Annotated in this window: 56 protein-coding genes, 1 tRNA gene and 1 pseudogene (1 of these 58 running past the window's edge); 24 read left to right on the top strand and 34 right to left on the bottom strand. The window is 44.6% G+C overall.

Annotation, left to right across the window (positions count from 1 at the left end):
- A protein-coding gene (locus tag J7K63_09705; protein ID MCD6235294.1) for a tetratricopeptide repeat protein crosses the window boundary here: on the bottom strand, positions 1-799 show its beginning. 920 nt of this gene lie to the left of the window's left edge; 799 of the gene's 1,719 nt are visible here — the first part of the coding sequence; its start codon is at positions 797-799; the stop codon falls past the left edge of the window.
- Between the two features lie 322 nt (positions 800-1,121).
- On the opposite strand from J7K63_09705, the gene J7K63_09700 reads away from it, so the two are divergent.
- From J7K63_09700 to J7K63_09665, 8 genes are all read left to right on the top strand, one after another.
- Positions 1,122-2,306: an aminotransferase class I/II-fold pyridoxal phosphate-dependent enzyme gene (locus J7K63_09700; protein MCD6235293.1), complete on the top strand. Its 1,185-nt coding sequence runs from the start codon at positions 1,122-1,124 to the stop codon at positions 2,304-2,306.
- A 57-nt stretch (positions 2,307-2,363) separates the two neighbouring features.
- Positions 2,364-3,626: a Glu/Leu/Phe/Val dehydrogenase gene (locus J7K63_09695; protein MCD6235292.1), complete on the top strand. Its 1,263-nt coding sequence runs from the start codon at positions 2,364-2,366 to the stop codon at positions 3,624-3,626.
- A gap of 104 nt (positions 3,627-3,730) precedes the next feature.
- On the top strand, positions 3,731-6,043 hold the full coding sequence (locus tag J7K63_09690) for a PEP/pyruvate-binding domain-containing protein (protein ID MCD6235291.1): 2,313 nt from the start codon (positions 3,731-3,733) through the stop codon (positions 6,041-6,043).
- 191 nt (positions 6,044-6,234) lie between these two features.
- Entirely contained in the window at positions 6,235-7,533 is a 1,299-nt protein-coding gene (locus J7K63_09685; GenBank protein MCD6235290.1) for an acetyl-CoA hydrolase/transferase family protein, read from the top strand.
- A gap of 203 nt (positions 7,534-7,736) precedes the next feature.
- Positions 7,737-8,072: a 4Fe-4S dicluster domain-containing protein gene (locus J7K63_09680; protein MCD6235289.1), complete on the top strand. Its 336-nt coding sequence runs from the start codon at positions 7,737-7,739 to the stop codon at positions 8,070-8,072.
- A 7-nt stretch (positions 8,073-8,079) separates the two neighbouring features.
- A complete protein-coding gene (locus J7K63_09675; protein ID MCD6235288.1) occupies positions 8,080-9,138 on the top strand; it encodes a 3-methyl-2-oxobutanoate dehydrogenase subunit VorB in 1,059 nt (352 codons plus the stop codon).
- Entirely contained in the window at positions 9,135-10,577 is a 1,443-nt protein-coding gene (locus J7K63_09670) for a 2-oxoacid:acceptor oxidoreductase family protein (protein MCD6235287.1), read from the top strand. The genes J7K63_09675 and J7K63_09670 overlap by 4 nt, the downstream gene beginning before the upstream one ends.
- Positions 10,578-10,720: 143 nt before the next feature.
- Positions 10,721-11,182: a universal stress protein gene (locus tag J7K63_09665; GenBank protein MCD6235286.1), complete on the top strand. Its 462-nt coding sequence runs from the start codon at positions 10,721-10,723 to the stop codon at positions 11,180-11,182.
- Here J7K63_09665 and J7K63_09660 read toward each other — a convergent pair.
- The 4 genes from J7K63_09660 to J7K63_09645 form a co-directional block, all read right to left on the bottom strand.
- On the bottom strand, positions 11,177-12,406 hold the full coding sequence (locus J7K63_09660; GenBank protein MCD6235285.1) for an MFS transporter: 1,230 nt from the start codon (positions 12,404-12,406) through the stop codon (positions 11,177-11,179). The genes J7K63_09665 and J7K63_09660 overlap by 6 nt on opposite strands.
- A complete protein-coding gene (locus J7K63_09655; protein MCD6235284.1) occupies positions 12,399-12,974 on the bottom strand; it encodes a GNAT family N-acetyltransferase in 576 nt (191 codons plus the stop codon). The genes J7K63_09660 and J7K63_09655 overlap by 8 nt, the downstream gene beginning before the upstream one ends.
- The gene (locus tag J7K63_09650; protein MCD6235283.1) at positions 12,962-13,618 is read right to left on the bottom strand and encodes an HAD family phosphatase; all 657 of its coding nucleotides are present in this window, start codon (positions 13,616-13,618) and stop codon (positions 12,962-12,964) included. The genes J7K63_09655 and J7K63_09650 overlap by 13 nt, the downstream gene beginning before the upstream one ends.
- Before the next feature lie 143 nt (positions 13,619-13,761).
- A complete protein-coding gene (locus J7K63_09645; GenBank protein ID MCD6235282.1) occupies positions 13,762-14,001 on the bottom strand; it encodes a hypothetical protein in 240 nt (79 codons plus the stop codon).
- A 177-nt stretch (positions 14,002-14,178) separates the two neighbouring features.
- Here J7K63_09645 and J7K63_09640 point away from each other — a divergent pair, with 177 nt between their 5' ends.
- Positions 14,179-15,267, top strand: a complete 1,089-nt coding sequence (locus J7K63_09640) for a hypothetical protein (protein ID MCD6235281.1) — start codon at positions 14,179-14,181, stop codon at positions 15,265-15,267.
- On the opposite strand, the gene ispG is transcribed toward J7K63_09640, so the two are convergent.
- The 18 genes from ispG to crcB form a co-directional block, all read right to left on the bottom strand.
- Positions 15,240-16,310, bottom strand: a complete 1,071-nt coding sequence (ispG, locus tag J7K63_09635; GenBank protein MCD6235280.1) for a flavodoxin-dependent (E)-4-hydroxy-3-methylbut-2-enyl-diphosphate synthase — start codon at positions 16,308-16,310, stop codon at positions 15,240-15,242. The two genes, J7K63_09640 and ispG, sit on opposite strands and share 28 nt — an antisense overlap.
- 15 nt (positions 16,311-16,325) lie before the next feature.
- Positions 16,326-17,417, bottom strand: a complete 1,092-nt coding sequence (dprA, locus tag J7K63_09630) for a DNA-processing protein DprA (protein ID MCD6235279.1) — start codon at positions 17,415-17,417, stop codon at positions 16,326-16,328.
- Between the two features lie 68 nt (positions 17,418-17,485).
- A complete protein-coding gene (gene obgE, locus J7K63_09625) occupies positions 17,486-18,454 on the bottom strand; it encodes a GTPase ObgE (protein ID MCD6235278.1) in 969 nt (322 codons plus the stop codon).
- On the bottom strand, positions 18,451-18,717 hold the full coding sequence (locus tag J7K63_09620) for a zinc ribbon domain-containing protein (GenBank protein ID MCD6235277.1): 267 nt from the start codon (positions 18,715-18,717) through the stop codon (positions 18,451-18,453). The genes obgE and J7K63_09620 overlap by 4 nt, the downstream gene beginning before the upstream one ends.
- Positions 18,717-19,712: a phosphate acetyltransferase gene (gene pta / locus J7K63_09615; protein ID MCD6235276.1), complete on the bottom strand. Its 996-nt coding sequence runs from the start codon at positions 19,710-19,712 to the stop codon at positions 18,717-18,719. Before pta ends, J7K63_09620 begins: the two co-directional genes overlap by 1 nt.
- On the bottom strand, positions 19,709-20,197 hold the full coding sequence (coaD, locus tag J7K63_09610) for a pantetheine-phosphate adenylyltransferase (protein ID MCD6235275.1): 489 nt from the start codon (positions 20,195-20,197) through the stop codon (positions 19,709-19,711). The genes pta and coaD overlap by 4 nt, the downstream gene beginning before the upstream one ends.
- The gene (locus tag J7K63_09605; GenBank protein ID MCD6235274.1) at positions 20,187-20,717 is read right to left on the bottom strand and encodes an RsmD family RNA methyltransferase; all 531 of its coding nucleotides are present in this window, start codon (positions 20,715-20,717) and stop codon (positions 20,187-20,189) included. The genes coaD and J7K63_09605 overlap by 11 nt, the downstream gene beginning before the upstream one ends.
- Positions 20,717-21,883, bottom strand: coding sequence for a hypothetical protein (locus tag J7K63_09600; GenBank protein MCD6235273.1), 1,167 nt, complete (start codon positions 21,881-21,883; stop codon positions 20,717-20,719). Before J7K63_09600 ends, J7K63_09605 begins: the two co-directional genes overlap by 1 nt.
- Before the next feature lie 2 nt (positions 21,884-21,885).
- Positions 21,886-22,764, bottom strand: coding sequence for a hypothetical protein (locus J7K63_09595; GenBank protein MCD6235272.1), 879 nt, complete (start codon positions 22,762-22,764; stop codon positions 21,886-21,888).
- Positions 22,765-22,775: 11 nt separating this feature from the next.
- The gene (locus J7K63_09590) at positions 22,776-23,531 is read right to left on the bottom strand and encodes a hypothetical protein (protein MCD6235271.1); all 756 of its coding nucleotides are present in this window, start codon (positions 23,529-23,531) and stop codon (positions 22,776-22,778) included.
- 10 nt (positions 23,532-23,541) lie between these two features.
- Positions 23,542-23,901 (bottom strand): helix-hairpin-helix domain-containing protein, encoded by a 360-nt coding sequence (locus J7K63_09585; protein MCD6235270.1) that lies wholly within the window; start codon positions 23,899-23,901, stop codon positions 23,542-23,544.
- A gap of 36 nt (positions 23,902-23,937) precedes the next feature.
- On the bottom strand, positions 23,938-25,056 hold the full coding sequence (dnaJ, locus tag J7K63_09580; GenBank protein MCD6235269.1) for a molecular chaperone DnaJ: 1,119 nt from the start codon (positions 25,054-25,056) through the stop codon (positions 23,938-23,940).
- Between the two features lie 4 nt (positions 25,057-25,060).
- Positions 25,061-25,726 (bottom strand): nucleotide exchange factor GrpE, encoded by a 666-nt coding sequence (locus J7K63_09575; GenBank protein ID MCD6235268.1) that lies wholly within the window; start codon positions 25,724-25,726, stop codon positions 25,061-25,063.
- Positions 25,727-25,736: 10 nt separating this feature from the next.
- Positions 25,737-26,771 carry a heat-inducible transcription repressor HrcA gene (gene hrcA / locus J7K63_09570; protein ID MCD6235267.1) on the bottom strand — a complete coding sequence of 345 codons (1,035 nt, stop codon included), beginning with the start codon at positions 26,769-26,771 and terminating at the stop codon, positions 25,737-25,739.
- 142 nt (positions 26,772-26,913) lie between these two features.
- On the bottom strand, positions 26,914-27,972 hold the full coding sequence (gene plsX, locus J7K63_09565) for a phosphate acyltransferase PlsX (protein MCD6235266.1): 1,059 nt from the start codon (positions 27,970-27,972) through the stop codon (positions 26,914-26,916).
- Positions 27,973-28,074: 102 nt separating this feature from the next.
- Positions 28,075-29,847 (bottom strand): PAS domain S-box protein, encoded by a 1,773-nt coding sequence (locus tag J7K63_09560; GenBank protein ID MCD6235265.1) that lies wholly within the window; start codon positions 29,845-29,847, stop codon positions 28,075-28,077.
- Between the two features lie 157 nt (positions 29,848-30,004).
- Entirely contained in the window at positions 30,005-30,343 is a 339-nt protein-coding gene (locus J7K63_09555) for a DUF190 domain-containing protein (GenBank protein ID MCD6235264.1), read from the bottom strand.
- Entirely contained in the window at positions 30,340-30,729 is a 390-nt protein-coding gene (gene crcB / locus J7K63_09550) for a fluoride efflux transporter CrcB (protein MCD6235263.1), read from the bottom strand. Before crcB ends, J7K63_09555 begins: the two co-directional genes overlap by 4 nt.
- A gap of 352 nt (positions 30,730-31,081) precedes the next feature.
- Between crcB and trpE the strand changes: the two genes are divergently transcribed.
- The 11 genes from trpE to J7K63_09495 all read left to right on the top strand — a co-directional run bounded on the left by trpE (position 31,082) and on the right by J7K63_09495 (position 42,395).
- The gene (gene trpE / locus J7K63_09545; GenBank protein ID MCD6235262.1) at positions 31,082-32,560 is read left to right on the top strand and encodes an anthranilate synthase component I; all 1,479 of its coding nucleotides are present in this window, start codon (positions 31,082-31,084) and stop codon (positions 32,558-32,560) included.
- Positions 32,544-33,164 (top strand): aminodeoxychorismate/anthranilate synthase component II, encoded by a 621-nt coding sequence (locus J7K63_09540; GenBank protein ID MCD6235261.1) that lies wholly within the window; start codon positions 32,544-32,546, stop codon positions 33,162-33,164. Before trpE ends, J7K63_09540 begins: the two co-directional genes overlap by 17 nt.
- Positions 33,152-34,171, top strand: a complete 1,020-nt coding sequence (trpD, locus tag J7K63_09535) for an anthranilate phosphoribosyltransferase (protein ID MCD6235260.1) — start codon at positions 33,152-33,154, stop codon at positions 34,169-34,171. Before J7K63_09540 ends, trpD begins: the two co-directional genes overlap by 13 nt.
- Positions 34,172-34,211: 40 nt before the next feature.
- Positions 34,212-35,036, top strand: a complete 825-nt coding sequence (trpC, locus tag J7K63_09530) for an indole-3-glycerol phosphate synthase TrpC (protein MCD6235259.1) — start codon at positions 34,212-34,214, stop codon at positions 35,034-35,036.
- Positions 35,033-35,716 (top strand): phosphoribosylanthranilate isomerase, encoded by a 684-nt coding sequence (locus J7K63_09525; protein ID MCD6235258.1) that lies wholly within the window; start codon positions 35,033-35,035, stop codon positions 35,714-35,716. The genes trpC and J7K63_09525 overlap by 4 nt, the downstream gene beginning before the upstream one ends.
- Positions 35,700-36,893 carry a tryptophan synthase subunit beta gene (trpB, locus tag J7K63_09520; protein MCD6235257.1) on the top strand — a complete coding sequence of 398 codons (1,194 nt, stop codon included), beginning with the start codon at positions 35,700-35,702 and terminating at the stop codon, positions 36,891-36,893. The genes J7K63_09525 and trpB overlap by 17 nt, the downstream gene beginning before the upstream one ends.
- A complete protein-coding gene (gene trpA, locus J7K63_09515; GenBank protein ID MCD6235256.1) occupies positions 36,890-37,681 on the top strand; it encodes a tryptophan synthase subunit alpha in 792 nt (263 codons plus the stop codon). The genes trpB and trpA overlap by 4 nt, the downstream gene beginning before the upstream one ends.
- A 68-nt stretch (positions 37,682-37,749) precedes the next feature.
- Positions 37,750-37,821, top strand: a tRNA-Gly gene (locus tag J7K63_09510).
- 74 nt (positions 37,822-37,895) lie between these two features.
- A complete protein-coding gene (locus tag J7K63_09505; protein ID MCD6235255.1) occupies positions 37,896-39,017 on the top strand; it encodes a tetratricopeptide repeat protein in 1,122 nt (373 codons plus the stop codon).
- Positions 39,018-39,024: 7 nt separating this feature from the next.
- Positions 39,025-41,592, top strand: coding sequence for a C39 family peptidase (locus tag J7K63_09500; protein ID MCD6235254.1), 2,568 nt, complete (start codon positions 39,025-39,027; stop codon positions 41,590-41,592).
- 11 nt (positions 41,593-41,603) lie between these two features.
- Complete coding sequence (locus J7K63_09495) at positions 41,604-42,395, top strand: hypothetical protein (GenBank protein ID MCD6235253.1); 792 nt, start codon at positions 41,604-41,606, stop codon at positions 42,393-42,395.
- 43 nt (positions 42,396-42,438) lie between these two features.
- On the opposite strand, the gene J7K63_09490 is transcribed toward J7K63_09495, so the two are convergent.
- The 6 genes from J7K63_09490 to J7K63_09465 all read right to left on the bottom strand — a co-directional run bounded on the left by J7K63_09490 (position 42,439) and on the right by J7K63_09465 (position 47,120).
- The gene (locus tag J7K63_09490) at positions 42,439-43,428 is read right to left on the bottom strand and encodes a uroporphyrinogen decarboxylase family protein (GenBank protein MCD6235252.1); all 990 of its coding nucleotides are present in this window, start codon (positions 43,426-43,428) and stop codon (positions 42,439-42,441) included.
- A 187-nt stretch (positions 43,429-43,615) separates the two neighbouring features.
- Entirely contained in the window at positions 43,616-44,647 is a 1,032-nt protein-coding gene (locus tag J7K63_09485) for a nucleoside 2-deoxyribosyltransferase (protein MCD6235251.1), read from the bottom strand.
- Between the two features lie 11 nt (positions 44,648-44,658).
- Positions 44,659-45,327 (bottom strand): corrinoid protein, encoded by a 669-nt coding sequence (locus tag J7K63_09480; protein MCD6235250.1) that lies wholly within the window; start codon positions 45,325-45,327, stop codon positions 44,659-44,661.
- 104 nt (positions 45,328-45,431) lie between these two features.
- Entirely contained in the window at positions 45,432-45,914 is a 483-nt protein-coding gene (locus J7K63_09475) for a small multi-drug export protein (protein ID MCD6235249.1), read from the bottom strand.
- Positions 45,911-46,600 (bottom strand): glycosyltransferase family 2 protein, encoded by a 690-nt coding sequence (locus J7K63_09470; GenBank protein ID MCD6235248.1) that lies wholly within the window; start codon positions 46,598-46,600, stop codon positions 45,911-45,913. The genes J7K63_09475 and J7K63_09470 overlap by 4 nt, the downstream gene beginning before the upstream one ends.
- A gap of 109 nt (positions 46,601-46,709) precedes the next feature.
- Positions 46,710-47,120: a SufE family protein gene (locus J7K63_09465; GenBank protein ID MCD6235247.1), complete on the bottom strand. Its 411-nt coding sequence runs from the start codon at positions 47,118-47,120 to the stop codon at positions 46,710-46,712.
- 263 nt (positions 47,121-47,383) lie between these two features.
- Here J7K63_09465 and J7K63_09460 point away from each other — a divergent pair, with 263 nt between their 5' ends.
- Positions 47,384-48,586 (top strand): FprA family A-type flavoprotein, encoded by a 1,203-nt coding sequence (locus J7K63_09460; protein MCD6235246.1) that lies wholly within the window; start codon positions 47,384-47,386, stop codon positions 48,584-48,586.
- A gap of 232 nt (positions 48,587-48,818) precedes the next feature.
- Here J7K63_09460 and J7K63_09455 read toward each other — a convergent pair whose 3' ends face one another.
- Positions 48,819-50,330, bottom strand: coding sequence for a hypothetical protein (locus tag J7K63_09455; protein MCD6235245.1), 1,512 nt, complete (start codon positions 50,328-50,330; stop codon positions 48,819-48,821).
- Between the two features lie 167 nt (positions 50,331-50,497).
- Here J7K63_09455 and J7K63_09450 point away from each other — a divergent pair, with 167 nt between their 5' ends.
- The 3 genes from J7K63_09450 to metA all read left to right on the top strand — a co-directional run bounded on the left by J7K63_09450 (position 50,498) and on the right by metA (position 53,073).
- A complete protein-coding gene (locus tag J7K63_09450; GenBank protein MCD6235244.1) occupies positions 50,498-50,692 on the top strand; it encodes a PspC domain-containing protein in 195 nt (64 codons plus the stop codon).
- Between the two features lie 159 nt (positions 50,693-50,851).
- Positions 50,852-52,153, top strand: coding sequence for an aminotransferase class I/II-fold pyridoxal phosphate-dependent enzyme (locus J7K63_09445; protein MCD6235243.1), 1,302 nt, complete (start codon positions 50,852-50,854; stop codon positions 52,151-52,153).
- Positions 52,154-52,164: 11 nt separating this feature from the next.
- Entirely contained in the window at positions 52,165-53,073 is a 909-nt protein-coding gene (metA, locus tag J7K63_09440; GenBank protein MCD6235242.1) for a homoserine O-succinyltransferase, read from the top strand.
- Between the two features lie 646 nt (positions 53,074-53,719).
- Here metA and J7K63_09435 read toward each other — a convergent pair.
- The 4 genes and pseudogenes from J7K63_09435 to J7K63_09420 all read right to left on the bottom strand — a co-directional run.
- Complete coding sequence (locus J7K63_09435; GenBank protein MCD6235241.1) at positions 53,720-54,097, bottom strand: response regulator; 378 nt, start codon at positions 54,095-54,097, stop codon at positions 53,720-53,722.
- Positions 54,098-54,106: 9 nt separating this feature from the next.
- Entirely contained in the window at positions 54,107-56,743 is a 2,637-nt protein-coding gene (locus J7K63_09430) for a transporter substrate-binding domain-containing protein (protein ID MCD6235240.1), read from the bottom strand.
- A 120-nt stretch (positions 56,744-56,863) separates the two neighbouring features.
- Positions 56,864-57,376, bottom strand: a pseudogene (locus J7K63_09425) (IS30 family transposase).
- Positions 57,377-57,388: 12 nt separating this feature from the next.
- The coding region (locus J7K63_09420; protein MCD6235239.1) for an IS30 family transposase at positions 57,389-57,671 on the bottom strand (283 nt) is incomplete at its 5' end.

Here is a 57,671-nt window from a genome sequence, read left to right as displayed (position 1 = left end):
ACAGTTTTATCTGTTCTTTGATGTATGTAAGATTTGCGGATTCAGGAAAATAAAAGAGATACTTCAAATAGGTCAGTTTAGCTAACCGGGGTTCTTTCTGATCTTCATAGACTCTGCTGAGCCTGATTAAAACCTCACTGCTGTTCAATACCGGCAAATACATATCCAGATAAAGGGAAAGTTCTCTCTTCTGCAGTTCAGGAAGTTCGGTATTTTTTAGAAAAAATAATGATCCGGAACTCTTCTCTTCCATGAGTTGTAACAAATACTGATAGAATGCCTGTTCCCTTTTGATCTCCTCGGGAATAAAAGGGTCATCGGTTTGGTCTTTGACTGTAGAAAGGGACTCCCTGAGATGCCGAATCACAGTAAGAAGAGAATCCTTTTCACTCTGATAGTCTGGACTCACCTGACCTGCACGATCCCTCTCCTGCTGTCGCAGGGCTTCAATTTCTTCTTCCAGGGCTTTAATCTGTTCTGCGATACTCAATCGGATAGAATCCACGGCCTGATTCAGCTTGTATCGGTAGGAGGTTTTGAAATTGGCTGCCATCCGTTCTTTTTCAAGATTGAACCGGTATTCAAGACTGTCAATCAATGCCTTTTGCCATGCATCATCCTCCGCGGATTCCTGGCCGGATGTGTTCTCGATTTTATCGGGAATTTCATCCAAATCCAATGGAGCCAGCGCGCGGGTGGTATCCAGTCTCTGAATTCCATCCATGACATCAATATCCTGTCCCGAAAGAAAGGAACCCAGGATAAAGAAACCCATCAATAACACATTTGAACGTTTCATGATATCCCACCTGTTCTTTTTATTCCCATCATGTTAAACTATTAATTTTCTACATCCATTAAAACAACAAAATTCATTCATTTATCATGAAATCTTTTTTAAAAAACAGAATAAGTTTTGTCTTTCAGACAGGGTTGGATGTGGTCTTTATCATTTTTGAGAATTTTCTTTGTGAAAGTGAAATTTATTTTATAAGAATGTGTCGGTTTTTTCCTTTTTTTTCTCAAAATCACAGGTTTTTTAAGAAAAAAAAGGATAAGTTTTACACCGGTTGAGAACTGGCATATAAATTGCCATAAACAAAATAAGAAGCTAAGCAGGTATGGATTTGAAAAAGAGCAATCGTATTGAGACAATATGTGTCCATGGTAAGGGTGAATCGGATCCGTCTTACCATGCAGTCATTCCCCCTTTGTATCAGACAACAGCTTTTGCCTTTGAATCGACAGAAGAGGGTTCAGCCCTTTTTACTGATCAGAAAGAGGGATATTTCTATTCCCGTATGGGGAATCCCACGGTGAATGCATTATGCCGGCAGGTAGCCCGGTTGGAAAACACGGAGGCATCTCTGGCCTTTGCATCGGGGATGGCCGCCATCGCAGCCGTCATCATGGCCTTGATTCCTAAAAAAGGGAAAGTTCTGGCCAGTCACACACTATACGGCGGAACTCATTGTCTGTTCACCCGTTCACTTCCCGGCCGGGATATTGAAACTGTTATCGTGGAAAATGATGATCCGGATACATACAGACATCATCTGGAAGAAGATGAATTTCAGATGATTTTCCTGGAAACACCCTCCAACCCAACTCTGAGTCTGGTGGATATTCAGGCTGTTTGTTTTATTGCCCATGAGAAAAATGTACCGGTTATGATTGACAATACTTTTGCCACGCCAATTTTCCAGCGGCCGGCAGATATGGGTGTGGATATTGTAGTACACAGTGCCACAAAATACATTTGCGGACATGGAGATGTCATTGCCGGAATCGTCACCGGAAAAAAAGAAATGATAAAGATCATCCGTGATGAGATTTTATGCCGTTACGGTCCCATTATCAGTCCCTTTGACGCCTGGCTTTTACTGCGTGGACTCAAAACCTTATCGGTCCGGATGGAGCGGCATGAGAAAAACGCCATGAAAGTGGCCCAATTCCTCCATAAGCATCCCGGGGTTAAAAGAGTATACTATCCCGGTCTGCCTGATCATCCCGGACATGACATCGCCCGGCGACAGATGTCCGGTTTCGGCGGGGTGGTTTCCTTTGATGTGGGAGATAAAGAGACTGGTATCCGGGTTATCAACCGGGTTCAATTGTTTACCCGGGCTGTTTCCATTGGCGAATGTGATTCACTGATTCAGCATCCCGCTTCCATCACCCATTCCGGCCTGAGTGATCGCGAGTTGAAAGCTGCCGGCATCAATCCCGGGCTGATACGCCTGTCCATTGGACTTGAAAACGCCGATGATTTAATTGAAGACCTTGAACAGGCTTTAAAAGCATAAAGCACTTTAAAAAGTCCGGATTATATTTCGGACGGAGAAACATGAATGGAGGAAAGAATGTCTAAATCGCAGAACATCTTTGAGATGGCTCAGCAGCAGCTTGATGAAGCGTGTGAACTGTTGGGATTTGATCAGTCCACACGGGAGTTTTTACGGTGGCCCCAAAAAGAGATTGTGATCACGCTCCCTATCCGCATGGATGACGGAAGCATAAAAGTTTTCAAGGGTTACCGCGTTCAGTACAACCGGGCCCTGGGTCCAACAAAGGGCGGACTTCGCTGGCATCCTGACGAAACAATCGACACGGTAAGGGCTTTAGCTGCCTGGATGACGTGGAAAACAGCTGTCGTTGATATCCCTCTCGGCGGAGGCAAAGGCGGCATAACCTGCAATCCACAGGAATTGTCCGATACTGAAAAAGAACGGTTGGCCCGTGCCTTTATTGGCGCCATCGCAAAAGATATCGGTCCAACGGTGGATGTCCCTGCACCGGATGTATACACCACACCCCAGATTATGAGCTGGATGATGGATGAATACGAAAAGATCAAAGGTGAATGCATGCCGGGAGTAATCACCGGCAAACCCATTGATATCGGCGGTTCCAAAGGCCGTGCTTCTGCAACTGCCCGGGGAGGCTTGTTTATTGCCCGTGAAGCCATTAAAGCACGCGGTGAATCCCTGGCCGGAAAAACCGTTGCCATTCAGGGTTTCGGCAATGTCGGCGGCTGGGCCGGTGTCCTCTTTAAAGAAGCCGGCTGTAAAATCGTGGGTATTTCCGATATCAGCGGTGCCTATTACAATATGAAGGGATTTGATACCGATGCTATGTTTGAGTACGTCGGACAGCACGAAACACTCGAGGGTTATACGGAAGAAGGCATGAAATCTTTTGATAACCCCATGGATGTTCTGGAAATGAATGTTGATATCCTGATCCCCGCAGCCCTGGAAAGTCAGATAACAGCTGAAAATGCCGAACGCATTAAAGCCGATGTGATTGTTGAGCTGGCTAACGGGCCGACAACCCCTGAAGCCGATACCATTCTTTTCAAGAATAAAAAGTTTTTAGTCCCTGACTTTCTGGCCAATTCCGGCGGAGTGACGGTCTCCTATTTCGAACAGGTTCAAAATGCCTACAATTTCTACTGGGAAGAGGCTGAAGTCAATGAACGGCTGGATCAGAAAATGACGGCGGCGTTTAAAGCCGTTTACGACATGTATTGCAAATACGATAAAAAAATCGATATGCGCAAAGCGGCTTATATGGTTGCCGTCGCCAGGGTTGCCAGGGCGGCAAAATTGCGGGGATGGATCTGATCCCTGCTGGATTCATTAAGAGGGTGTAAACGCACCCTCTTTTTTTTACACCTGTTTTTCATGACCGGATTATCGTTATATTACAGAAAGAAGATGAGGAAGCTGTGAAAAATAAAACCTATGAACATCTGAAAAACGTCTTTCAAAAACACCCCAATATGACGGAAAAAATCATCCAGAACCTCCTGATTCAGCTTCACAACCGTAAAATTGTTTCCATCGATAAAATATATCAGCACAGCCGTGAAATGGCGGGCTCCTTTCCCGGTGTCGGTGAAAAGAAAAAGTATAATCCCAATGCAGGCAAAGTACACCAGTGGGGAAAAAAGGAAAAAGAATACATCCGGAAAATGGTCATCAAACATGCTTCAGAGAATTTTTCTATCGAAGAAATTGACCGGATTGTGAATTACGTGGCAAAGACGGAAAAAGCCTTTGCCCTGGAAAATATCGCCAACCTTCCGGGAGTCTCGTTCTGGCTTCTAGCGGAAAAGGTCCACGAATTCTGCAATCTCCCGGAGGCAGAGCCCATTCCTCTGTCCATGGCAACGGGTATTCGTGTGGCCTTGCTGAAAAATTTTATCAGTGACAATCTGCAGTTTATTCGTATTGCCCGCAAACATATCCGGATTACAGACCTTGATCCCATCATCAAACGAACCCTGGGGTCGGAAACGGGGACAGGAAAAATCGGTGGTAAAGCGGCCGGACTCATTCTTGCTTATAAAATCCTGACAGATGAATATTCCGGAGATACGGATTATGAGTATTTTAAGAAAAATGTTCATGTCCCCGAATCCTATTACCTGCGAACCGATGTTTTTGAAGATTTTCTGGCATATAACGGATTGGTGGAATATCAAAACCAGAAATACAAGAACATTGATGAAATCCAAGATGAATATCCCCTTATCCGTGAACTTTTTAAAAATGCTGATTTTCAACCTGCCATTAAACGGCAGTTAAGGCATCTGCTGGAAAAAATCGGAGAAGTCCCCCTTATTGTCCGGAGCAGTTCCCTGCTGGAAGATAACTTCGGAACCTCTTTTTCGGGGAAATACGACAGCATTTTTCTGGCCAATCAGGGATCTTTGGATGATCGGCTTTCAGCTTTAATCGCAGCTATTGGAGAAGTGTACAGTTCAGGACTCGGACCAGATCCGCTGGAATACCGGAAAGAACACGACCTGCTGGATTATTTTGAGAGTGTCGCCATCCTGATTCAAAAGGTAGTGGGTGAGCGGTTTGGAGATTATTTCATGCCTCTCTGGGCCGGAGTCGCTTTTGGGCGGAATGAATACCGGTGGACCAAACAGCTTAAATATGAAGACGGTTTAGTCCGCCTTGTTTTCGGCATGGGCACCCGGGCGGTGGACCGTGTGAGTGATTATCCCCGAATGATCGGACTCACAAAACCACTGCTCAGACCTGAAGCCACACCCCGGGAAATCAAATTTTACTCTCAGAAAAAAGTGGATGTGATTGACCTGAAATCCAATACCTTTGTTACAATGACCCTGGATGAAATCCTGGATAAAATCAAAACTCCCGAACTTTCAAAAATTATCAGCACTTTCAAAGACAATCATATAACGGATCCCATCGGAAACATTTCATATCAGGAAGATGGCCAACCGGTGATCACTTTCAACAATCTGCTGAAAAACAAGAAATTTCCCAAACTCATCAGCCGTATACTGAAAAAACTTGAAAAAGCCTACAACTGCCCCGTAGATCTGGAATTTGCTTACGCAAACAAAAAATTCTACCTTCTTCAGTGCCGTCCTCTGGCTCACAGGCTGGAGGAAAAGAAGATTCAATTACCGGACAATGTACCCGAAAAAAAGATTTTCTTTCGGACTGAACGGGATGTGCCATGCGGTGTATTGAAAAACATTGAATATATCATCTATTGTGATCCCCTGGATTATAATAAAATCCCGGATAATGACAAGACACTCCTGGCACGGGTCATCAGCAAAATAAACCGGCTTCTGGAAGAAAAACGTTTCATCCTTCTGGGCCCCGGACGATGGGGAAGCAGTAATATCAAACTGGGAATCCCGGCACGGTACTCGGATATCAATAAAACCAAAATGATTTTTGAAATTGCCCGGGAATCCGGCGGTTACACACCGGAAGTCTCCTACGGAACCCACTTTTTTCAGGATCTGGTTGAAGCAAATATTTTTTATATGCCCTTGTATCCCGATTTAAGCAGCACCTATTTTAATCCCGACGTTTTCAAAACCTGTGACAACATACTGGGAAAGTTGGCGCCGGCCTATGAACGGTTTAAACACGTACTAAAAGTCTATCAAATCCCCCGATGTTTTCCGGCACAATACTTTCATATCTATATGGACCGGGATAATCAAAAATCTCTGGGATTCATTTCCCCTGAAGATCATTCCTGAAGTTGGAAAACCATTCTTAACCATGCGTGTGTTTTTATCATTTTTGAGAATTTTCTGTTTGTGGATATCTTGATGAAAGCCGTAAACAGAAGCATTTATCCCGAATGAATTTTTGGCATGAAATTTGAAGCTATTATGATATCTGATTTCTCATGTTCAAACCCTAAACACAATATGCTTTCGGAGAGCCCATGACTTGGAAGACACGTTATAAAGCAAAAATTACAACGGCAGAAGATGCTGTAAAAGTCGTAAAATCGGGTGATACTGTTTATGTTCATTCGAACTGTGCCGTCCCGGAACATCTGATTGATGCTCTTGTGGCTCGTGCCCCTGAACTGGAAAATGTAACCATGGCCCATATATTGACCTTCGGTAAAGCCGCCTATACCAAGCCGGAAATGGAGGGGCACTTCAGAACCCTGAGTTTATTTTCCGGAGCCAACACCCGGCAGGCAATCAAGGAAGGCCGTGGTGATTTTGTCCCCATTTTTCTGCATGAAGTGTCCGGTCTGTTTTGGTCCGGACAAATAAAAGTGAATGTGGCCCTGATTCAGGTATCACCTCCGGACCGGCATGGTTTCTGCAGTTTTGGAGTGTCCCTGGATCACACCCGGGCTGTTACAAAAACAGCCGATATTGTTATAGCCCAGGTAAATTCCCGGATGCCGCGGGTTCATGGAGACAATTTTATCCATATAGATGAACTGGATTTCATTGTAGAAGCCGATGCAGAGATCCATGAGATGCCCAAGGCTGTTGCCACAGAGGAATTCTCTAAAATCGGACAGTATATTTCTGAACTCATCGATGACGGCGCCACCATGCAGACGGGTATCGGCGGAATACCCGATGCGGTTTTGAATCACCTTCATGATAAAAAGAACCTGGGTATTCACACCGAAATGTTTTCCGACGGAGTAATTGAACTGGTTGAGAAAGGTATCATCAACAACTCACAAAAAACGATTCACAGGGGGAAAATGACTGCCGGATTTGTCCTGGGTACGCGGCGTCTTTTTGATTTTATCGATGACAACCCCCTGGTTGAATTCCATGTTCAGGAATATATCAACGATCCCCGTGTTATTGCCCAAAACCCGAAAATGGTGTCTATTAATTCAGCGATTGAAGTTGATATAACGGGACAGATTTGTTCGGACAGCATCGGAACCATGAATTATAGTGGGATCGGCGGTCAGGTGGATTTTTTTCGCGGGGCAAAAATGAGTCCCGGCGGTAAAGCAATCCTTGCCCTGACATCAACAGCCAAATGTGGAGAAATCAGCCGAATTGTCCCTTTTCTGAAACAGGGGGCATCCGTCACCACAACCCGTGCTGATGTCCACTATATCGTCACGGAATACGGCGTGGCTTATGTACACGGCAAATCATTCCGGGAACGGGCAAGAGCCCTGATCAACATTGCCCATCCAAAATTCCGGGAAAAACTCGAAAAAGCCGCGTGGGAGAGGAATTTGAGGATATGAGTGAGAAACGGTGAGACCGGGAGAGGAAAAGACGGGGATAAGAGACCTATGAACCCATAAACCTCTCAACCTCTCAACCTCTGAACGTCTAAACGTCTCAACCTCTAAACGTCTCAACCTCTAAACGTCTAATCGTCTCAACGTCTCAACCTCTGAACGTCTCAACGTCTAAACGTCTCAACGTCTAAACCTAAGGAGATAAAATGAGCGTATCAAAAGGCCATGTGATCATTAAAACATCAGAATGTAAGGGTTGTCAGTTATGTATAGAAGCCTGTCCGGTTCACGTGCTCAAACTGGCCGAAAAACTGAACCACATGGGATACAAACCGGCAACTTACACCGGAGAAGGGTGTACGGGATGTGGAATTTGTTATTACACCTGTCCTGAACCGGGAGCAATTACTGTCTTTAAAGGCTGGGATACCTGGCCGGAAAAAGCCGTATGTCCGGTTTGTAAAAAAGAGACAAAAGTATATCACGCAAAGAATGGAAAAGATATCGTTCTTTGTACCGAATGTTTAAATCCCATATCGTGAGGTTTCAATGAAAAAAGTACTCATAAAAGGAAACGATGCCGTTGTAAGAGGAGCATTGCTTGCAGGATGCCGGAATTATTTCGGATATCCCATTACACCTGCCAGTGAAATTGCCGAAGGATCGGCTCTGTTGTTCCCGAAGGTCGGGGGCACCTTCCTTCAGGCTGAGAGTGAAATCGGAGCTGTCAATATGGTTTACGGAGCCGCTTCCAGCGGAATCCGGTGTATGACCGCCAGTTCCAGTCCGGGCATCAGCCTGAAGATGGAAGGCATCTCATATCTGGCCGGTTCTGAATTGCCCTGTGTTATTGTAGATATCACCCGGGGTGGACCAGGACTCGGAAATATTGCACCGGAACAGGGGGATTACAATCAGATTGTCAAAGGGGGCGGTCACGGGAATTACAAATTGATCGTTCTGGCTCCCAACAGTGCTCAGGAAATGTGCGATCTTACCATGCTGGCATTTGAACTGGCCGATAAATACCGGAATCCCACCGTGGTCATGGCAGACGGGACTATCGGTCAAATGATGGAACCTGTTGAATTTCCCCAGCCGGTGACCTCATTCCCCAAAAAAGACTGGGCTGTAAAAGCCACGGCAGAAACCCGTGAAAACCTGATCTCTTCCATTGAACTCGATCCGGACCGGCTGGAACTTCATAATCAGAAGCTTCAGAAAAAATATGCCATCATCGAGGAAAAAGAGGTTCGGTGTGAAGAGTACCGGAGTGATGATGCGGAAATACTTCTTTTGGGGTTTGGGATTGTAAGCCGCCTGCTTCAATCTGTAGTGGACGAATTGAGGGCGGAAGGTATTCCTGTGGGATTGATCCGACCCATCACCCTCTTCCCCTTTCCCAAAAAAATCATAGCTGCTTATGCATCAAAAAAGAACGTACGCTTCTTTAACGTCTTCGAACTGAATAACGGACAGATGGTGGATGATGTGAAGTTAGCCGTTAACGGACGGAAACCTGTCCTCTTTTATGGAAGGATGGGTGGAAATCTTCCCACAATAAAAGAGATCAGTGCGGAAATTATGAAAAATATGAGGCAATTATGACAACTCAACACAATAAAGTTCTGCAGAAACCCGAGACCTTTTACGACACCTTTGCCCGAAAAGGGGGTTCGGAATTAAAATCAACCCACTATTGTCCGGGCTGTGGTCATGGAATTCTCCATAAACTTATTGCCGAAGCTGTTTCCGATTTCGGTATCCAGGATAAAACAGTGGTTGTAAGTCCTGTAGGATGTTCTGTTTTTGCATATTACTATTTTGATACAGGTAACATTCAGAGTGCCCATGGCCGGGCGCCGGCGGTCGGGACAGGTTACAAGCGGGCAAACCCGGATTCCATTCTTATTTCGTATCAGGGAGATGGTGATCTGGCGGCCATCGGTGCCAATGAAATCATCCAGGCGGCAAACCGGGGTGAAGCCATGACCGTCTTTTTCATCAACAATGCGATTTATGGAATGACCGGGGGGCAGATGGCGCCGACTACATTGATTGGACAGAAAACAACAACCACCCCTTATGGCAGAAACAGTAACAGTGAAGGATTTCCTCTCCGGATGTCCGAAATCATCGCCACCCTTGAAGCACCAGTCTATGTTGAACGCTGCATGCTGACCGATGCCAGGAATATTGCCAAAACCCGGAAGGCTGTCAGAAAAGCCCTGAAAGCCCAAATCGACCATAAGGGCTTTTCTTTTGTGGAAGTCCTGTCAGGATGTCCCACCGGATGGAAAATGACGCCCCAGGAAGCTAAAAACTGGATTGATTCAGTTTTGTCTAAATACTTCGTCCCCGGGGTTTTCAAAGATGTCATCGAAGAACGGGAACCCATCATAATCAAACAGGAGAACCCCTCTCCCAAAGATTACCACAAATTGATGGATATCAGTCATTTTTCCGAAAAGGAAGATGCTGTTCCCACACCGGAAAAAACAAATTTTCATGAGGAATTGAAAATTGCCGGATTTGGCGGTCAGGGAGTTCTGAGTTTGGGATACGTCATTGCCAACGTTGCCATGGGCCATCAATACGAAGTCAGCTGGCTCCCCAGCTACGGTCCTGAAATGCGGGGAGGAACAGCTAATTGCAGCGTAAAAATCTCCGATAAACGAATCGGAGCCCCTCTGGTTGCTAATCCAACAACTCTAATCGCCATGAATAAGCCTTCACTCGATAAATTTGAAAATGATGTAGTGAGTGGCGGGACGATTATATACGATAGTGGACTGATAGACACACCTCCCTCCCGGGATGATGTGACGGTGATCGGCTTGCCGGCGACTGAAATAGCAGATAAACTTGGAAGTACAAAAGCCGCAAATATGATAGTCCTGGGAATCTATGCAAATCTTAAAAAGAAGATCCTGAGTGATAATTATATCTGTTGGGCTCTTCCCCTGATTCTGAAAAACAAAGCATTTCATGATGTTAATCAAAAAGCGTTTAAAACAGGCTTTGAATATCCGGAAAAACATGCGTGAATTCTGACGAAGTGATTTATTTCATTTCGTTCTCAAAAGCACCCCGACCATTCTCCGGCCGGGGTGTTTTTATTATTCTGTAAACTCCGTGTTGATTTAAAAGAGAATTATTAATATTATAATTTTAAAAGGAGGACATAAACATGAAAATAAAAAAAATCCTTTTAACAACTGATTTTTCCGATTACGCCCGCTATGCCCTGACTTATGCTGTGGAATTTGCCGGAAAATTCAAAGCTGAAATCGGTCTTCTGCACGTCATTGAACCAATCATTGTACCAACTGATTTCACCTGGGAGAGTTATGATATTGCAGAATTGGAAAAAAAGTCCAGAGAATACGCTCAGGAATCCCTGAATAAAATCATCCGGGACAAAATTCCGGATAAGATAAAAGCGACACCTATCATCCGGTATGGACGGTCCTTTGAAGAAATTATCCGCTGTGTCAAAGAGGAGAAATTTGATATCATTATCATGTCAACCCACGGATTGACAGGCATTTCACATATTTTATTCGGATCAACAACAGAAAAAGTGGTTCGAAAATCACCGGTACCGGTTTTAACGGTTCGGGATCCGGAACATAAATTTGAAATGTTATAACGGTTCAGCAGACCCGCAGCAGGCTTTTTCATGTCTTTTTAGCCATAAGAATCCCCAGATAGCCATAAAACTGAAAAGGGATAGAACAAACCACAAAACTCTGGAATCCCGGAGTAAATCCATGCTAACACCGCCGATAAAGGGGCCTACAGACCAGCCCAGCGTTGTCGCCAGACTGTATATGCCCTGATATCGGCCGTGTTTTCCTTCGGGAGACATATAACTGACAATTGTGTTTCCCGTAGGGACACCAATAATTTCACCGGTTGTAATAATTGTAATCATCAGCAGGATCATCGAATAGGTGTGGACCCAGCCCATCAGGGCATAAGCTATAAAATAAAGAAACGAAGCGACGATCATGAGTTTGAACATATTGATTTTCCGGATCATTCGGCTGACAGGAATCTGGAAAAGAATGACAAGCAGAGCATTATAGGTATAAACCCAGCCGATATTCCGGGAAGAAAATTCCAGAATCTTGCTCATATAGACCGAAAGTGTCGAAACCAGCTGTCCCATTGTGAGGAAAAGGAGTAGTATGGATATCATAAAAATGTTGAATGTCGGATTATTCTTCAGGACGCTGAAAGAGGCCATGAAAGATTCTGTAGATGAAGTTTCGGATTTCCGAAAAGTTTCACCGACAAAAGTCCAGATAAGGATACCTGAGATCAGCGCACTGATACCGCAAAAATAAAAAAGGTACTCATAACCGTAATAAGCCAAAAATCCACCAATGGCAGGGCCTGTTCCCCAGCCGGCATTGCCTGCTGTCCTGAGCACGGAGTACCCTTCCACCCTTTTTTCTTTTGGAACCAGGTCCACAATCATGGCACTTGCTACAGGCTGAAAATAGGATGAGAGCAAGTAATTCATCATTAATATTCCGGCAATCACCCAGAATCCTGCCTGGAGAGCGATGGCCACACCTGTAGCAATAAAAACCGCCGCCCGATTTACCTGGGATATAATCAACAAACGACGCCTTCCGATCCGGTCCGATAACTCACCACCTATAATTTGAGAACTGCTCCGTAAAACCGCCGCAATCAGAAAAAAAGAGCCGATGAGACTCATGGGGACACCCAGTTCAGTGTGAAAGTAGATACTTACAAAGGGGACAACCGCACCAAATCCCAAAGAACTGATAAACCAGCCAAGCATGAGAATCCATAAACGGCGATCGAATGAAAATAGATATCTGGACAGCTTATTATTCATCATTAACAGAATTTATCCATTCATGCCGGAGAATACCATAGAGGAGTTTATCCCAGTATTTCTCCTTTCTGTAAAGCCATTCTGTCAGTTTGCCTTCCCGGGAAAATCCGAGCTTCTCCAGAACTTTCCGGCTGGCAATATTGTATTCGTAAACTTCAGCTCCAACACGGTGGAGTTTCAAATCGAAAAAGAGATAATCCAGAATGGTTTCCACCGCATCGCTTCCATAACCGCGCTGCTGGTACCGGGGATGAATTTCAAAGCCGATCATGCAGTTCTTGTTGTCGCAATCAATCCGGCCTGCATGAATCTGCCCGACTGGATGCCCGGTATCTTTGTCCATAACAACAAAGGGCAAATAGTGCCTGGTTGCCGACATCAGGCGGGTTAAATAATAGTAGATAAACTCTTCCGGTTCCAGTTTTTGAAAAGGTTCGTCAGAACTGTAATACCTCAGTTGTTCATTCGAGGCAAGCTCATAAAAGAAAGAGGCATGACTGTCGTCAGGATTCGTCAGGATAACCAAATCACCTGTCAGAACAATTGTCTGATCTGTCATATAGTCCATAATTTTTCCAGATTCAGATCGTTCCATGAATCAATCACCAAATCGGCATCCTGTATTTCATAACGGGAATGAGTTGTAGTGATAGCAATAACAAAAGCACCGGATTCTTTCCCGCTTTTTATTCCCCGAAGGCTGTCTTCAATCACAATACAGTCCTGAATGGCTACCCCGAGTTTTTCTGATGCTCTCAAATAAGGTTCTGCATGAGGTTTCGTATTTTTCACATCATCTGACGTGATAATGAGGGAAAAGACATTTTCAATCAGGGTGTTCTGAAAAATCCAGTCTATCATTTCCCGCTTAGAGGATGTCACAAGTGCTGTTTTAAAATAGGAAGAAATTTTCTGGTAAAAATGACAAAAATAGGGTGTATAAGCCAGTTTTTTCCGCATGGTTTCACGCAAACCAACCTGCCACTCATCCTTGAGCTCCTGAATATCAATATCAGGCAGGAAGCGGCTTTTCACCAATTGGAAAAATACATCCGTACTGATTCCCTTAAAGAGAGACCATTCAGACGGGGGAATCTGGATACCATACTGCAAAAAACGATCCCGGGTATATTCTTCATATATTTGTTCGGAATTGACAACGACCCCGTCAAAATCGAACAATATGGCCTTTTTTTGCTGTGATTGAGACATGAATTTTCAGTTTCCTGTTCCATCTGATTCGGCATCCTGAACGTTTTGACAAAATCAGTCTTACCCATTTGTCCCTAAAAAAACGGGATAACATAAAAAGAACCCGTAGTGTCAGTAAAAACGGATTCTTTTCATGAAAAAAGTTATTTCCCCGGAAGGTGCCTTTTATCCTTAAAGGCAAGGGCAATAGGCAGGAGCACAACATATCCCAGAACCAGCAAAACCGGGCCGACAGTCAGAGACCACACATCATTGGTTTTACCGGTGGCCAGGAAAAGATAGCCCAAAATAATGCTGACAATACCCGCAGTAAAAATAGCCAGGTTTTTCCGGGTTAACCCCATCCGTTCAATTATTTCCGGTTTTTTACGTTCGTTTTTCATAGTGATGAATGTAAATAAATTGGTTAAAATATAACAGCAAAAAACCTGTTTTGAAAGTTACACACATGAACCAGTTCCTATGGATAAAAAACACTGTCTTTCCGGGGCTATCCTTTTCAGGAAAATTTCAACAATGAAGACAAATCCCGGAACCCATTACATTTACCGGATTTTGGTATGGTAAACACACAATACAGTCTGATACGTAGATTCACCGTTTTTACTTTGCTTTTTCTTATGTTCGGATGTGATACCCGTGAATCCTGGGATGAATCCTATGCCCGCGGACAGATATTATACCGTCAAAACCGGTATCAGGAAGCATTACATAATGCTTCGGTTTCTCTAAACGCCACAAGGCATTTTAAAGATGTGGATCAATACAGAATTTTACAATCTCTCTATTTGCTGGCATCCATCAATGATCAATTGAAGAAGCATGAGACTGCCGATCATTTTTACTCCCGGTGCCTGTCCCTGATTCGGAATTCAGACCGGGCAGATATTCAACAGGTTTATCCAATTTACAGGGATTACAGCCGTTTTTTGCACCGGCTGAATGATATCCGGGGAGCCCTTGCCATGAATGCCGAATTACTGGAATACCTGAAAATCCATAAACATGAAGGGGATTTAGCACCAGACAAATTGGGAATGCTCTATTTTGATCAGGCTGTATATTATACGTCGTATGAAAAATATGAAAGCGCCCTGAATTATATCCAATGGGCTGTCAGAATCCTGGAAAATCATTACGGCAGCACCTCTCCACGGTTGGTGGATCCTCTCTATCTGCTGTCAACCGTCTATTTTCACCTGGGAGAATATCATTTGGGCCGTCAAACGGCTGAGCTGGGATTAGAAATTGCACGAAACGGGCAGGAAGTTTCCAATCAGAAACAGGCAAGACTCCTCATGATTGCTGCCAGGAACATGCGCGGACAAAAAGCGGTCCTCACGGCCCGAAACCATTATGAATCGGCTTTAAGACTTTTAGACCCGACAACAGGTGTGTATACACCGGAACTGGAGAAAATTTACAGTGGATTATCGGAATTAAGTCTGATATTGAATGAACCACTCAAAGCCGTCAGTTACCAAATCCTGGCAGTAAATACCAGCGAAGCATTATGGGGAAAAACACACAGCAACACACTGCGTCAGCTTGTTAAATTATCCGACTTATATCGTCATACCGGAGATGAAGAAAAAGCACTTCGTATCGAATATGAAGTCCGTCAACGCATATCATCATTGATCAACTGATCAATTTCGTCTAACACACGGGGTATAATATCCTCTTCATCAATTATTTCATTTTCAATTCCTTTAATGAAGAGTCTGGCTTTCCCCCTGCCAAGACCTGCTATTCCGATATCCGCTTCACGGGCTTCACCCGGACCGTTTACCACACAGCCCATGATTGCAACTTTTATCGCATCTTTAATATGTGATGTGCGGGCTTCTATTTCAGATGCTATGTGGACAAGATCAAAACTCATCCGGCCACAGGTCGGACAACTGATGAGATTAACACCCTGCCGTTGAAGTCCCAACGCTTTTAAGATCTGATAACCGGCTTTTACTTCATCCAGAGGATCGGAAGAGAGGGATACCCGGAGAGTATCTCCAATACCTTCCGCCAAAAGGGTTCCTATGCCAACGGCCGATTTGATTGTTCCACTTCCCTTAGGTCCCGCTTCTGTAACACCCAGATGCAGGGGGACATCATATTTCCCGGCAAATAAGCGGTTTGCTTCAATCATCATGGAAACATTCGATGATTTCAGGGCTACAATCACATCCTTAAATCCATAGTCATAACAAATCTTCAGATGTTTTTCACCGCTTTCAACCATCCCCCGGGCTGTGGGTTCACCATATTTCTCCATAATCTCCCGTTCAAGGGAACCGGAATTTACTCCAATCCGGATGGGGATTTTTGCCGATTCACACGCCCTCAGGACTTCCCGGATTCGTTTTCCGGATCCGATATTTCCGGGATTTATCCGGATTTTTTGTACACCGGCATCTACAGCCATAAGGGCCAAATGATAATCAAAATGGATATCAGCCACCAGTGGAATGGAAATGCGTTTCAAAATGGCAGGTAAAGCTTTTGCTGAGGCTTTGTCCGGGACCGTTACACGCACAAGAGCACATCCCGCTTCTTCAAGGCGGTGTATTTGAAATACTGTTTCGTCTATATTGGTTGTAAGGGTATTCACCATACTCTGAACCGAAATGGGCGAATCACCACCAATCCCAACACTGCCAACATGTACAAGACGGGTTTTTCGTCGTGATATCATGACATCTCTTCCCTATATTTTCCGGATATAAAATTTACCCGGTAATTGTTGAATATATCCTTTTAATTCCAATTGAAGAAGAACACTCATCAATTTTCCATGATTTAGTCGGGTTTTTTCAAGGATTTGATCCACGTGGACCGGTTCACGGCTTAAGCAATCCATAATGGCTTTGCCTGTATCCGTCATATTTTTCATTTCTGCAGCTTCCACGAGGAGATTCATTTGGGATGCTTTGGATTTCAAGACTGGAAGTTCATCCAAAATATCCTCGAATCTTTCCACCAGTTTTGCTCCGCTTTTTATAAGCCGGTGACATCCTTCATGATGACCTGATAAAACATTGCCCGGAACAGCAAACACCTCGCGATTTTGTTCATTGGCACTATAGGCTGTGGCAAGGGCACCGCTGGAATCTCCGGCCTGGGTAACAATAACACCCCTGCATAATCCGCTGATCAGGCGGTTTCTCCGGACAAAACACCCCGGTGTGGTTTTATGCCCCACGATAAATTCCGACAACACAACTCCGTTTTGCCAAATCTGACGGGCTAAAGCTTTGTTTTCTGCCGGGTAAATAATATGCGGCGGCGTTCCCAATACGGCAATGGTTCTTTTTTTAGCGCGGACCGCCGTGTAATGGGCAATGGAATCCACACCTTTTGCCAAACCACTGACAACAGTGATATTCAAATCCACGGCAGCCTGGGCCAGTTCCCGGGTGATCCGCTTACCGTAAACATCAGGATGACGGGTCCCGACAATGGCAAGGGCATTCCGGTCTGACGAATCCCATTTACCTAAACAGGTCAGAACCGGCGGCGGATCATATATATGTTTCAATATGTCCGGATATACAGGATCTTCATAGGATATGATCTTTGCACCACTTTTTTTCATCCATTGCTGATGCATATCATAAAACTTTTCATGGTTTCTTTTCCGGACGGAATGAATAATCTGGCCAGGCAGTGTGTCCTCTTCACCTTCCAAATTAGAAAGGATTGCCTCGGGCGTTTTCCATCGCTCTATGAGAGTCCTAAAAAGCCGTGGCCCCATCCCTTCAACACACATGACTTTCAGAATGCTTTCAGGATCAAACATGAAGAAATCTAATGAAACATCTTTTTAATTAAAATATAATTCAGTATTTACAATATATATTACTATATTTATAGTATATTGTCTATTTCCCGGATAAGGGTGTGCAAGTTCCGGTTTGTTACGGCTGAAATGGTGAATATTTCTTTCAAAAAGCGTTTTTCGTCTGCTATTTTTTCTTCAGTTTCATGATCACATTTCGAAAAAACCACAATCCGTTTTTTCTCCAGCAATTGTGGATCAAAGGCATTTAATTCATCCAGAAGTGTTTGATAACTTTCTTCTGGGTTTTCGTCGTGAATATCAATCAGAAAAACAAGGACCCGGGTCCTTTCAATATGTTTCAAAAACCGGTCACCCAGTCCTCTCCCCTCATGCGCTCCGCGAATGAGTCCCGGAATATCGGCCATCACAAACGACTTATATTCACCATATTTAACAATACCAAGATTGGGAACCAGTGTGGTAAAAGGATAACCTGCGATTTTAGGTTTTGCGGCTGAGATGACGGACAGAAGGGTGCTTTTTCCTGCATTGGGAAAACCTACAAGCCCCACATCTGCCAACACTTTCAGTTCAAGCTGTATCTTTTTGAACTCACCCGGCGTTCCGGGGTTGGCATGTCTGGGGACCCGGTTAACGGAAGAAGCAAAATGTTGATTTCCCCAGCCACCACTGCCACCCCGGGCAACAATGACCTCCTGCCCTTCTTCAACCAGATCTGCAATCAATTCATGGGTTACGGCATCTTTTACCAGTGTTCCCGCGGGTACACGAATCACAATCGGTTTACCTTTCGGGCCGGAACGGTTATTTCCCTGTCCTGGTTTTCCGTTTCCCGCATGGTATTTTTTATGATACCTCACATCCTGGAGGGTATGGAGCTGTGTGGTCGCCCGGACAATTACATGACCGCCGTCTCCGCCGTCTCCGCCGTCAGGCCCGCCTTTAGGTATGTATTTTTCCCGCCGGAAACTGACGCATCCATCCCCTCCATTTCCGGCCTGGACCTGGATTTCCGTAAAATCAACAAAATTCATTTTTTACAATCCGTGCACGGTGAAGCACTTTTTTCTTTTCCTTTTTTTGCCGGAGGTTTATCAGCCGGAGTGGCTCCCGGTTTTTTCTTGTAATCATTCACATAAAAGCCTTCTCCTTTCAGAATGAATCCGGCACCGGGTGAAAGGAGCCTGACAAGGTCTCCCCCACAATGTTGACACTGCGTTAAAGGAGAATCACTCATTTTTTGAAACACTTCGGAAACCCGGCCACATTTTTTGCACTGATAGCGGTATGTCGGCATCATAACCTCCTGCTCAATGTCTGAAGAGCCGTAACCGCTGCCAGATTAACAATATCCTCCGCACTGCAACCCCTGGACAGGTCATGCATCGGTTTCTTTAATCCCTGCAGTACAGGACCAACAGCTTTGTAACCTGCCAATCGCTGAACCAGCTTATAACCGATATTTCCAGCATTGAGATCCGGAAAAATAAGAACATTGGCATAGCCGGCCACAGGACTGCCCGGTGCTTTTTTTTCACCGATAGCCGGAACAATGGATGCATCCAGCTGCAATTCACCATCAATTTTCAGATCAGGATATTTTTCCCGGGCGATTTTCAGGGCCCGTTCAACTTTGTAAACCAGATCGTGGGCTGCACTGCCTTTTGTGGAGAAACTCAAAAGAGATACAATGGGTTCCACGTTGAAAATTTGCTGATGAGTCATGGCAGTGGCATAAGCAATATCTGCTAATTGTTCACTGTTCGGATCGGGATTAACGGCACAATCCGCAAAGGAATAGATTTTATCTCCGTCTGGTGAGAACATGAGAAAATCGCTGGACATGAGGGAAATTCCGGGCTTGGTTTTAACGATGGTGACAGCAGCTCTTACCACATGGGATGTTGCATTGACCGCCCCACTGATACAGGCATCTGCCAGATCTTTCCGCAGCATCATGGCGCCAAAATATGTAGTATCCTTCACTGCATCCAGAGCAACATCAGTACTTATACCTTTTTTCTTCCTCAGCTCATAATATTCCCGGCCGAAATCCTCAAGATAATCACTATTCAATGGATTAATCACGCGTAGTGATTTGGGTTGGATACCTGCTTCGTAAGCGCTTTTTAATATCTGATTTTCATCTCCTAAAACCGTAACCCGGGCAATATGCTCAGATTCAATGGTTACAGCAGCCTGTAAAACACGGGGATCATTCCCTTCAGGAAGAACAAGATGAATATCAGTTTCTTCTATGGCACGTTTTCTAATGTGTTCAAGTGGATTCATTTTTTGAATTTCTCCTCTAGTTTCTGTTTGACATATTTCGGAACAAAGGGGGATACATCACCCTGAAAAGAGGCAATTTCCCGGACAACGGAAGAACTGAGATAGGTATTTTTTTCAGTCGGCATTAAAAAAACCGTTTCGGTATTTTTACCGATTTTTCGGTTGATCAGCGCCATCTGAAATTCATATTCAAAGTCGGAAACAGCCCTTAGGCCACGAATCAAAGCAATTGCATTCATTTTTTCTGAAAAACGGACACTGAGTCCCTGAAAAGTCACCACTTCCACCTGTTTCAGATGTTCTGTGGATTTTTCTACCATCTCTTTCCGTTCATCCACACTGAAAAGAGCTGTTTTATTTTTATTCAAAGCAATAGCTATAATCACCTTATCAAAAAGGTTTACAGCTCTTTCAATAATATCCAGATGACCATAGGTGATGGGATCAAAGGTCCCGGGATAAACAGCAATTCGTTCATTTTTCATAAATCCTGACTCCTGTTTCACCAAATACTTTCTCTTTAACCAGGATCAGATCCGTCAGAATCTGTTCTGTTTCACGAACAGAGTACTCCAGTATAAACATCCCCCCTTTTTTAAGAGCTGTGGAAACACTCTGGAAGAATATTTTATCCAGTCTGAGTTTGTAAGGCGGATCCGCAAGGATTCGATCATAATAGTCGGTATAATTTGAGCAAAAGGTTCGGGCATTCGTTTTGAAACGACGGATTTCTTTTTTTTCAAGAGCTAATTTTTCCATATTTTCGGTAATCATCCGGATAGAGAGAGGATGTTTATCCACGAAATCCACAACTGTTGCTCCCCGGGATAATGCTTCCAGTCCGAGAGAGCCGCTACCGGCAAAAAGATCCACCACCGTCATCCCTTCCCAATCCCGAATGACATTAAAAATATATTCTTTCACTTTATCGGATGTAGGACGGAGATCATACCCCGGTGTTTTGATCACCAAACCGCCAAATTCTCCGGAAATAATTCTGGGCATCACTCTTTTTCATATAACGAGACAAACAGCGTCAGTTTCAGCGGTGCCGGATAAATGTCCGAAGGTCTGCGGCCTGCAATCACCTTTGTTATAATAAACGTCGCCGGGATTGAGAGAAATTCTTCTGCAAAATCCGACAACTGGCTCACAGTACCGTAAAATGTCAGTTCAAACACTGTTTGTTTGGTTCCGGGAATAACTGACTTTCCCGTCCTTGAATCTCTGTCCGTAAAATTGACACCGGCTTTTTGTGCTGCATATCCTGTATAATCGAGAAAATCCCCGGAACTCATGGTGTAGAGAGGCCCTTCTTCTGTTTTTTCCGAAGATTGATAAGAACCGACAAAAACGCCCTCCAGGGAATCCCAGTACTTCCCGTCATAAGAGAAAAATTCCAGTGAGTCAAAAAGCTTATTTTTCATGACACGGTTAAAATATTCTTCAAAAAGTCCTATTTCAGAGGCTTTCATTTCCAGCAATTCAAGACCGGAGCTGCTGGAGTAATAGGACCAGAAGAGTCCGCTGGGGAAATGCCGGGAGAGAAGGAAAAAACGATTGAGTCTTTCTGCGGATTCGGCCATCTGCTTTTTTAGAATCTGAATATTTTCAGGTGAAGTTTTTTCCGTACCGTTCATAGCTTTTTGAATTCGAGCCAGGGTTTCACCAGCCTTCTCGTCTTCGGCGGGAACAATGGAAAATTCCTGGGTATCTGAAGGGATAGCCTTTTCAACCACAAGAACGGTATCCTTGTTTAACTTGAAGAAACCCGGGACAAATTCAGGTTTGGTTAACATAAAAACAACTGCCAGGACGATGAGAAAAAGGAGAAACAGGATAATGTTACGGCCTGCTTTCTTTTTGACAGGCGGTTTGGAGCCGTTACCACCGCCAGCCGTATCGGTTTTTTCCTCTTCTTCTGTCGCGGACTCAGCCAGTTCTTCGTCTTTGCCTGCAGGAACTTCTTCAATTGTTTCCGTCTCTTCTGCTTCCATAATAACGGCTTCTTCCGGTTCTTTTTTCGCGGGTTCAGCGACATCCTTCGGCAAGGTTTCCTGACCAGCAGCTACCTTTTCTTCAGGTGTTTCTTCTGCCGGAGATTCAGATTCTGGCGCAATGACGTCAGATTCTTCATCCTTTTCCAAAATGTTCACATCAATTTTTTTCATAATTATTCCCGGTTTATAAATCCTGCGGATTCAGTCCATAAAGACAATCCGGTGTCAGACAAATCCTTGAGAATTTCATTCCCGGATTGGCTGACATCCAGCCCTGCCCATGGATTTATAATTTCACAGAACCCAAATTTCTTAAAAGGCAACAGGGGATCTGAATCGGGTTCAAGGACTGAATACAAGAAGAGAGGACCTGTCATATCATACAAATGTTCTGTTATTTTTTCCTGTTTCAGATTTTCCGGGATGGCTGAATCCACATCGCCGCTGCTCTGCAATACGCATGGAGATCCCTGATTTGTGAAACACAGATAGCCTGCCAGGTTATCTTCCTTAAAAACGACAAGTTCCGAAAACCGGGAATCCCATTTCAAAATGGTGAATTTGTCATAATCGCCGGTAGCATAAATCATGTAGACACTGTTAATTGCATTCACAATACCCGGAGTGATTTTTTTAACGGTATATCCGGTATTTTGTGCTGCCCGAACGATCATATCCGTAATATGAGGATCATGCCAAACCGTTAAGTGACCCTTTTCCAGCGGATAAGATTTTTTTTTAAGTTTTTCAGAATAATCCTTCCCGAATCGGAGAGTATCCAGCCAATCCGGTACCGGGTTCTCATTGACAGAATATGTAAGGATATTGGGGGGCAGACTCAGGGCGATTTCATTCTGTGGAAAATTCTGAGTCCCTTTCAAAGTTTTGAACAGGGAAGTAAATTGTGACAATGCATCCTTATCATAAAAAAAGGCCCGGTTCAAATCAAAAGGAACGGGAATTTTTCCTGCATCTTCCACAACCTGATTTCCGTTTATTTCATTGGAAGAAATAAAAGTACATAATCCGGGGTTCAATGAAAGATACAACATGTTTTACCCTGTTACTTTAGCCAGCTTCGTTCACCGTCCCGTATGGATCCGTGTCCTGTATCACTGAATGTAAAGAAATAATAACGTTTAAATTCCACACCACCCCGGGTGGGACAAAAAATAGTCAGAACGCTGTCTTCAGAGAGTTCGGATTGATATAACTCATTCACAAGGGGACATACAAGGAGGGAATCCACCAGATTGTAACGGTCGTATTTAACCACCTTTTCGATACGCATTTCTGAATTGGTATCTATAATTTCCCCTTCCCAAAGAGTATCGCTGTACATCCAGCGATCACGTTCCCTGTTCAAAAAGAGCGTGTCGATCATTCCTGTTTCATCATTGGGAACCAGGGCCGTATAAATAATCTCCTCCGAAGTGTCCTGGGCATTGTAGGCATAGGCGAAGGTTGTATCAAAATCCTCATGCCAGTACTCCGGGACCTTGATGTCAATCCATTTATTATTAAAATATATTTTTTGGTTTTTCACGTACATGCTGTCCGCAAGAATCGAATCCCGAACCTGATCAATAAACTGCAATGTTTCCCGGAGGTTGGGATTGTATTCATTGCGTAAACTATGATAGAGCCGCTCTGCATTCCACAGATTCGACATTTTCCAGTGACACATTTTCCGGTAATACTCTTCTTCTTGCCAGATGGACCAGGGAATCAGAATTACCAACGCCAAAACAATCAAAAGGATGATAGTCACCCATTTAACCACAAAAGACCACTTTTCATTATATGCCTGTTGTTCCACAAGACCTCCCTTATTCTACACAAATATATTCTTCAATTAATCCCAGTAATTTGGGTCCAATTCCTTTCACATTCAGCAATTCATCCTTTTGAGTAAAAGGACCGTTGAGTTCACGATAGTTCACGATATTCTGTGCCACAGGCAGACTGACATAAGGAATAGTGGCCAGTTCATGGCCATCGGCACTGTTGATATTCACCTTCTTGTCCATATCGTAAACCGGTTTCTCATCTCCCTGATAATCAGTTTTTTTTGCCTTTCCATAAACAGATGTACCATGAAAAATCCTTTTCAGCAAAGCAAGAACACCTACTGCCAGTAGTGTCCAGGATAAGACAGACACTATTTTTTTATGAATATTGTTTAACATGGCTTTTCCCTTTTTAATCAGTCTAATCTAATAATTTCATTTATACTTTTCGATTTTTATTTTTCTATTTCGGTATAAATCCTTCAGGCGGGTGATTAATTCTTTCTCTTCTTTGGACAAATCCGTTGGTGTTTCAACCTGTATACGAATTAATTGATCTCCGTAATGGCCGCCATGGAGTCCGGGCATCCCTTTTTTCCGTAATCTCAGCATTTTACCGGAACGAATACCGGGAGGAATCTTCAGGCTGACATTTCCGGAAAGAGTGGGAACGGTGATTTTATCCCCAAGTACTGCCTGTGGCCAGGTAATCACAATACTGATATAAATATCATTATCATGACGGGTAAAGAGGGGGTGTTCCTGTTCATAGAATTCAACAATCAGATCCCCGGGGATTCCTCCCCTTACCGCTGCATTTCCCTTGCCTTTCAGGGTCATGTAATTCCCCGTGGATACACCCTGGGGAATATCAATATCCACTTTGCTTTCCGTTTTTACCCGGCCATCTCCGCGACAGTTCCGGCAGGGCTTATCAATGACCGTACCTTCACCGTGGCAATTGGGGCAAGGCCGGATATTTACCATCTGCCCCAGAAAAGAACCAACCCGTTCGCGAATTTCACCGCTTCCATGACACAGGGAACAGGTACTGCTGCCATATCCCGGTTCGGCCCCGGAGCCGTGACAGACGGGACACTCCTCATAATGGCGGACTTTGATACTTTTTTTTGTCCCTTTATAAATCTCTTCCAGTGTCAGGGAAATCCGTACCCGGAGATCCGAACCTTTCCTAACGCGCTGACGTGATCCTCCGCCGAAAAAGTCACTGAAGGGACTCCCCCCAAAAGCTCCACCGAAGATATCGCTGAACTGGGAGAAAATATCCTCCATGGACATGCCTCCACCGCCAAATCCGCTAAATCCGGAATTTTTCAACCCGTCTTCACCATATTGATCATACCGGGCCCTTTTCTCTTTATCGGATAAAACCGCATAGGCTTCCGCGGCTTCCTTGAATTTCTCTTCCGCTTCCTTATTACCCGGATTCTTATCCGGATGGTATTTCAGGGCAATTTTACGATATGCTTTTTTCAGTTCTTCCTGTGTGGCATCTTTACTGACGCCCAGTATGTCATAATAATTTTTTGCCATATTTTTATTCCGCGGCACTTACCACAACACGGGCATGCCGAAGGACCTTATTGTTTATTTCATATCCCTTTTCGAATTCTTCAATTACAGTCGGGACATCGTGCTCTTTACTTTCACGGGTCATCATGGCATCATGCTTTTCAGGATCAAAGGGTTGTCCAACTGACTCAAAAGCTTTGACACCATAACTGTTCAATATCCGTTCAAAATTGTTACGTATGAGTTTAATCCCTTCCAGCGAGACTGTCCCATTTTCGCCTTCGTGCTGTAGAAGCCGGTCCAGATCATCCATAACCGGCAACAGACTGAGAAGTATCTTTTCCCGGACCATTTCCGATTGTCTGTCAAAATCCCGGGTCATGCGCTTTTTATAATTGTCAAACTCCGCAACCAGGCGGACAAATTTATCTTCCACATCCTTCTTCTGCTCTTCTGTCTGAGCAAGCTGATCCATCAGCACCTGTAAAGGATCTGTCTCTTTCTCCTCAACCGGTTCAATCCCTTCCGCTTCAGGTTGTTTTGTCTCTTCTTTCTTTTTGGATTTTTCCTCAGTTTTTTCCCGTTTCTCTTTTTCTTTGGATTTTGTTTCCCCTTTGTTCACATCACGGGATTTTTCCTTATCCAATATCTCATGATCTTGAGTGTCTTTTACGGTCTCATCTTTTTTCATAAAGAGTATCCTATATACCTTCCTTAATGTTATTGATTTTCTCGTTGATTTTACGGCGGACAAATCCCAACAGGGGAACGATAAAATCGTAATCCATTCTGGAAGGACCGACAACAGCGAGGGTGCCTTCCAGATTCCCCAGTGTAAAGCCGGACATCAGCACACTGCAGTTTGTACCGGATACAAAATCGATATCGTCACCTGTCAGGAGTGTCAGAGAGTTTGTCTGAATTGTGCCTGAAATTTTTTCCCGGAGTCTGAACATCCACCCGTCTGTCATCAACAGGTGCACGACGGCAGATTTCGCAGGTTCCCGGAATTCCGGTTTTGCCAGGAAAGAGTAATTTTCACTGGTATGGATCCGGGGCATCATCTGCTGTTCAATCTGATCGCAAATCAGTTCCACCAGTCCCCGCTCGCCTTTGGGAATATCATTCAGAATCCGTTCCAGCTTCCGTTTCATGGTGTAGAGGTTAACACCCACGAAAAGTTCCTTAAACAAGGACTGGATAAAATGTAACCGGGATTTATTCAATACCTGACGTGTTTCCACCATAACCGTCTTCACCAGTCCGTTTTCAATCTGAAAAACTAAGAGAAGCCGGTCTCCTGACAATTCAAGGAGCTGAATATCATTCACAACGCCTTTCATAAACACCGGAGCCATGGCCACACCGATTTCATCCGTCATGGTTCCCAACAGCCGTGAGGTGAGATTCAACAGCATTTCAATATCGGAAGGGGTGCGATTCAGCGCTTCATGAATGGCATGCTTGATTGAATCCTCCGGTTCCGGTGAGACCAAGAGAGTGTCAACATAGTACTTATATCCCCTGTTCGTGGGAATGCGTCCCGAAGATGTAAAAGGATGGGTCAAAACCCCCTGATTTTCAAGTCCCACCATGATATTCCGGACCGTTGCGGCCGATATGGTCGGGATATACTTTTCCACAATCACCCTGGAAGAAACAGGCTCTGCCGAGGCTATATACTCCCGGATCACGCAGGCCAACACTTTATTTTCCAATTCTTTTGTACGTGCCATCTTTTATCTCACAATCATCGTAGATGTTAACAAATTCATTGTTTTTTTTCAAGCTGTAAAAGTATACGCATCCCTCCTGAAAAATGGGTGTAAGTTTATGATATTGTTGATTTTAAAAGTCCTGACTTATTTTACGGCAGACTTAGACTTCCACATCATAATCTGCATGGTGATACTCATAATCGGTGATATACCTGCTGATTTGCCCGGTGATATCATCCCGAACAGACTTTGCCGCCAGTTTCAGGGCATTTTTAATCGCTTTAGCCGTTGACCGGCCGTGGCACTTGATAATCATTTTATCAAAGCCGAAAATGGGTGCTCCGCCGTATTCCTGATAATCTGTCACATCTTTCAATTTGCGAATACCGCCGGATAACATAATGATACCCATTTTCCACAACACATTCTGGCGAAAGGCCTGTTTACCGAGGTGTTTCACGGAGCTTGCCATTCCCTCCATCACCTTCAGGGCAATGTTTCCCGTAAGTCCCTCGGTGACAACCACATCTGCCAGTCCCTGCATAATCTGATTTCCCTCAATATTGCCGATAAAATTAATATCCGGCAGGGTTTTTAAAATCGCATGGGTCCTGGCCAGTTTCTCTCCCCCTTTATACTCCTCAGCTCCAATGTTCAGAAGTCCCACGGTGGGATTGTCAATTTTCTTAATCTCCCGTGCATAGGTCGCCCCCATGAAAGCAAAATGGACCAAATCGTGGTGAGAATTGTGTATGTTGGCCCCCACATCCAGGAGAAGTGAAAAGATATCGTCTCTTTTTTGAATGTTATGGGTGGGATAACTTGCCGCCAGGGCTGCCTTATGGACGCCCAGAATTCTGGGAATATTTTTTGCTGCAGATAAAATCACGGCACCTGTACTCCCGGCTGATACCAAAGCATGAGCACTCCCCTCTGAGACCTTTTGGGTTGCAAGCACAATGGATGCATCCGGTTTCTGATTTATGGCGATTTTTGGATTTTCTCCCATTGAAATCTGGTGTGTCGTATGGATAATTTCAAGTTGGTTCGCATGATATTTATGCTTTTTCAGTTCTTTCTGAATGGCTTTTTCATCACCTATCAGCAAGACCTTCAGGGAAGATTCAAGAGTTGCTTCTGCAGCACCCTGAACAGTAACCGCCGGCGCATCGTCACCGCCCATGACATCCAGAGCTATTGTAATTTCATTACTTTCCATAATTCTCTTTCACATCATTTTCTGATAAATATACCGTTTCTCCTGATACTAAACAAGACAGCCATGAGTTCCAATATCTATACGCATTTTTACAAAATCGGGCTATAAGCAGAATTCAATTGTTGTTTGAGTCCCCTGTTTCCCGTCAATGCTCATTTTCCCCTTGAGTTCTTTGACAAGTATATCAATCAGCATAAATCCCATACTTTTCTGACTTCCGATAGAAAAATCATCCGGGAGCCCTACTCCATCATCTTTTACTGTAAAATACAGCTGATTTCCTTCCTGGTGGATTTCTATTGTAATCGTCCCTTTTTCATTGTGGGGATAAGCATATTTTAAAGAATTTGTCAATAACTCATTTAGAATCAGCCCAAGACTTGCCGCCCGTTTTGTAACGAGTCTGACAGGATCCAGACGGGTCTCCAGATGCAAGCGGTTGGACCCTGCCGTAAAGGTTTCCAGAATATTTTCTGCCAGGGTTTTGATGTATTGGCTCAGTTCAATCGATTCCATATCACTTGTAAGGTTCAAACGCTTATAAATCGCAGCCACAGAATGGATGCGGCTTCGGATATTCTGAAAGATATCCCGCATTTCAGGATCCTGGACCTGGCGCATTTCCAAACTGATAATACTTGCTAAAATATTCATATTGTTTTTTACCCGGTGCTGGAGTTCACGCATGAACATTTCTTTCTGGTGAACGAGCTCCTTGAGGGACTCCTTATTCCGAACCCTCTGGGTGATATCTCTGAAAACACTCAGCAACAAAGTGTCACTGATAAAGGCGATAGAAACACCAAACCATTTCTGTTCCCCGTTCCACAGGGTGAAAGGGCGTTCGATATAGGGCTGGACGGTTTTATTTAAAAAGTTCTCTTTATACCGTTTTACTATTCTATGCTGTTCTTCCGGGAAATAGATTATTCCAAGGGACTGTCCTTCCATTTCATTCTTTGGCATGCCCATCATTGTACAGAATGCATCATTGACCATGACAATACGTCCTTCGGCATCGGTTAGTCGCATACCGTCTTTGGACTGGTCCCAAACGGAGTGAAGGAGCTGTTCTGATTGTTTTAGGGATTCTTGTGTCTTTTTCTGTTCATCGATGTCAATATGGACACCAGCCGCTCTCAGGGGCTTTCCGGATTTGTCCCTTTCCACAATTTGTCCTACATTGAGAATCCATTTCCAGGAGCCGTCGGCACACCGGAGTCTGTGTTCAATCCTGAAATAATCTGTTTTTCCCTCCTCATGTTCCTGAATAATCCGGTTGGTTTCATCTTTATCCTCGGGGTGAATCAGATCTAAAAAGGCATTTTTATGGGTTTCAATATCTGAAGGGGCATATCCCAGCATTTCAGCCCAGGTTTTATTCCGGACAATGGTTCCTGACCTGAAATCCTGGTCCCACAATCCAATACGGGCACTCTTAACGGCAATATTCAGACGGCTTTCGCTCTCTTTTAGCTTGTCTGTCGCTTCAACCAGTTCTGTTTTATCCCGGAAAACGGCTAAAACCTGCTCCGGTTCACCCGGGATCTTTACATAAGTATTATAAACCTCAAACCATCGAACGGTCCCGTCATGCAAAATATATTGATTCAGTACATGCGGCGGAATGGTCCGGGCTTTAAAGCGTTCACAGTGCTTCCGTATGATACGGGATGCATCTTGTTGATATATCACTGACAGGGGCTTCCCGATCAGGGCTTCCCGGGGTAAATGAATCATCTCGCAGAATGCAGTATTGACATCCCGTACAATTCCCTCGGCATCTGTGAGCCGCATCCCGTCCCGGGCGGATTCCCATATCTGCCGGAATTTGGCTTCACTGGCACGTAATCTTTTTATTTCTTTTGTTTCCATAAGATAAATCTGGGAATAATGTTAATAAATTTCGGGTTCAATCAAAGCATTTGTCAAGATTTTTACATAGTATATTGAGATGTAACATATTTTTTTGCGTAAAACAAACGGTTAACCTATTAAATAATCAAAAGTGCTATTTCAAAAAACGATTCCTTCAGGAGGATCGGTGCCTGTAAAACATAACAGACACTTTTTCCCGGGTAATCAAACCGTCCTTAACCGTTTCATCGAGAAAAGGGATGATTTGTTTAATTCTCTCCTCGTGGTCTACAATTTCAATAATCACCGGCAAATCTTCAGACAATCTGAGAAATTTAGACGAATGAATACGGCTGTCCGCGCCGTAACCCATGATACCCCGGGTCACCGTGGCGCCTGCAATATTGAGTTCACGGGCTTTCATGACAATGGCCTCATAAAGAGGTTTGCCATGATATGTATCTCCTTCACCAATAAATACGCGTAATAAAATACCCTCATCCGGTAGTTTCATGGCCTGACTCCCTGTACAAAAAATTTAGCAAAAAAGTACCCCCAAAATACAAACAATAAGCCTAACATATTGTTTAATAAAATATTTATCAGCACAAATTTAATTTCCCCTTCTCTCAACAAATTCAAGGTTTCCAGCATAAAGGATGAAAAGGTCGTAAAACCTCCCAGGATACCAATAAAAACAAAAACTTTAATATTTACCGGAATATGCTCCAACTCCCAGAATCCCCAAAGAAAACCTATTAAAAGAGATCCAATCAAGTTAACGACCAGTGTGCCATAAGGGAATGTCGTATTAAACAACCGGTAGGAAATACCGGACACCCCGTAGCGAGCCAGGGTTCCCAATGCTCCACCTGCCATAAGGAAAAAAATTTTAATCATCACATTTCATCTTTTACTTTTATGTAATTTGCAATTGGAAATTAAGTTATTGGCTCAAAAGAAAAATAACAATAAAAAATAATCTCATCGATTCCCACAAATGAGGTCAAATCATTCTCCTTGATTCTATAAATAGAAACGTTATAAATTACTCCAACAGATATTGAGAAAAATTTTATGAAAAACAGAACACACATCATACTCAATATAAACCGGTGGTGGAAAAATACCATCGTGGGAGGGGTGTGTTTTTGTAAAACATAACTGTTAAAGAAAAACAAACACTTACCCGGCCCACTTAGGAATAAGTGGGCTTTTTACATGGGTACAAAAAAATTAGGACAGGTATTACATGACATTTGAAGAATTCAGGCAAATAGCATCTCCTAAAACAATAATTCCCGTCTTTGAACGGTTTAACGGAGATTTTGTAACTCCCGTAATGGTGTATTTAAAAATGAGACAGCCTGGACACCATTCATTCTTATTGGAAAGCGTCCTCAAAGGTGAACACCTGGGTCGATATTCTTTTATCGGTTTTTCTCCTTTTCACCTTTTAAAAGATACCGGCACCGGGATTATGGAAACCGGTTCCGGAGAAGAAAATACATCCGGGAAAACATCCTTTTTTGAAAGATTATCCGAACTTTTATCCCAATATACGCCGGTTCACCGGGAAGGACTTCCCCGGTTTACCTGTGGCGCAGTGGGATTTATCGGATACGAAATGGTCCGGGAATATGAAGTGCTTCCAACTCCTAAAAGGGATCCCATCGGAACAGACAATGCACTAATGGCTTTTTATAAAGACCTGATTGCCTTTGATCATTTAAAAAATGAAGTCATTCTTATCGCGAATGTTTTTGTGGACAATACGCGCAATCTTCCTTCTTTGTACCAGGATGCCCGATCCCGGCTGGAAGTCATGCATGATAAAATCCGGATTGTAACAGATCTGAAAACGTCATTCACAGCTATTCCTGAGAGTCTTTCGGTAAATTTTAAAAAAGAAGATTTTACACAGGCAGTTTCCAGGGCGAAGGAATACATCAGGACAGGTGATATCTTTCAAACCGTCTTATCCCGGCGTTTTCACATGGATTTCAGTGGCGATGCCTTTCATATCTATCGTTCTCTTCGCACTATCAACCCTTCCCCTTACCTCTTTTATCTGGATTGTGGTGGATACCAGATTATCGGTTCTTCTCCCGAGCCCCTGATCCGGTGCCAGGATCACGAACTGGAAATCATTCCCATTGCAGGGACGCGTCCCCGGGGACAGAGCCGTGAGGATGACGAAGCCAATTCCCGGGACCTGTTAAAAGATCCCAAGGAACAGGCTGAACACGTCATGCTGGTAGACCTGGCCAGGAATGATATGGGACGCATTGCTGAATATGGTAGTATCCGGGTGGAAGATTTTCAAACAATCGAACGGTATTCTCATGTGATGCATATTATATCCCGGGTCCGGGGACATTTACGGCAGGATTTTCGCGCCATTGATGCTTTTAAAGCAGCTTTTCCCGCTGGTACCGTCAGCGGAGCGCCAAAAATCCGGGCCATGGAAATCATTCACGAACTGGAACCGGAAAAGCGGGGTATTTATTCCGGTGCCGTCGGTTACTTTGATTATTCAGGAAATTCCGATACATGCATCGCCATCCGAACCCTGATTGCCAAAAATAACAGGCTCTATATTCAGGCAGGGGCAGGAATTGTTGCCGATAGTATCCCCGAAAAGGAATATGAAGAAACGGGACATAAAGCCGAAGCCATGCTCAAAGCCATTGAAAAAGCCGGGGAGGGAATTCATGATTTTATTCATTGATAACTTCGACTCTTTCACCTACAACCTCGTACAAATATTTGGGAGTCGCGGTGAAAAGATACACGTTATCCGCAATAACGAGGCAGATATTGATTATATCCGCCAACTTAACCCCGATGGCATTGTCATTTCTCCTGGTCCGGGATATCCGGAAAAAGCAGGAATTTCTCTAGCGGTTATCCAAACATTTTACCGGGATATTCCTGTCCTGGGCGTCTGCCTGGGACACCAGTGTATCGCTGCTGCTTTTGGAGGAAAAATCATTCAGGAAAAGAATCCGGTTCACGGGAAAACATCGGAAATTTTCCATAATGGATACATCCTGTACCGGCAAATTCCCTCTCCTTTCTTTGCAACCCGCTATCATTCCCTGGTTGCTGATCCTCATTCCCTTCCTCCTTCATTATGCGTCGATGCCCGGACAAAAGACGGTTTGATCATGGGAATCCATCACAGGGAATATCCGGTTTCAGGAGTCCAGTTTCATCCTGAATCCATTCTCACCTCTTTTGGAGAAACCCTGATTCATAACTGGCTGGATGCCTTTATTATAAAAGAATCATCTGAAAATAAACAACACACGGAGGAACCATGGAAACATTAAAACCCTTTTTGGAAAAAATCGTCAATGGCGAGGATTTATCACGCCGGGAGGCAGCTCAGGTATTGGAAAAAATCATCAACGGGACTGTCACTCCTGGAGAAATCGGAGCCTTGTTAATAGGACTCCGTATGAAAGGGGAATCAGTAGAGGAAATATTAGGTTTTGTAGATACGATGGAGAAACACATGGTGAGAGTCGAGCTCGCCATGGATGATGCCATTGATGTCTGCGGAACAGGTGGAGATAATAAACACTCATTAAACATCTCCACGGTCAGTGCGTTTATCGTATCTGCCGGAGGTGTCCCCGTGGCTAAACACGGTAACCGGTCTGTATCAAGCCAGTGTGGATCGGCCGATGTATTAGAAGCTCTTGGAATCAATATTAATCTGGGACCGAGTGAGGTATTGACCTGTATCAGGGAAACTGGTATTGGTTTTCTCTTTGCTCCCCGATATCATCCGGTCATGAAAGCCGTGCTTCCCCATCGCAAAAACCTGGGATTGCGAACCATTTTCAATATGCTGGGACCTCTCATGAATCCGGCGGGTGTACGTCGTCAATTAGTAGGGACTTATAACCGGGAAACAGCAAAGAAACTGGCGGAAGTCATGCTTATGAAAGGACACACCAAAGCCTGTACGGTCCACAGTGATGACGGTTACGATGAAGTTTCACCCTTTGCATCCAATTACATTTATGAAATTGATAATGGTCATATTCGTGAATATACCTATCATCACGAAACACCCCCGGGAAATGGGAGAGAAACTCTCTATGGAACAAACAGTCATGACAATGCCCACAAAATCACGGCCTTATTGTCCGGAGAAAAAAATTCCGCCCGGGACATGATCATCTTGAATGCTGCTTTTGCCTTTTACGTAGCGGGAAAAGTATCCGGGATCCCCGAAGGCATTGAACATGCAGAAGAAATGATCGACAGCGGAGCAGCTCTTGCTAAACTCCATGCCCTTCGGAAGCTTAGCAGGATCTATTCTGTATAAAGCAAGTGAAAAATCACCCTATACACTCACTGGAGGCATCATGGCAACCCCTCATCTAACATCCCTGAAGCATCATTTTCTGGATGAGATCCTAAGCCGTAAACAACACGATCTGAGCCGGAAAAAGTCCGAACTTCCCATAAGCCGTTTAAAAGAAGCAGCCCTGGCCACGAGTAAAACCCGGTCGTTATACCGTCAAATGATAAAGGATACCGCTTTTCATTTTATCTGTGAAATAAAAAAGGCCTCTCCATCCCGGGGAATCATCCGTAAAAATTTTAACCCGGTCCACCAGGCCCGGCTCTATGAAAAGAACGGTGCTTCAGCTGTTTCGGTTCTCACGGAAGAACATTTTTTTCTGGGAAATCCCCACAATGTACAGCAGGTTCGGCAGGCTATTTCTTTGCCCATTCTTTATAAAGATTTTATCATTGATCCTTACCAGGTTTACGAAGCTAAAGCCGCCGGAGCAGATGTGATTCTGTTGATTGCAGCCCTTTTGTCGAAAAATAAAATCCATGAGCTTTGTACCACAGCCGCTGCATGCGGACTCGATATTCTTTTTGAACTGCATACCCTGGAAGATGTAAAAAAAATTCCGGTCCATCAACATTTGATTCTGGGAATCAATAACCGGGATTTACGAACTTTCCGTGTTGATCCCGAGAATTCATTCACACTGAAATCCGCTCTTCCAAAAAATGTACCCGTCATCAGTGAAAGTGGTATCAGAACGTCAGACTTATGCCGCAAACTGGCAAATAACGGCTTTCGCGGAGCCCTCATCGGTGAATCTCTCATGCGGGCACAGAACCCCGGCCATTTACTGAAAGATTTTAAAACCGCTGTGGAGAAACTCCAATGATGACCCAACTAAAAATTTGTGGTTTTACCTCCCGTGCAGATGCTTTTCTGGCCGTAGAACATGGCATATCCATCCTTGGTTTCATTTTTTATCCCGAAAGTCCCCGCTATATATCACCGGATAAAGCCGCCGACATGATTCGTCATCTTCCCTTCTACGTGAGTCCTGTGGGTATTGTAGTTCGCCCAACCGCAAAAGAACTTGTTACGCTTCAGAAACGCACGGGCTGCCGGGTTATGCAGGTATATGAGCCAAAGGATTTTGAAATCTTTCATTCCTTTCCTTTCCCCGTTATCTGGGCCTTTCGGGGCGTGGAAAATGTAAAAAAAGCAATGATCCAGGATCTAAAGCCACCGGATATGATTTTAATCGATACCTTTTCCAAAAAGACTTATGGAGGCACAGGAAAATCTTTTGCCTGGGAAACAATTCCCGGTTCAATTCCCCGGGAAGCACTCATCTTAGCAGGAGGAATAACCCGTGATACTATCCGGGATGCCCTGGAAGAAGTCCACCCTGCAATCATCGATATTGCAGGCGGTTCAGAATCAGTCCCCGGTAAAAAAGATTTTCAAAAAATCCGGGCATTGATTACCAGTGTTCATGCTTTTAATATGGAACAACTTCGAAAAAAAGAAACAGAGAAGAAAGCGGAGATCATCTATGACATCCAATCTTAAAGGATATTTTGGTCCGTACGGTGGTTGCTTTGCCCCGGAGGTCCTCCGGCCGGCGTTGAGTGAACTGGAACAGGCCTTTCACACTTTCCGGAAAAAGCGGGATTATCAAAAACTCTATTTGTCCGACCTGAGAGAATACGCAGGAAGACCTACACCTCTCTATTTTGCAGAAAACCTGACCCGTCATTATGGCGGAGGGCGTATCTATTTAAAAAGAGAGGATTTATGTCATACCGGTGCTCATAAAATCAACAATACGCTGGGACAAATCTTATTAGCACAATTCATGGAGAAAAGGCGGATTATTGCAGAGACCGGTGCAGGACAGCACGGCGTTGCCACAGCCACTGTTGCTGCACGAGCAGGACTGGAATGTTCTATTTACATGGGGATAGAAGATATGGAGCGCCAGAAACCCAATGTAGACAGAATGCAGATGCTGGGAGCAGAGGTTGTTCCGGTACGTACAGGAACAAAGACTCTGAAGGATGCTACAAACGAAGCCTTAAGAGACTGGATCGCCAACAGTGACACCACGCATTACATTATCGGGTCTGTTGTAGGACCTCATCCTTTTCCTGTGATTGTGCGTCATTTTCAGAAAATCATCGGGCAGGAGGTTATCAAACAGGTTAACAAAAAGGAAAAAAGGCTTCCGGATATTTTGCTGGCCTGTGTCGGTGGCGGAAGCAATGCTCTTGGACTTTTTTATCCCATGTTAAAACATCCTGAAGTAGAGATGGTTGGTGTGGAAGCAGCAGGATGCGGCCTGGAAACAGGCAAACACGCTGCTACCCTTACGAAAGGTCATACCGGCATCTTTCACGGTATGAAAAGTTATCTGCTTCAGGATTACGACGGCCAGGTCCAGCTGGCCCATTCTCTTTCTGCAGGACTTGATTATCCTGGTGTAGGGCCGGAACACAGCTATTTATTTGAAACCCGGCGGGTCCGCTATGTAAGTGCGACAGACGAAGAAGCTTTGAAGGCTGCTTTTCTTTTATGCCGCCTTGAGGGGATTATTCCGGCCCTTGAAAGCGCACACGCCCTGGCCTTCCTGGAAAAAACGGCTCCCGGTACGAAAAAAAACACGATTATTGTCGTGAACCTCAGTGGCCGGGGAGATAAAGATATGAAGGTCTACACACAATACCTTAATAAAAAAGGACACGTATGAATCAAGCACTGAATACCCTGATCCGTGAAAAAAAAGCCACCGGTGATACATTACTCTCCATTTACATCACCGCCGGTTATCCCCATCTTCATGATACTCCACAAATCATTATCGAGCTGGATAAAGCCGGTGTGGATTTTGTTGAACTTGGGATTCCATTTTCCGATCCCATGGCCGATGGACCGGTTATCCAGGAGGCATCACAAACCGCCTTACTGAACGGGTTCAGAATCTCACATACTTTTGAAATTCTAAAAGAGGTCCGCCAGGTTTCTTCCATCCCCATTCTGCTTATGACCTATCTCAATCCTGTCCACCGCTATGGTATTGACACCTTTTTGCAGCAGGCAAGTTTGTGGGGTGCCAACGGACTGATTATTCCGGATTTACCCCTGGAAGAAAGCCGGCCTTTACATCCCCTCCTGGAGAAATTCAACCTGGACCTGGTTCATCTGCTGCCCCCTAATGCCTCTTCCGAACGGATTCAGGCCATTGACCGGACCAGTACTTCCTTTATTTATACCGTGGCCTATAAGGGGGTTACCGGAAAAAAAAGCCGTCATGACGCAGAAATTCAAACTTTTTTAAAAAGTCTGAAACAATCACTGCAACATCCTTTCCTGGTGGGTTTTGGGATTCGATCCAGGGAAGATATCGCTTTTTATACGCAATATGCCGACGGGGTTATTATTGGAACAGCTTTTATTAAACACCTGGAGAAAACCCCGTCAGAAAAACTGCCCCAAAAAATCCGGGATTTTATCCAATCTCTCACTCTCTTTTCATAGCCTGAATAAGTCATTTTTTCTTGCTTCTTATTTCCATTCAGGTTAATATAACACGTTTTTTGAGATACGCGAGAGTAGCTCAGTGGTAGAGCCCCACGTTGCCAACGTGGCTGTCGCGAGTTCGAGTCTCGTCTCTCGCTCTTCAAGCCCCGGATGGGGCTTTTTTTATACCTCAGAATTTTTTATCATTGACCTGTAATAAATGGGAGTGCTTATGAATCGCCTGTCATTATCAACCGTCATTTTTAGCGTTCTTCTATCTGTCATATTTACGGGATGTGAGAAGAGTTCCGCCTCTCTTTACGACCGTTATGCCGATTGGATTCATACATCAAAGGAGGAAAAACTGCTCCGCCGGATTGATGATTTCATCTTTGAGATCCAGCAAAAGGGAAAAGCGAGTCCCGAAGTATTGAAAGATCTCATGGATTTAAGCCGTTTGGGAACGGAAATGGGGGATGCACATCGTGCCTTTGAAGCCGGCCTCCGGGCCCAATCCATGGCGGAAATCCTCTACGGCCCTAAAGATGAAAAAACCATCCGTGTTTACATACAGCTTGCCGATTTTGCCATGACTTTAATGGAGCCCCGTCTGGCCAAAAATTATCTGGATAAAGCCATGATGGCAGCCGCCACGGCCCACCATGAAAACTATCTGCTGCTGGCAGATATCTACACACGGTACGCCGGGGTCAACCAGGCTTTTCAACGCTTAGATGATGCCGAAGCACTTTATTTTAAAGCCATCGGACTCGTGGAAAAAGCCGATTCCAACCATGTGATGATTGCCGATATCGAGACCCGACTGGGCATATTGAAAGAATCCCGGAAAAAATATGAGACAGCTGAAAAATTTTACCGCAAAGCTCTGGGAACGGTGGAGAACATCCGGGGGACTTCCAGTCTTCAATCCGCATCCCTTCATAACAATCTTGCCTCAGTATGCTTTATGACAAACCGTCCGGAAGAAGCTATAAGCCATTTGAAAAAAGCCCTGAAAATCTGGGAAAAAGAAAAGGATTCCCATATAAAACAGGCTGAAATTCACAGCAATCTGGCGGAAATTTACCGGGCCATGCAGGACATGGATAAAGCGGAAAAAGAGTATAAAATTCTTTTAAAACTTATGAAAGACATCCCGGAAACCACCCCCCTCTACCCTGCTCTCCTTTTGAACCTATCCCATTATTACACCCAGCTGAAACAGAAAGAAAAAGCAGATGCATTCAAAGCCAGAGCCCGTGAAATTCAAAAAATCCTCCAAAATCAGTACCTTGAAAATGTATCAACCCTGGAAACAAAATTTAATCGCATTCCCGGTATGGAAATCAAGTAGAGTTATCATGAAAAAAATCATTCACAGTGTTTTTCTATTGGTTGTGTGCAACATCTTCCTTCAGGGGACCGAAACGGGAGGACTGATACGCCGCCCTTGTGCTTTTAAGGGGCGGATTCTTTTTACAGACGACCGGATATCAGCATTGTATATCCTGGAAGATGGTGATATCCGGAAAATAGCCGAAGGACGGGGAATTGGGTATCACATAAGCCAATCGCCGGTCCGGGATGTGATCGGAACAAAAATCATTTTGGATAACGGGCTGCAGGTACCTGTTCTGTATGACTTGAAAAAAGATGAGATAATTCGTTTACAGGCACCTGTCTCCCGGGCCGGACAGGTTTCTTTTACCCGGAACGGAGTGGCAGCCTGGACTTCCGGAAACCGCTTGCATCTGTCCGACGGACGCTCCTGTGATCTCCCCGGGTATGCAAACCTGGCACCGGTCTCTCCCGATGGAAAATGGGTGGTTTCCAATGATGATTCGGATCAACTGTGGCTGACGGATATCGGGAGCGGAAAACACATCCGGGTATCCCCGATCCTGGAAGAAGCCTTTTACAATCCCCAATGGAGTCCTGATGGAAAGTCCATACTTTTTTCCTCTGTGGGAGGAACACTCTGGGTTTATTCTCTGGAAACCGGAACTGCGCGTGAACTGACAGAGGGTCAATCGGCTGTTTGGAAAAACTCTTCCACCATCCTTTTTCACCGGATTGATGTGAAAGAAGGCAAAGCCATCAATGCTGATATATACACCTGTGACATCCTGAAAGGGAGCGTCAGCAAGCTGACCCGGACAGCAGACCGTTTTGAGATGGATCCCTCCTGGGATGAAAACAACCGGCGCATCCTGTTTCACACTCAGAGGGATGGCGTCATTGCCGCCTTTTCGGAAACCAAGGGAGAATCCATACTTTATACACTGAACAACCCGCTTCCGGTGACTTACTATCCCCCCGCCCGTTCCTCCAAAGAAACTGCTTATTTTGAAATCCCCTATGTCCATCAAGTCTATGATCCGCCGGACTGGTTTGGCGCCGGTTATGCCGCCTGCGGAGGGACATCCGCGGTTATGTGCCTGGCCTATTACGGCACCATCACTCCCTGGCCCACAACCGCGTCCAGTCCCTATCCCCATGAAAGTCCTTACGGCCGGTACATTTGCGACAAATACTATACCATCCTTGGGTATCACATGAACCGGATCGGATACAGCCGGGGAAATTACGGCTGGGGGGCTTTTGGCTATATCACCCAGAACAACTGGGCTGACACCAAAGGATATATGGCTGAATTTGCCTGGAAAAACGGGATGGCCAATAAGTCCGTAGACTGGACCCCCACCCGTGCCGAGTTAATTCAACAGGTTGACCAGCGAATGCCCTTCGTGCTTTTGAACTTCCTTACCACTTCAGGCCATTACATTACAACGATCGGTTATGAAAACAGTACTGCAACAACCCTCATTTTTAATGATCCCTACGGAAATAAAAACACACCGGGCTATCCAAGTTACGACGGGGCCCTGTCCCGCTACGACTGGCCGGGTTACAACAACGGGTATCAAAATTTGAATACTGTCTGGTGTTATATCTATTTTCAGGCAGAAATTCCCACGCGTCCGGACTGGGCGCTGGAGATGCAAAATACAATCGCCGATACAATCCGAAGCGGGTCAAAAATTCCGCTGAATTATACTCTTTACAATCTGGGAGACATAAGCACATCCCCCGGTACTATTGAATGGCATATCACCAGTATCGGTGTAAATAATCTAAATGTAGATACCGTATTGTTCAGTATGGATGTTGATCCTCTTGCTCCCGAATCATTTTATACCTTTGAACAGTATTTACAACTTCCGGACTCTCTGGTCAGTGACACCTATTTGTTTACTGTGGAAGTCCCTGTCGATACAGGGTTCGGCGAGATCCGCCTTTCCAACAACAAGTATCAGAAAAAGGTAAAAGTCATCGGTTATCCCCATATTTATGCCACGGCCCCGGAAAATGGGGCCACTGTGAACAGCACAACACCGGTCCTGTTTGCTAAATTCAGGGAAACCATTGACAAAGTGGATACGGATTCAGTGTTTTTAAGCCTGAACGGTGTCAACATCAATACCGATTGCAGTTGGAACACCCGTGAAATCCGCCGGATTTCCGAAACACCCCTGGAACCCGGAGAATATACGGCCAAGGTTCGGGTACGGAATCTGGCAGGTTTTGAAAGTATATACAGTTGGAAATTCACTCTCACATCCACTGCATTAGATCCGGCAGCGTCGCATCCGCATGTATTTGACCTTCAGGCATATCCAAATCCTTTCAATCCCCATGGGATGCTTTATATCTGCCTGCCGGAATCCGGAAATATCCGTCTGGATCTTTTTGATGTCCGGGGACGGCATGTTAAAATCCTTGAGGATGGTTTCTACCCTGCCGGGATGCATCAAATCAACTGGGACGGGACCGACAAATCGGGACACGCCGTTACGAGCGGTATCTACATTGCCCGATTGACATCTCCGTCGGGCATAAAAACGATTCGGTTCGCCCTTTTAAAATAATGAGGTGTACAATGAACGAAAAAAAGAAAATCCGCAAGGCTCTGTTTGTCCTGATATTATCGGGACTATCGGTATACCTGGGGAATCTGGGACTGGAAAAAGCTTTATCCCTTGGGAATACCTGGTATGAGGCCGGGGCTTATATCCTCCTGGCCGGTATTGGAATTTGTCTTTTCGGGATTTATTTGCCTTTCCGAATGGCATCCCGGTGGGAACTCCCATATGCTTACTGGCCCAAAAACAAAAATCCCATCCATGTTATCTTTTTTCTTGCCCTGTGGTTTGTTCTCATGAACTACGATAATCTTACCCTCATCAAATTGAACGGATTGAACTGGGGTGTTTTTCTTGAACATTTGAGCCAAACACTGCTGATTCAGGTCGTCTATTACCCCCTCTTTGCCATGCTGCTTTTTCCAGCATTCCGGGAACGCTACGGCCTTTGGTGGTCATTGTTCATCAACGGTGTTTTATTTACCCTGTACCATGCCCTTTTCCCTGCCCTGTTTCCCGAAATTGTTCACAGCTATACTGCAGGATACCTCTTTATCACCTTCATTGCCTATATGCTCCTCTATATCTGGAGTGAATCACTCATTCTTGTGATGATCGTTCATATTCTTTCCAATGCTTTGTTTCTGGCCTCAAAGGATGTGCTCTTCGAAAGCACAGGATTGCTTGTATTGATACCGGTTCTGCTGGCAGTCGGTACTCTTGTGGCCATGATAATCGGTGCTTACAGACAAAAAAGTGCTCCTATAAAAAAACCGGAATTCTGGATTACAATGAATCTGAAGGATTAAAAACAGGCTCATGATTGTGTGCAGATAAATTAGCTTGGATCTGTTATTTTCTGCCTGCTTCCATAAATGCAGTCACATTTTCTTCAGGAACTTCCGCCGGCAGGTCACACCCGGTACTGAGGATATAATTGGGAATATCCTTCATTTCATCCAGGAGGATTCTAACTTCTTTCCGTATGCTTTCAGGATTTCCCGTCATAATGGCGCCAGTGGGACACACATTACCGATGAGAATGATATCTTCCCGGATTATTTTTGCCGCCTGAAGGAAATCCACATCCGAATCCAGGCTGAGAGCATCTGCACCGGAATCATTAAAAGATTCCAGCAGGTGTTCTGTATTACCGCAAATGTGATAGACCATTGCCACATCCTGTTTATGACACACATCCACAATTTCCCGGGTATAATCCATGGAGAACTCACGGAATTGTTCCGGTCCCAGCATCATGGCGCTGGGTTCAAGGACTGCAACAATGTGTGCTCCGGCTTCTATTATAGCCCGGGTATAGTCTAAAATCTTTTCCGTACACACGGTACACAGTTCGTGAAAATCTTCCGGATTCATCATCGTTTCCATGGCAGCATTTTCGGCACCCATAATAAGACCGGCCAGTGTATAAGGCCCCGTTACATAAGCACCCCGGAGAATATTCCCGGGAAATTCATGCTTCATCCGTTTGTGGGTTTCCACATAGGACCGGAGTCGCCCGTCTTCCAAAATATCCACACTTTTCAGGAGGGATAAATCCCGTTCTTTGTTGTAATCAAAATTCACGACTGTAGCCGCTTCATTCGGCGGAAAAATGGTTTCACGTCCCAGGGCACTGGCTTCCACGGAAAGATCCATAAGGGTAAAAATCACATCGGGATGCCATTTCTCCACAATCCGGCGCATAACCTTCATGTGTTCACTTGCATTCTGCTGTGCCAACTTGATCGATGTACCAGCCCCTTTCACTGCCGGAAACCCAAGCAAAGGAGCCAGAATGCGTTGATTATTCCTGTATTTTGCACGAACTGTTTCAATCATTTTCATTTTATGTTTCCATTTTTCCGGAAGTGGAAAGTTGAAAATTTACGTCGCTGCGCTCCGGCACCGGGTTATGGGCTTATGGGAGATTCCGGCGCTGTTGCACAACGTTCAAGTGCCTTCGGCATCCAATCCAATTGGACATATCCCCCGGACTGAAATCCGGTGTTATCCATTATACAATCATTCAATCCTGATATTTTCCTTCTTTCAGGACGGTCTCAATCATGGTTAAAACGTTTTCGGTCTTCATATATTCAGTAATTGAATTAGAAGAGCCGGCAGCCCAGCCTCCGTTTTTGCCGGCGATGCGTATGTATTTCCGGGTCAGGTCACGAATGGTATCAGTGGAAGCCCGGGCCAGTTGATCCACGTCTATTCCGCCGCAAAGGGCGATTTTTTCGCCAAAACAATCCTTCAATTCACCAATATCCATAGATATAGGCTCCAGTGGGTGGAGTGCCGTGACGCCGCAATCCAGGATATCCTCCATAACGTCATACAATACACCATCGGAATGATAGATAAAGGGAATATTCCGTTCTGTCGCCAATTTCCCGATTTTTTTCAGCCAGGGGAAAAAATGTTCCCGGAGAAAACCGGGATCAACCATGAGTCCGGAAGAATAGGCAATGTCGTCACTATACCACAGGACCTTCACAAAATCCATCTGGGCCATCACTTCAAACATGCTGTAAATCACATCCCCGATTCGTCGAAACATTTCAGCCACCAGCTCCGGTTCTTCATACATGAGCATGGAAAAAGTTTCAAATCCCATAGTTTCCCAGACAGTGGTGTAAATATCCCCATATTGGCCGATGATTCCCATATCATCGGGGATAAGTTTTCCGGCTTCTTCCAGGCGGCTGTAATTGATATCTTCCCGTTTTGGAAAAGGGTAGGCTTCAAAACTCTCCCAATCCTTGACAAGACTGTCATGTTCCGACGACCAGGACCGGTCTGTCGCTTTGGACTCATCCTCAGCCTTTTTGCGGTTTAATTCAAGGTCGATACGGGGCTGAACCTTCAGGAAGTCATACCCCAGGGAACGCATAAACTGAATATCTTCCTGTACCGTCACCACCGGTTTTCCGGCGATTTCCTTTTTTATATCCGGATGAATTCCCAATTCAATCAAAGGAATGGCATCGGCTTTTTGATTCCGGAGAGTTTTATCCAGGCGTTCAAAATCAATTTTTCGAATATTTTCAAACATAATATCCTCTATCAGGCTGATATCAGGTTTTTGGCCAGAGAGACGGACTGGTTGGCATTCAGAGAGTATCCTTCAGCCCCAATTTCATCGGCAAAGGACTGAGTGACGGGTGCTCCGCCGATCATGACTTTATTCTCCAGGCCGTTGGACCTAAGGGACTCGATGACCGTTTTCATATTTTTCATGGTCACGGTAAGCAGGGCGGACATACCGATAACCGCTTCCGGATGCTGACGGGCTGATTCCACAAATTTAGAGGCGGGTGTATTAATCCCCAGATCAATCACCTCAAAACCGGCACCTTCCAGCATCATGCCCACGAGATTTTTTCCGATATCATGCATATCCCCCTGGACTGTTCCCAGAATGACGGTCCCCACTTGGACACTTACATCGCCCACCAGCATGGGACGAATCTGATTCAGACCACTTTTCATCGCTTTTGCTGAGAAAAGCATTTCGGGGACAAATATCTCATTCTTTTCATATTTCTCGCCTACGATTTTCATACCGCTGATGAGTCCGTTCATTAAAATATCCTGAGGGGATATTCCTTTCTCCAGAGCATCTGCTACTTTTTCGCGGACACCGGGTTGACCGGATAAATCTTTGGGATAACGGGAATCCGCATCAATGTGCCCACGAACAATCAGTTCTTCAATCTGTTTCAAAAGCTCCATATCCTCTTCCTTCTCTCATTATGTTTTTATCTTTATAGTTTATAAAGTTTGTTTACAAACCGAAAGAAGAAAGTTGCACTTGGAAATTGGGTTTTTATCAGATGTCAGACTTTTTTCAGGAAGAACTGGAGAGATTCGATACCGGTGAGTGTCACGATGAGAACGGCTGTACCGGCGATTAGGACGCCCCCGATGGCAGCAATCATGAACTTCCGCGGGGGAACACCCAGGAGGAAGGCTGCCAGGGCACCGGTATATACACCCGATCCGGGCAGAGGGACCCCGATAAAGAGAGCGAGTCCCCATTCCCCGTATTTCTCAACCTTGTCATGGATACGTCGCTGGGTCCGGAGGACAATTTTATCATAGAGTCTGCCGATAAAAGGGATTTTAATCACAATATCGACAAACCAGTGAAGCATATAGTATACAAAGGGTGCCAGGAGTATATTGATTAGCATGCAGATCAGATAAACCTCAAACCAGGGCATATTCAATTTCAGAATTCCATAGGGGATACTGGCCCGGAGCTCAAGAAACGGAAGGAAGGTCACAAGAATCAGTTGCCAAAGGTTGAGCCACATCATGAAAATCTCCTGAAAAGTGAACGAGTGAACATGCTGATGAAATGGAGGGTATCCCGAATATGGGCAATGCTGCTTTGTCCCCCTTTCATATATATGGTGGGAATGGGATAGAAATCCACAGGAACCCCTTTATCCGTAAGGCGGATAACCATTTCCGCTTCGAAAACGAAACCTTTGCTTCCGGAGAGCAAATATTGAATATACTTACCGGGTATCAGCCTGAAACCGCATTGAACATCAGGGATTGACAATCCAATCCGCCTACTGACAAGAAAGCTGGTAATTAAATTGCTCAGGCGGCGATGGAAAGGCATATTATCATCCCTCTGCCGCCGGCCAATAATGAATGTCCCCGGGTTTTCAGCATATTTCACCACCAATCCGGGAATAGCTTCCGGTGGATGCTGCAAATCGGCATCCAATGTCACTGCAAACGCCCCTCCGGCTTCCAATACAAACTGAAAACCGCTTTGTAGTGCCTTTCCTTTTCCCATATTTTCAGGATGGCGAATCAGGTGGACACCTTTCTGAGTGGCAATTTGGGCTGTATGGTCGTCCGATCCGTCGTCTACAATGACAATATTCAGAGAACAACATGCCCTGATCCGTTCCAGCAACTCAGGAAGGGTTTTTTCAGCATTATAAGCCGGAATGATAATGTATCCATTGTATGTGTCGGATTTCATGCAGAAACTTTTACGTATTTTAGGTTATCATTGAAAAAATAATCACAAACAGAACTCATGATATGGGTGATGCCGGATGTTTGATAAACTACAAACATACCTTTCCTGACTAGTGTCCTGAATGTGCCTGTTCAGCAAAAGCATGCAGACGTTTGACCATGGCATGGAGTCCGTTACTCCGCGTGGGAGTCAATTGAGAACTGAGTCCCACCGATTCCAACCAGGCGTGGATATCAAAATCGAGAATTTCCTCCGGTGATTTATGATTGTAAATCACCATGAGAATTGCAATCAGTCCGCGGACAATCGCTGCATCGGCATCTGCTATAAAGTGAATCCGGCCGTCATTGTAATCCGATTTCAGCCAGACCAGGCTCTGACAACCAAAAATCCGGTATTCATCTTTTTTGTATTCTTCGGGAAAAGGAGGAAGTTTTTGTCCCAAATCGATAATGTACCTGAATTTTTCCTCCCAGCCGGGTAACATGGAAAAAAAATCTGCAAGGTTATCCGCTGTCATCTCGTGTAATTCACTCATGGATTGAAATTATTCAATTCGGGTTGAGATTGAAAGGATTTAATGGGTTGGATAGTTCTGAGTGTTGAATGCTGTACATCGACACTTCGGAATCAGACAATATATGCATTCCATGATATGATTGCCCACCCCTTCCCGGGCAATCGGGTTTTATTTTACAGGGTAAAGTAGACGTATTGAGATACCATTCTTCCATCCTTCCCTTTTTTTCGTTACTTTTATCATCAAACGAATGGAGATAGAACATGAATCACGGAATCAAACTGACTCAAAACATCTTTTGGGTTGGAGTCAATGACCGGCGAACACATCTTTTCGAGAATTTATGGCCTCTGGATAAAGGTATATCCTACAATGCCTACCTGATCCGGGATAAAAAGAACGCCCTGATTGATACGATGGAGATCGGACATGAGGAATCGTATTTTGATGCCATTGATGAAATCCTGGATTCAGGAGAAACCGTGGATTATCTTATTATTAACCACATGGAACCGGATCATTCCGGCGCCCTGAAACTCATCACGCAACGATATCCGGACATCACATTAGTGGGAAACAGGAACACTTTTAAATTTGTCCGGGGATTTTTCGGGGATTTCGAGCATATCCTCGAAGTGGAAGAAGGGGACACACTGAATCTGGGTAACCATTCCCTGACATTTGTCATGACTCCCATGCTTCACTGGCCTGAAACCATGATGACCCTGGAGACAAAAACTCAAATTCTCTTTACCGGTGATGTGTTTGGAAGTTTTGGTACGTTGGACGGCGTGCTCTTTGATGATGAAGCGGATCTTGCCGTCTGGGAGCCGGAACAACGGCGCTATTATTCCAATATCGTTGGAAAATATGTCAAGCAAACCCAGCGCGCTCTTGAAAAGCTGAAGAAAGTGGATGTCAAGATATTTGCGCCTACTCACGGACTCATCTGGCGAAGGAATCCCGGCCATATTGTAAACTTATATGACCGGTGGTCTCGTCTTGAAGGAGACAAAGGGGTCGTTATTGTATATGGATCCATGTACGGACGGACTGAACGGATGGCGGAGTATATTTCCCGGGAACTTATCCTGGCCGGAATCCGGGACGTAATAGTATACGATGCATCAAAAACCCATCTTTCCTATATCCTGAGTGATATCTGGAAATACGGCGGACTTATTATTGGGAGTCCCGCCTACAATAACGGGCTTTTTCCCCCAGTAGAAGCCCTCACAACCAAACTGGAGCAGTTACACATTAAAAACCGCCTTTTAGCTCTTTTTGGAACAGCCACCTGGAGTGGTGGAGGCGTAAAAAATCTGCACTGTTTTGCTGAAACAACTAAGTTAGAACTGATTCATCCTACTCATGAAGCCAAATACCGGCCTTTGGAGAATGATTACACGATATGCCGGGAGATTGCTCAAAATATGGCTCTTAGATTATTGAATTCTGAGTTTTGAATTCTGAATTGAATTACAAATTATAGAATGAGGTTGAGCGGATTAAATACCGGATCCGGAAAATTCGCTATCTGACATCTCTCTTCTATTCTTCATGAAACAATCATATTAAAAAAGGCGCCTTATCAGGCGCCTTTTTAATGTATGCAAGAATGCACAACTCTTAACTCACCACTTATCACGGTTATCGGATAGACCGCCACAAGGGAGATGTATCAAAGTACAGCACTCTCTAGAAGGAATAATCAACCCCCATACCAAAACCGAGGGTTGTTTTCTGATAGGTTTCGGTATAGTTGGTAACTTTTTTGCCTTCATCATAGAATGCATTCATGATACCGACATTAAGTATAAGTTTCGGACTTAATTTATATCCAAAACCACCGGCCAGGGTGCTGGAAGGCAGACTATAACTGAGATCTGTCTGATATTCGGGCGTCACTTTCTGGTCTCCGTAAGAATATCCGGCACTGACAAGAAGTTTATCAGAGAGATTGAATTCCAGGGCTACGCCAAATTCAATTCCGTTATCGATTTTTTCTTCTTTACCGTCCCAGTTCACATCCTTATTGAAATAATAATTGAAGTTCCCTTCGGCGCGGAGTTTAGGCATGACCTGATAAGCCAGACCCATGGCAAACATAGCCGGCATATCGGCATGGGTTTCATCTCCGTCAGTAAACATGCCGGAGCCATCCACTTCCGTATCATTCACCAGGGTTAGCTCAGTCTTCATTTCATACCGCAAGGCAATGTCGAGTCCTTCAAAGGGAGTAATAAAAGCACTGAAAATGGGACTGAAACCGGTAGCATCCTGAGCGGCTTTCACTTCCACGTCGGCGGTTGCCGCTTCCACAACGGGGACCTGATTACTGGTCGCTGTGGCAGCACCACTGTAAATACCCTGTACCTGGGCAGCGGTCAAACCGCTGGGATCATAGCCAAGATTTGTCAATCCGCCTTGCAGTTGGGTTACCTGATCGGCTGTCAAATATCCGGCAGTCTGGAGCTCAGGCAGTGTGTAATTTCCTGCATTTGCATCGATAATGGGTTGAAGACTGGAAGCCGTGGCAGAAAGTGTGTTGGCCACACCCGTCAGATAAGTACCGGGTGTCACCCAGTTGGTTCCATCTGCAGTCACCATAATATCCTTCAGGTATCCGTCATAGGTGTTCTTAGCTACAACAGCCCGTCCGCCAACAGCCAGTGAGATCATGTCACTCAGCTTGTAAGTTAAACCGGCTTGTCCGGCATAATAGACGGAAGATCCTTCAAATTCCGTATCCAGTTTATAACCCTGGACACCCAGTTGGGGAACAAGTCCGGATACGGGCATTTCAAAGGACGGGAGTCCGTCTTCATAAACGGCACTACCGCCTCCGCCAATAGGTTCAAAACCACCGGAAACGACTATTTTACCACTTTTGTAGGCAAAATAAAGGTTTGGAAACAGGGGAGCAAAGACATCCCCGACAAATTCATCATTGTTCAGTGTTGGCAGGTCATTAATGACGGTCTTGGTCTGCAAGATCACCTGATTGCTCACATGAAGATAAAGGCCGTTATTCAATCTGGACAAACCTGCAGGATTGTAGTATACAGCATCCAGATCGGTTGAAGCATTTCTGTTTAATGTCCGCGTATACTGAGCACTTTGGTTTGTGTTCGTGACGATTCCACCGGCAAAAGCCGTGACTGAAACCAGACATAAAACAGCAGTGGTCAGCAAGATAAGTGTTTTCAAGATTCCCTCCTTGTTTGTGTTACACTTGTTTATTGCTTTACGGTAAATTACCAGAAACATGCATATATTTGCAAGTTATTTTATAAAATGAATCATTTCATGCATTTCAATATGATTGCAGGTGGATTTTTTTTATTTTAAACTTTGAGCAGGACAAAGGAGATATTATGAATAACAGACCCTTACAGAGATCCCGTCAGGACCGAATGATTGCCGGTGTATTGGCAGGACTTGCAGGCTGGTTAGGCTGGGATGTCACTGCGCTACGGATTGCATTCGTTATTATTTCCCTCTTATCATCTGTATTTCCCGGAATCCTTGTTTACGTGATTCTGTGGATCCTGATGCCGGAAGAGCAATAACAACATCGTTCCTGAACCCGTTTTTTCACACACGAAACAGGTAATCCCCGCGTCCCCTCCAAAAATCAGACTTGCTTCAAGACTGCTGTTTATTTCAGATTTCTGAAGAGGGGAGATGTTCATACATACTTTTTGGTAAAACATGCAACAGGAGGAATTATGAAAGCAAAGCCATACAAATTTGAAACATTGCAGCTTCATGCAGGGCACTATCCCGATCCTGTGACACATGCCCGGGCTGTCCCTATCTATCAAACATCCTCATATACATTTAAAAACACCCGGCACGGGGCAGATCTTTTTGAGTTGAAGGAATTCGGCAATATATACACCCGCATCATGAACCCTACAACCGATGTTTTTGAAAAACGCATGGCTGCTCTTGAAGGCGGAACTGCTGCCGTTGCCACGGCATCTGGGATGTCCGCCCAATTTTTAACTCTTATCACGATTCTGGAAGCAGGTGATTCCATCGTTGCCTCACCTTACTTATACGGCGGGACCTACATTCAGTTTAAAATTGCCTTGAAACGTTTGGGCATTACGGTCCGTTTCGCCGAAAACGATACCCCGGAAGCTATGTCACGCCTGATAGACAACACAACAAAAGCTCTTTATACGGAAACCATCGGCAATCCGGAGTTCAGCATCCCCGATTTTGAGGGTCTCTCCAGCCTTGCCAAAACACACCAAATCCCCCTGATTATTGACAACACCTTTGGTGCAGGAGGATATTACTGCCGTCCGTTGGCACACGGAGCGAACATCGTGACGGCATCAGCCACCAAATGGATCGGAGGTCATGGAACATCCATCGGAGGCATTCTGATTGACGGAGGCAATTTTAACTGGGGTAACGGTAATTTTCCTCTCTTTTCAGAACCATCCGAAGGATACCACGGACTGAATTTCTGGGAAACATTCGGTGAAAAAAATCCACATGGCAATATTGCCTTTGCCATCCGTGCCCGGATGGAAGGCCTTCGGGATATAGGCCCCGCCCTCTCCCCTTTTAACGCCTTTCTTTTGCTTCAGGGGCTGGAAACATTGAGTCTGCGGGCACAACGACATGCCGATAACGCCCTGGCCGTGGCACAATGGTTATTAAACCATCGGAAAATTGAATCGGTAAATTACCCCGGACTTCCGGATAATCCTTACCATTCCCTGGCCAAAAAATATCTGGAACACGGATACGGCGGCGTATTGACTTTTCGCATCAAAGGAGGAAAGGATAAAGCATCGGAACTGATCAGTCATTTGAATCTCATCAGTCATCTGGCTAATGTAGGCGATGCTAAAACTCTCATCATCCATCCGGCCAGTACTACTCACCAGCAGATGACTGAATCAGAACAGCGAGCCGGAGGAATTTACCCAAATATGCTCCGTCTTTCCGTTGGCATTGAACATCTTGATGACATCCTGGAGGATCTGGACCAGGCTCTTAAAAAAATATAAAGGAGATCGCTATGCCGGTGAATGTCCCCGATAAACTCCCTGCCATTTCCGCACTTCGGAAAGAGAATATATTCGTCATGACCGAAAGCCGTGCTAGCCATCAGGATATCAGGCCTTTACGACTTTTGATATTGAATCTGATGCCACTGAAAATTGTTACGGAAACCGATCTCATCCGGATGCTTTCCAACACCCCTCTGCAGGTGAAACTGGAACTCCTTCACATGTCCACCCATGAATCCAAACACACGCCCCGTGAACATCTTGAGCAGTTTTATCATACATTTAAGGATATCCGAGAGCACCGCTATGACGGCATGATTATTACAGGCGCACCTGTTGAAACTCTGTCCTTTGAAAAAGTAACTTACTGGGAGGAGTTACTGTCCATTATGGACTGGACGACAAATCATGTAACCTCTACACTTTATCTGTGCTGGGCTGCCCAGGCCGGACTCTATCATTTTTATGATGTCCCCAAATATCCTCTCGAAAAAAAGTGTTTTGGGATATTTCCCCATACCGTCCTTACTAAAACCACTCCTCTTTTTCGTGGATTTGATGATTGTTTTATGATGCCCCACAGTCGGCATACAGAAATCCGGGAAGAGGACATATTATCTGTTCAAAACCTCAAGATTTTGGCGAAATCCAATGAAGCCGGACCGGGTATCATTGCCAGCAAAAACGGCAAACAGATTTTTATTACAGGTCATCCCGAATACAGTGCGAATACTTTGAAAAAAGAGTATGAGCGGGATAAAGCGGCTAAACTTCCCACTGAAATCCCAAAAAACTACTTTCCGAAGGATGATCCATCCAAAAAACCTCACATTTCCTGGCGGGCACATGCCAGTCTGCTTTTTTCAAACTGGCTAAACTATTATGTGTATCAGGAAACACCTTATGTGTGGGAATAGGGAGGAACGAGGACGAGTAAGTTGTCAGTGGACAGTGGACAGTCGACAGTGGACAGTCGGGACAAGGGCGAGGGGATTGCCTTCCCTGTGAAATGAGATCCGGTTTGTCTGGGGGAATGACGCGTAATGCGTGACGAGGGGATGCCACTACGCGGCTTGTGTGTTTTGGACGGGCATTTGATGTTGGGGATTGATTTGATTGGGGCCTGCCCCGTGAAATGAGCGCAGCGTATTTCACGGAGGATTGGATGATATTTCCATGGTTTGATACAGAGATTATTAGAGTAGTTGGATATATAATATCAGTTAGATGACGCCCCCCACCCCGGGGGTAAAATACACCGATATCGAGCCTAACGCAAGATAATATTGTTATTCGTATATATGATGTGTCGAATAGTTTAATGGATGGAATCCAGGCAAAATCTAACAATCCCGGTTACTGAGTAGACCGCCGGCTGGCGGGCATATCGAGATGCCGGTCAATTGCTTCGCAGTGTTCAAAAAATGAATCACAATTTAAACGCCATGCAGTGGCGGTTGAAAATCGAATGAAGTGAGATCATTGAATGCTGCAAAGCAGCGTTTGAAAGTCGCGCAGCGGCGATTGAACGCCATAGGCGCTTGAACTCTTGACCCCGTGAATTCATGAACCTTTAATCTTCTTAACAACCGAATCGTAAACGGCTTTTATATCGGCAATGGAAAAGGGTTTTTCCAGGAAAGCAACCGGTTTGACTTTCATGGCTTTTTCACGAATAAGGGGTGTGACATAACCGGTCATAAAACAAATTTCCGTCCCGTTCCCGTTCAACTGTCTGATCATTTCTGCAGCTTCAATACCATCCATTTCTCCGGCCAGGCAGATATCCATAAAAATCAGTTCTGGCTTTTTTTCTTTGTAAACGCTGACTGCATCTTCCCCTTTGGCAACAGGTGGCAGCACCTCCCCATTGAAATCTTCCAGATCCATACACAGACTTATAGCCGTCAGAATTTCATCTTCAACTACGAGTACTTTCATAACATTCCTTCAAATTCGGCGTTGATATAATGCTTCCGTAAAAGTGAAGCGGAATAACAATCCGTTGATATTTTCTATTTCCATTTTTCCCATGAGTTGTTGTTCAACCAGAGCCCGGACCATTTCAATCCCGAGTTTGCTGTCTTTTTTTAAATCAAATTCTTCAGGAAGACCCGTCCCATTATCAGAATATAATAAAATCAGCGTTTTCTCTCCGGCTTGAATGTGAATGTCTATCCGTCCTTCGGTCCTTTCTGAAAATGCATACATCAGCGAATTGGTGACCAATTCATTGAGTATGAGTCCCAACGGCATGGCAACATCAATCAGTACAGGCACATCATCCCCGCTCAGTGAAATATTAATGTCTTTTTCCGGCGTGGTATAGGTCTCTTTAATCAGTTCGATCAGACTGTGATAATAATCCTTCAGATTGATTTTTGACAAATCTTCGGACTCATAGAGTTTTTTATGAACCAAAGCCATGGAAAATATTTTGGTTTCCAGAGTCCGAAAAATGTCTTTTATGGACTCATCCTTGATATGGCGGGCCTGAAGGTGCATAAAAGCGGCTATCACCTGCATATTGTTCTTTGTCCTGTGATAGAGCTCCCGGAGGAGTATTTCCTTCTCCTCCAGATTCTTCTTGATCTGATCTTTAGCTTTCTTTTGTTCAGTAATATCGATAAAACTCTCCAGGAGGTAGGGTTTGCCCTGAAGGGTGATCGTCGTGACACTCTTTTGAATGGGGATTTGCCGACCATCGCGGGTAAATAAAATATCTTCGAATGTGTAAAAATTCCTTTTCTGATCAAGGAACGGACAATTATCCACCCGGTCCGGGCATGAAACATCATAACATTTTCTGCCGACAATGTCATTTTCCCGTTCATACCCGCACAATTCTGTGGCACGTCGATTTGAGCGATAGATGATCTTATCAAACCCGATGATCATCACCCCGAAAACCACCGAATCCAGAATATTCTGAAGGTTTTCCTTGGATTCCCGGAGTTCCCGGGTCCGCAGAGCAACCTGCTTCCGGAGCAGATACACCCACAGAACGGCACCCAGAATGAGGATAATAAGGGGAATAGCAACATAACTTACATAGCGGAAAACCTTATTCCAGTCTGTGGCAATACCAGGATAAACCCCCAGCCATTTTTCATAAATGTCCCTGTATTCCCCGCTTTTCTCAATGATTGTAAGTCCTTCGCTGAAAAGATTCAGCAAGCCCCGGTTGTTCTGTTGCACGGCAAAACAGTATTCTAAAGTCATAAAGGGTTGTTGTCCTACAGACAGATCTTTCCAGTTGTTCTTATCGATCAAAAACAAAACCGTCTGCCGTGCCACCAGAGCACAATCCACATCTCCCCTCAGGACTGCTTCCAGGCAACTCTCCTGGTTATCATAAGTTTTAATCTGATTTTTCAACCCTTTTTCAACGGCAAATTCATGCATGATGTCCTCGGATTCGACAGCGATCTGATATGCCTTGAGGTCTTGCACTGACCGGGGAGGATTTCCCACCTCTTTCCGGACTACCGCCACATAGTGACTCATCATGTGAGGCTGAGTGAAATCAAAAAGAATATCCCGTTCATGTGAATAAAACATCCCCTGAATGAGGTCAATATTCCCCTTCAGCAATCCTTCCCGGATCTCTGGCCATGGGCCCAGATGGATTTCCACATCCAGATCCATTTCCCTGGCTATTGCATGGACAAGATCCACATTAAAGCCGCTGGGATTCCCTTCTTTATCCAGAAATTCAAAGGGTGGAAAGTGGTAATCACCACCGACAATGATTTTCCGGCGGCTGGTCAATTCCAGTGATGAGAACCACTTGGCATGAAGATAGCGATACGTCCCGTCGGCAATCACAAGGGATAATCCTTCATTTAAAAGGGCAAGGGTTTCCCGGTCCCCCTCTTTGACGGCAAAACAGAAGTCCTGCCTGAACCCGTAAATGGGTTTATCCACAATTCGAAGATTTTTCAGTCCTAATTCCTGAATAAGGTGCAGGCCTACAATACGTTGGACAACAACCGCATCATATTTCTTTTCCGATAACCCCAGTAAAGCATCTTTGTATGTCCGGGTGGTTTTGATAACCAATCCGTATTCTTCACGGCGGAGAAACTCTTCTGCATTATCCCCTTTCATCACGGCGACTTTCCGTCCACGGAGATCGCTCAGATCTTCAACATCCCGGGTCTCTTCGTGGACAATAATTGCACCATGCATAAACAGATAGGGAAAGGTAAAATCAAAGATCTTTTCCCGTTCGGGTGTACGGCCGACCAATGGGAGGACATCTACCTCACCATTTTCCAGCCATCCTTTCACATCGTCCCAGGGACCTACGCGAAATGCGACATCCCGCCCCTTGACTTTCAGGGCAGCTTGCATGAGTTCTACGGAAAAACCGGTGGCCTGACTGTCTGCATCGACATAACAGTAGGGAGGATAATCATACTCACAACCGGATATAATGGGGATAGTCTCCGTCCCCCGGAGATCTTCAGCAATTAACGGAGGCACAAAAATACAGGATATTATCAAGATGATTAATATTTTAAGGGTATGTATTGATCCGTACCGTAAAAACCGGAAATATCTTTCCTCATAGGGTGTAATCATCATTTTCCCCCGGCATCTTCAGAACGTTTAAAAGCTGCTTTCAGGGGTACTTTTCTTATCCTATTTCCAGCACCGTTTGAAAATGACTTGGATTCAAGTATTAAGTGCAACATGTCTTTCTCAAAAAAATACTTTGATTGGCGTTTTAAATCCAAGACATTTTCGTAATCTGTTATTCAGTTTTTTCATAGCTGAGATAATTTCCCGGGGTATGATGCTTGCAAAGTCCCTGTCTTTAGGGAAGTATTGTCTGATCAGTCCATTCATATTTTCATTTAACCCCCGTTCATACGATGCATAAGGATGGGCAAAGTAGAACTCCGCTTTTAATCTCTCTGCAATCGTTTCGTGTCCTGCAAATTCTTTTCCATGATCTGATGCAAGTGTATTGACATAATCTTTCAGTGGCAGTAAAAGCGTGAAGATCGCTTCTGTAACCTGACGTTTTGTCTTATGATCCACTTTGTATATCAATGATAACCGTGACGTTCTCTCAACCAGTGAAACAATGGCCTGCTTTTTGCCCTTACCAATAATTGTATCCACTTCCCAGTCGCCAGGGCGTTCACGTGTATCTACAATAGCAGGGCGTTCTTCTATACTTGTCATATTGGGGATCTGTCCCCGATATGCCTTGGACCCATATCACTTTTTTCGTTTTTTACGGCATCGCAAATGAACATATAAATCGCCACCTTGCTTCTTGTCTTTCAGGATATGTTGATAGATCCATTCATGGCTTACAGCAAAGTTCATTTCACGTTTCAAACGCCCGGAGATCTGTTCGGGCGACCAATCTTCTCTGATCAATAAATCAATGAGTCTCCATGTCATAGTATCAATACGGATATGGACTTTTCCCTTCCGCCGGGCCAGAGCGTTTCGATGAGCCTGTGGACAACGATAACCCCGTTGCCCTTTATTACGT

Source organism: Candidatus Neomarinimicrobiota bacterium, from assembly GCA_021157965.1.
Lineage (GTDB): Bacteria > Fidelibacterota > Fidelibacteria > Fidelibacterales > Fidelibacteraceae > Fidelibacter.
This window is presented reverse-complemented; position numbering and strand designations above follow the sequence as displayed.

Coding starts and splice junctions, on each gene's coding strand:
- J7K63_09620 (MCD6235277.1), bottom strand. CDS start 18,717: ATGCCGACATACCGCTATCAGTGCAAAAAATGTGGCCGGGTTTCCGAA.
- plsX (MCD6235266.1), bottom strand. CDS start 27,972: ATGGAAAGTAATGAAATTACAATAGCTCTGGATGTCATGGGCGGTGAC.
- J7K63_09665 (MCD6235286.1), top strand. CDS start 10,721: ATGAAAATAAAAAAAATCCTTTTAACAACTGATTTTTCCGATTACGCC.
- J7K63_09640 (MCD6235281.1), top strand. CDS start 14,179: ATGGTAAACACACAATACAGTCTGATACGTAGATTCACCGTTTTTACT.
- J7K63_09675 (MCD6235288.1), top strand. CDS start 8,080: ATGAAAAAAGTACTCATAAAAGGAAACGATGCCGTTGTAAGAGGAGCA.
- J7K63_09600 (MCD6235273.1), bottom strand. CDS start 21,883: ATGAAAAAAATTGATGTGAACATTTTGGAAAAGGATGAAGAATCTGAC.
- J7K63_09500 (MCD6235254.1), top strand. CDS start 39,025: ATGAAAAAAATCATTCACAGTGTTTTTCTATTGGTTGTGTGCAACATC.
- J7K63_09525 (MCD6235258.1), top strand. CDS start 35,033: ATGATGACCCAACTAAAAATTTGTGGTTTTACCTCCCGTGCAGATGCT.
- trpB (MCD6235257.1), top strand. CDS start 35,700: ATGACATCCAATCTTAAAGGATATTTTGGTCCGTACGGTGGTTGCTTT.
- metA (MCD6235242.1), top strand. CDS start 52,165: ATGCCGGTGAATGTCCCCGATAAACTCCCTGCCATTTCCGCACTTCGG.
- J7K63_09540 (MCD6235261.1), top strand. CDS start 32,544: ATGATTTTATTCATTGATAACTTCGACTCTTTCACCTACAACCTCGTA.
- J7K63_09430 (MCD6235240.1), bottom strand. CDS start 56,743: ATGATTACACCCTATGAGGAAAGATATTTCCGGTTTTTACGGTACGGA.
- J7K63_09575 (MCD6235268.1), bottom strand. CDS start 25,726: ATGAAAAAAGATGAGACCGTAAAAGACACTCAAGATCATGAGATATTG.
- J7K63_09680 (MCD6235289.1), top strand. CDS start 7,737: ATGAGCGTATCAAAAGGCCATGTGATCATTAAAACATCAGAATGTAAG.
- J7K63_09645 (MCD6235282.1), bottom strand. CDS start 14,001: ATGAAAAACGAACGTAAAAAACCGGAAATAATTGAACGGATGGGGTTA.
- J7K63_09585 (MCD6235270.1), bottom strand. CDS start 23,901: ATGTTAAACAATATTCATAAAAAAATAGTGTCTGTCTTATCCTGGACA.
- J7K63_09435 (MCD6235241.1), bottom strand. CDS start 54,097: ATGAAAGTACTCGTAGTTGAAGATGAAATTCTGACGGCTATAAGTCTG.
- J7K63_09660 (MCD6235285.1), bottom strand. CDS start 12,406: ATGAATAATAAGCTGTCCAGATATCTATTTTCATTCGATCGCCGTTTA.
- J7K63_09695 (MCD6235292.1), top strand. CDS start 2,364: ATGTCTAAATCGCAGAACATCTTTGAGATGGCTCAGCAGCAGCTTGAT.
- obgE (MCD6235278.1), bottom strand. CDS start 18,454: ATGAATTTTGTTGATTTTACGGAAATCCAGGTCCAGGCCGGAAATGGA.
- J7K63_09655 (MCD6235284.1), bottom strand. CDS start 12,974: ATGGACTATATGACAGATCAGACAATTGTTCTGACAGGTGATTTGGTT.
- trpD (MCD6235260.1), top strand. CDS start 33,152: ATGGAAACATTAAAACCCTTTTTGGAAAAAATCGTCAATGGCGAGGAT.
- J7K63_09465 (MCD6235247.1), bottom strand. CDS start 47,120: ATGACAGCGGATAACCTTGCAGATTTTTTTTCCATGTTACCCGGCTGG.
- J7K63_09605 (MCD6235274.1), bottom strand. CDS start 20,717: ATGCCCAGAATTATTTCCGGAGAATTTGGCGGTTTGGTGATCAAAACA.
- J7K63_09445 (MCD6235243.1), top strand. CDS start 50,852: ATGAAAGCAAAGCCATACAAATTTGAAACATTGCAGCTTCATGCAGGG.
- J7K63_09670 (MCD6235287.1), top strand. CDS start 9,135: ATGACAACTCAACACAATAAAGTTCTGCAGAAACCCGAGACCTTTTAC.
- J7K63_09495 (MCD6235253.1), top strand. CDS start 41,604: ATGAACGAAAAAAAGAAAATCCGCAAGGCTCTGTTTGTCCTGATATTA.
- J7K63_09450 (MCD6235244.1), top strand. CDS start 50,498: ATGAATAACAGACCCTTACAGAGATCCCGTCAGGACCGAATGATTGCC.
- J7K63_09490 (MCD6235252.1), bottom strand. CDS start 43,428: ATGATTGAAACAGTTCGTGCAAAATACAGGAATAATCAACGCATTCTG.
- J7K63_09595 (MCD6235272.1), bottom strand. CDS start 22,764: ATGTTGTATCTTTCATTGAACCCCGGATTATGTACTTTTATTTCTTCC.
- J7K63_09685 (MCD6235290.1), top strand. CDS start 6,235: ATGACTTGGAAGACACGTTATAAAGCAAAAATTACAACGGCAGAAGAT.
- J7K63_09485 (MCD6235251.1), bottom strand. CDS start 44,647: ATGTTTGAAAATATTCGAAAAATTGATTTTGAACGCCTGGATAAAACT.
- pta (MCD6235276.1), bottom strand. CDS start 19,712: ATGAATCCACTTGAACACATTAGAAAACGTGCCATAGAAGAAACTGAT.
- J7K63_09470 (MCD6235248.1), bottom strand. CDS start 46,600: ATGAAATCCGACACATACAATGGATACATTATCATTCCGGCTTATAAT.
- J7K63_09475 (MCD6235249.1), bottom strand. CDS start 45,914: ATGATGTGGCTCAACCTTTGGCAACTGATTCTTGTGACCTTCCTTCCG.
- trpC (MCD6235259.1), top strand. CDS start 34,212: ATGGCAACCCCTCATCTAACATCCCTGAAGCATCATTTTCTGGATGAG.
- hrcA (MCD6235267.1), bottom strand. CDS start 26,771: ATGGCACGTACAAAAGAATTGGAAAATAAAGTGTTGGCCTGCGTGATC.
- J7K63_09650 (MCD6235283.1), bottom strand. CDS start 13,618: ATGTCTCAATCACAGCAAAAAAAGGCCATATTGTTCGATTTTGACGGG.
- J7K63_09555 (MCD6235264.1), bottom strand. CDS start 30,343: ATGAAACTACCGGATGAGGGTATTTTATTACGCGTATTTATTGGTGAA.
- dprA (MCD6235279.1), bottom strand. CDS start 17,417: ATGTTTGATCCTGAAAGCATTCTGAAAGTCATGTGTGTTGAAGGGATG.
- J7K63_09700 (MCD6235293.1), top strand. CDS start 1,122: ATGGATTTGAAAAAGAGCAATCGTATTGAGACAATATGTGTCCATGGT.
- J7K63_09460 (MCD6235246.1), top strand. CDS start 47,384: ATGAATCACGGAATCAAACTGACTCAAAACATCTTTTGGGTTGGAGTC.
- trpA (MCD6235256.1), top strand. CDS start 36,890: ATGAATCAAGCACTGAATACCCTGATCCGTGAAAAAAAAGCCACCGGT.
- dnaJ (MCD6235269.1), bottom strand. CDS start 25,056: ATGGCAAAAAATTATTATGACATACTGGGCGTCAGTAAAGATGCCACA.
- crcB (MCD6235263.1), bottom strand. CDS start 30,729: ATGATTAAAATTTTTTTCCTTATGGCAGGTGGAGCATTGGGAACCCTG.
- J7K63_09560 (MCD6235265.1), bottom strand. CDS start 29,847: ATGGAAACAAAAGAAATAAAAAGATTACGTGCCAGTGAAGCCAAATTC.
- J7K63_09480 (MCD6235250.1), bottom strand. CDS start 45,327: ATGGAGCTTTTGAAACAGATTGAAGAACTGATTGTTCGTGGGCACATT.
- J7K63_09505 (MCD6235255.1), top strand. CDS start 37,896: ATGAATCGCCTGTCATTATCAACCGTCATTTTTAGCGTTCTTCTATCT.
- coaD (MCD6235275.1), bottom strand. CDS start 20,197: ATGAAAAATGAACGAATTGCTGTTTATCCCGGGACCTTTGATCCCATC.
- trpE (MCD6235262.1), top strand. CDS start 31,082: ATGACATTTGAAGAATTCAGGCAAATAGCATCTCCTAAAACAATAATT.